Below are 57,671 nucleotides of genomic sequence, written 5' to 3' on the forward strand. Positions count from 1 at the left end.
GGGCTTGAGATAAGAAACATATGAGTGTTAGCTTTATTTTCTCATTCCCCTTTAGACTTCTATCTTTTGGATCCGCATTCATTTTATATACATCTACTTGTTCACCATTACTTAAAACAAGTGTTTTAAAAGGACCTTTTTCTAAATCAAGTTCCTGATTCGAAGTGTTTTCTAAAGTTGTTGTGAATTGTATTGCATTCATTTTCTCTGTACTTAACCCTCTCTCTTTTAAGTTATATATCCCAACTTCACTTACTTCTGTACTTTCAATAACCTTAATTCTTTCCACTTGAATACGAAGAGGCCCTGCTTCTATCATTGTATGAGGTTCACTTAATTGCTTTAAAATAACTGTTCCAAATGGATGTTTTGCTTCTTGTCCCACTTGTGTTAATGGTTCTGTATAAGGCTTAGGTATCGCATTAATTTCGGTTATAGGAGCTTTTTTATTATCAGATATCACCTCTTTTTCAGATTTCGTTTGATTAGAGCAAGCCGATATAACTATGCATAAGAATACAGCTGTTAGAAAGAAAGATATTTTTTTCATTTATGAACCCCTTTGCTAAAGAATTTAATTCAACATTTTTTACTGTTCTATCGTTCTAAAATCATTGTAAATTAGCAGATTTGTTTTTGGAATATTCAAACCCAAATTATGTGTGCCCTCATATTGAGAAAATTTAGTTCTGTTTCGAAATTTCCCTAGTTAAACTATACTTTAGAAAAAAGAATATAGGAGAATCAAAAGTTTGATATTTTAAAGGAAAAGAATTCAAGCAAGACATTATTTTGATAGCCGTTGGCTACTATTTTCGTTTTTCTTTAAGTTATCGAGATGTATCTGAAATTCTAAAAGAACGTGGTGTATCAATTCATCCAACAACGATCATGCGTTGGGTTCATAAATGTGAAATTCGCATCCAATTGAAAGGAGAATAGCGCTATCTGTATCGTTCAATTGATGGAGATGGTCATCTTTGGATATTCAACTTCGAAAAACACGCGATCATCAAGTAACTTACATGTTTATAGAAATATCAATTTAACCATTACAAATATTAGTATTTAATTTTATCAAATTATAATTAGAGGGAATTAAAAAAAGAACTTTTTTAAGAGCTACTTTAAAATCTTAAGTTGGGGGATGTGTGAACGTAACGCTACTAAAATTCTTGCTTTTAAATCATTATTACTGTATTATGTTTACGTAGCAATATAAGGATTATGATATATGAAAAGGAATCAAATCTATAAGTAAGATTTAAATCCTTTTCCAAGTCAAAAAGATTTTGCCAAAATCTAATATAATTTATGCTTGTCTTTTTAATATGTATCTAGTAAAAACATATTTTTTATCAATAGAATTCTGTTTTCAATGCTAGGAATTAGTGTTCTAAACAAGGAACCATACAAAGTGATCTGAAAAACCTGAGAGGTATTGTATGTAGTTTGCTTATCTCCAGGTACTATATACAATAAAAGAGCCTTACCTCTCTAGGCAAGACTCTACTAGTTTAGTTGTATAATATTTACATGATAACTACGAAACAGAAAACATATAACACCAAATAGCAGCACCCTATTATTCCTCCTACAGCTAATACCTGTTTAACCCAACTCTTAAATTTTTGATTACTGTAAATCGCTTGCACTCTTTCCATATTTCCTCCTATTAAGGAGAACCCTTATAGACTCTCACCTTGCTATGGTAACATTAAAAAATGGCTAATAGAGGCCTAATGTATAAATATGCAATATTGCATACATAAATATATTGTTATAATTGTAAGCGCTTACTATAATAAGGTTATAAAGATTCACCACATCTTAATAAGAAAAAAGAGGAGCGAATAATATGGAAATCGCAATGGCAGTTTTAAAATTTATAGGTGGAGCAATCCCAATAATTCAAGAACTTCTAAAAGCATTTATGTAAATTCACTATTTAGCAATTATTTATAAAAATTATCATACAAATGATCTGTATATCAAAAATGAATTGATTTACAGATCATTTGCGTGAGCAAGTTCCCTTTAACATGATTAAGGGACTTTTTTAATTTTTAAATACTTAAGGTTACACCACATTAACATCAAGTTAGCAAAACAAATCGAATAGCATATTTTTCATTTTTGGGGCCTTAAAAACTTTAACTTCATGGTGATTGGGTAACAATTCTGATTTAGAGATAAGATCAGTTTATACAAAGATTACCGACCGATAAGTGGAAGATGAAGAAGGAGCAGCTAAAGGCAGAGTACTCGATAAAAATGGAAATGTTGTTGCTATTTGGTATATCACGGCTTTTAAATAATGAAGGGTTAATTTTACAAGGTCGAAAAGAGCATCTTCAAGTTTATTATGGGAGTATTAAAATAATTTCAATAATTGTAATTACACTAAAATAAAAAAGCTTATCCTTTAACACGTAATGATAAGCTTTTTTATTATTCTTTTCATTTTTTGTTTTAGGAAGTATTTCTTTAAGTTGATAGCAATGTGGTGTTATCCCATCACTATAAAGCTAAAACTTTATAGTGCCCCCAAAACGGAAGCAACGGATTGCATTTATATAAATAGCTTTTGAAAAATTAATAATTTTGTTTAGGGATACTTTAAGTTTTTAGCTTGAATGACATATAGTGTTACCTCATACTGAGTGATTAGACTATTAAACTTAAAAGTGTTATTTTTAGCATTCTAAATAATCGGGTTCAATGTATTTTTCTGTTTCAGGAGAGCTTTTAATTTCTATTGGATATTTCTTAAAAGCTACAACAGTGATCCTATCTTCTTGAACTAAACTTCTGGATTCATTTATAGAAGAAAAACCTGTTCGCGTTAAAAAATTGTATAGAGAGGATTTTGTCATCCAAAAACTAGTAACGTTATCTAATGATGCCCATTTTGATTTTAAACGTTCTTCTATTGATGAGTTAGCAGAGTGTTCTAGCATTGTGTGTCCCTTATATTCATAATTTTTATAAAGTACTGATACATTAGGAGTACAAGTGATATGAGTATCAATTATTACAAACCTTTTGCATACTTCATACACTTTTTCTAAAAAGGGGAATACATCTGGGCAGTCTAAATGATATAAAATACCAGAGCATAAAACAATATCAAATTGACCATATTTTTCAGCACTTAAATTTCTTACATCATCTTGATAAAAGGTTAAGTTTTCCAACCTTAATAAATCTTTAGCGAATATAGCTTTTTGTATGTTTGATTCTCTTCCTTCTATCCCTACAACAGTTGCTCCTTGCATAGCAAACTCAATAGCGTAATGCCCCTCTAAACAAGCTAAATCTAAGATTCGAAGATTTTTAAAATCACATTGTGTGATATCTTGAATCATTGTCACAATTTTTTTTAATGCAGGATTTGGTTGTCGAATATCTCTTGTATATAGAGTATCCGTTAATTTAATATCATAAGCGGTCCATTCACCATATTTACGAATAATGTTTTCTTTTTCGAGAACAAAATCTTTCATGATACAATTCGCCACCTTTAACATAATATTATGTGTAATATATACCTTTATAAGATCAATATATGTGTGTATAACTTGTATTTAGACGAAGATAATAATGACCTTTGTATAGCAATGTATTTCGAACAATTAAGATGGCTCCTTGCCATCCCTTGTTCGAAGCCAATTCATCTCCCACCTACTCACTTCGCGTTCCTTGAGGAAGGAGTCTTCTTGGCTAAAATGATAAAAGTTGTTTTTTTATCTTATTTGATATGGTAGTTAACAAAATCACTACCATTAAGTGACTTAAGATAACACTTCCCGATAACCAGGAACATTTCATGTTTCCGTGTACTGCTAAATGTCACAAGGATATACTGATTTATTGCCACCATAACGTGGAATCCATACAAAATCACATTTTAAATTTACCATACCGAAAGGCACATACATATGATAGCCACCAACATATAAACCAACTTTCTTAGCACCTAATCGGTATAACTCATCGATAAAAATAAATAGAGACACTTGTCCCTCTCTCAATAAGTACTTTTATTTTAAACTTTTAAATCATCCCTTTTAATATTAAACCCAAAACCGACATAGTGATTGCGCTAATAATAATTCGTAAAATCCAAGTTGTATTCATGCTAATCTTTTCTAATTGCTTATTAATTGTAGCTATGTCTTTCTCATTAATTGTTGTACGAGTTTCTAAATTACGAATATCTCGCATAATTTCTTTTTGTTCTTCTTTTAAACTGTCAATTTTCACATAAACATCTTCCAATACCTTCACATCCTTTTATAATCTTAATAAGGCAATCTTTACATGATATGAGACAAGCTTATTCATGGTGAATTCATTGCAGGAAATTCCATACAAAATACGTATTTTCTTAAAAATAAATACTCATTACATGTCTTCTTGTTGCAAACTGTTGCTTTCTAATCGTCGCAACTATCACAATCTGACGGTTGATGTTCATGTTTATCCAACTCATATTCTTTTAGATGTTTCCACATGAGCTTATTGCAAATAATAGCACTTGCAGTGCGATGGAGTTTTCCTTCGTATATATCTGTAAATGCCTTTTTAAATTTAGCATCTACATCTACTGGTTTCAAGCATACATAAAGCAATCTAGCAACTTGACCACGTGTAATACTATCACCAAAACCATATGTGCCATTTCCATAACCAGCTACTATAATCTCCCCTTTTATATCTATATTTTCTTTATATAACCAAATGATCAATAAGAACATCTTTAAAAATAGTATCTGCCCGTAGATTTGTTAAAGTTGTTGCTGCAAGTACTGCACCTAAAAAAGTTGTTTCATTTTCACGCTATTTCCCCTTCTTATCCTAATTATTTTTGCGAATAAAAATATACTTTATTTCCCAACACGAATCACTTATATATAAAATTTATATACATTAATTCCTCCCAGAATGCTGTAGACTCACTAAAAAACTCTTCTTGCCTATAGAAGAGTTTTTACTACGACTTCACTGTTAAATAGCCTTTTCCTTTATTTTAAGTAAATGTCTGCTGTATTCTTTTTAAACTAGCCGAGATATTGTTTTAGTATTTCTAGCCCTATTTTCAACTCTTCTAATGAGTTTGTAGAGGATAGAGCAACTCGTAAATACTGATTAGGCATGGTTTGTGCGGTAATAAAACGCTCGGAATGAAAAATCCGAATGCCGTGCCTCTCCAAATCCGTTTCTAATTGAAATGCATCATAATGATTTTGAATAGGTAGCCAACGGTAAAAACTAAAAGGATGCCCTACAGGATTGTTGGAAGAAAAATATCCTGAATAAATTTCGTTTGCAGACTCCGCTAAAAATTTCTTCTGCTTAACAATTTCATGAGCTTTTCCTGATAACACTAGCTCTGTTATCACCTCTACGTCTAAAGAAGATGTTTTAACATTGACATTAAATATAGCCTTTAAAATATCCTTACGTAAGGCATCTCCGAATACCATATAAGCAACCCTTAATCCTGAACAAATGCACTTAGAAGTTCCACTAATATAAACACTTTGTTCTGGAAGTAAATTAAACATTGGTTGCTCATAATCAGAAATAACCCCTGCTGTCAAAAATGCATGAATATCATCCTCAATCAAAATTATTTGATGCTTTCGAATGATTGCTGCTAACTCTTTCTTTCGAAAATTTGCAATCATAATTGTAGTAGGATTAGAGCAAGAAGGCATTAAAAAAATACCATTAATATCTAATTGACTACATTGCTTATCGAGTTCACTTGGGAGCATTCCAAATTCATCCCCTTGAATGGGTACTAATTGAATATGTAGCATTTTTGCCAATTCGATAAAATTTGAATAGGTGTATACATCAGTTGCAATTCGGTTTCCAGGTTTAAACAACGCTGTCAATGTAATCGCTAAAGCATTTTGTGACCCCGAAACTATTGCTATATGGTCTTGATCCACATTAATGCCAAAAGACTTCATCCAATTGAGACCTGCCGTTTTTTGATGCGGAAGACCAGTTGGATCATTGTAATTTAATAGTTGCTCTAAATACTTTTTATCTACGACCTTTTGAATAGTCTCTGCGACAATACTATTAGTTTGCTCAAATGATGCTACTAATCCAAGATCAATGCAGTTTCTGATTTCCTCTGTAGAAATAGTAATGGAACGAGTTGCATTAGGAGCTACAAAAGTTCCACTCCCTGTGATTGCGTAAATTAGGCCTTTAACTTCACATAGTTTGTAAGCTCGGGTAATTGTTGTAAAGTTTAAATCTAAAAAATCCGCTAATTCTCGTTGTGGAGGCAATTTTGTTCCTGGAGCTAAAAAACCATTTACAATATCATGTTCAAGTAGTGCTGCAATAGAGGAATAAAACGGACGCTTTAATAGTTCCTTATTAGGTTTCCAAGACATAGAGTAATTTTCAAATGAATTTACTGGCATGCTTCACCTCTACGATTAAATTTTTATAGATAAACTCAGCATTATTTTAAAGTTAGAATAACACACTCCTCTAAAGAAAATTGTAATCCATACAATTTTCTTATTCATTGTATGGATTTTATGTGTTAAATTTGTATGCAATAAAGCTCTTGATTAAGGATGTGAATAATATGAAAAATAGAAATCAAATAAGAATCGCATTCCGTGCAGCTTTCCCTTATACAATACCTATTTTTGCTGGTTTTGTATTTTTAGGAATTGCTTATGGAATCTACATGAACTCTCTGGGTTTCAGTTCAATATATCCAATTCTAATGAGTTTAATCATATTCGCAGGATCAATGGAATTTATTGCAGCTAATTTATTACTGGTTGCTTTTAATCCAATTCATGCACTTTTTCTTACTTTAATGGTGAATGCACGGCATTTATTTTATGGTATTTCTATGCTAGATAAGTATAAAGGAACTGGAAAGAAAAAGTTTTATCTTATTTTTGGACTATGTGATGAATCTTTTTCTATTAATTCTACTGTTGATATTCCGAAAGGTGTTGATAAGGGTTGGTTTATGTTCTTCGTGACACTGCTTAATCATTTGTATTGGGGTATAGGAGCAGCAATTGGTGGTATTTTTGGTTCCCTTGTACACTTCAATACAAAAGGACTAGATTTTGTTATGACAGCACTTTTTGTTGTGATTTTTGTTGAACAGTGGATGAGGGAGAAAAAGCATTATAGCGCTCTTGTAGGACTGGGATTATCGATATTTAGCCTAATTATTTTTGGTGGAAACAATTTCATCATTCCTGCAATGATTATGATTTTATTAGTACTTACTATCCTAAAAAAACCAATAGAGAACGTAGAGGAGGTTTCCGTTTGACAATGAGTTTACTGCAACAAGTTATAACAGTTGGTATAGTGGTTTTAGGCACAATGATTACAAGGTTCCTTCCCTTCTTAGTGTTCCCATCAGATAAACCTACTCCGCAATATGTCCAGTATCTCGGTAGGGTACTACCTTCAGCTGTCATAAGTCTTTTAGTTATTTACTGTTTTAAGGATCTAAACTTATTATCCGGCAATCATGGTGCTCCAGAATTAATTTCAGTAGGAGTAGTAATAATGCTTCACATATGGAAGAGACAAATGCTTCTCTCCATAGCAGGTGGAACAATTATCTACATGCTGTTAGTACAATTTCTCTTTAATTAAATTCATAATAACAAGTAATTGTTCCTATAATCCTTCTATTTAAGAAATAGAAGGATTATAATTAAAAAACTAAAGGATATTTAATAAACTCATTCAAAAATTCTGTTCTCCTAACTGTAATATCTCCTTATTTACCGGACATTTTACTTTCACTTCCCAGTGTCCATGTACTGTAACTCTTACCTGAGGATTAAACATTTTGATTTCATCTACACTAAAGATAATGCTTTTCTCCTCAAAATTTTTTTCCTTAGTGTTTACTTTCCCTATGACTTCATTCTGCCAAAACACTTCTAATGAAGCCTCACTTTTAGGATCTCCCAAGTATTTATATACAACTTCAACTTCCCCTGTACGTTCAATTAGTTGAAAAAAACACTTTTTCATATCTATGGGACTATTAAGAACAATATTAGTCCCACAGGTATACGGCTTAAATATTGAGCCATCAAGTTCTGTAAGACAATTGACTTTATGATACCAATTTCCTATATAATCATTCTTAATGACTATTTTATTTGGGTTATACCTGGGATCATAATAAAATATTATATCATGTGGACTATTAAAAACTACTCCATGCACGCGTGTATGAGTTTGCCCTATTGGTGTAGTAAGATCGTTAATCCAAAACACTTTAAATACAGAATCTACCCGCCTGCTTTGGTAGGTATTGATAATGATATAACCTGATTTATTTAAAGGTAATTCATGATAAATTTCTGGAACCGACGTATATAATCTTTCACCACATCCATAGGGTTTTGCAACAGTTCCATCTCCGTCATCAATAATGAATATACCCCCTTCTACCTCTAAATCCATTAAATCTGTCTCCATTGCACAAAAAAATGTACCATCTTCAAAAAAGAACATTACATGATAGAGTTTTTCTACTTCATAATGCCCTGTAAATCCTTTTACAAACTCTCCATCATATTTCAATTCCTTAGTAGGTGGATATATTATACCTTTTAGACCTTTATATGCCCCTTCTTTAACCAGTGCTATTTTCCCAATATTAGGATCTCGGGGATCTAATTTTGGTCTAGGAGCATTAATAGTACTAATACTATTACGCGTATTTTCACTTATAACAAAATCAGACAATCTTTTATCCTCCCACAACATGTAGTTCTATTGATTCATCATTTAATACAGTGCGGTCCACAGCAATAACCATCCCCTCACCAACTTCAATCATAATGGATTTTTCAGTGATGTCTTTTAAACCACCAATATATGCATTTTCTTTACATGTAAGCATAATAGCTTTTCCAATTTGATCTCCTAATCCACAAATCGGATGAGATTTCCAATTACTCTTCATATCATCACCTCTAAACTATTCAAGTTGTAATACCCGCTTTATAATCGCTATTTATAATCAAACCCAAACTACGCAAGAATATAAACAATTAAAGCTTTCCATTATTAAAAAACTGCGTGTTTATTGGATTTTATTTAATAGTATTATAGGTAAATTGAATTATTTTTTATCTGAATGTAGAATTATTTTTTATTTCCTTAAAATTCCCCCTCAACTTTTTCAGCATATAAAACGATACTTATAATAGAAAGAGGTGTTTTAATTGTATAAAACGATGCCAAATTCAAAAGAAAGAGAATTTATATACAATAGCTCATACAACAAAGGGCATATAAGCATTCCTAGCATGGTAGCTCACTGTATTGGCCTAAGTACTCACGCAAAATTGGTGTATTCTAACATTTTGAATTACATTTATAAAAAAGGAGAATTTGCATTCCCAAGTATTTATAGATTGTCTATATCTTGCTCCTGCTCAATAAATACAATTATTCGTTATATTAATGAATTAGTTGAAAAAGGATTTATAAAAAAAGAGGTCCCAGGTCGTGGAAAAAGTAATCGATACTACATAATAAAATGTGATAAAATTCCACTCCTAAAAGTATCAGAAATGATATGGGAAGTAATAGATACACTTGCAAAAAAATATGGTTGGAAGGATATTTTGAAATGTAAGAATTCAATATTGTCTTTTCTTAATCAAAATAAATATTCATTACATCATATGGAGATTCAGCCAAATACAATAAATCACTTAAATGCTTTATTCCTTCATGTTTTAGAAAAAAAAGAATTAAATATTGAAGTATTGACTAGTAATTTTATATTTAAAAATCAATCTATTATATAACAGTTTTGAAATTACAAAATCATATAAATAATTTATAGGATAATAGGTGGTGTGAATATTGAATGAACCTTATGTTACTTGTACACAATGTGTTGTTAGAGATTGGTGCCAACGTAGAAATGGTACTACTCCCCTGCCACAGGATTATACAATAAATCCTGAGTGTGGCGGTTATATCTTACTTAATCAAGCTTTAAAGCTTTCTCAAATTCCTTTAGAATATCAAAATGCAAATAAAAGAAATTTCTTAATAGACACGGATAACAGAATGTACAAAGACTACATTATAGATACTTTTAATTCAATAGAGGAAATTGTTAAGAATGGAAATAATCTTGCTTTTATACATCCACAAAAAGGAACTGGTAAATCATATACTGCTATAGCCTTTGCAATGGAATATATATTTAAATCAGTAATGAATCCTTCTTTATTTAATTTTGAGTCTCCGCTTGTACTCTATATTAAGTATGGTTCATGGGCAAATGATCTACGGCAAATTTATCAATTAAATGATGAAGATTTCACACAAAAAGTTTTACAACAAGTAAAACTCATGAAGACGGTTCCCCTACTAATACTTGATGATATAGGAAATGGGAGATTTACAAATTATATTAAGGATTTTACTTATGATGTAATTGATTTTCGTAAAGAAAACAAAAAATCAACATTTTTCACTTCTAATCTTACACTCCAACAATTAGAACAAGAGAATTGTCTTGGGGATATTATTACATCTCGTATGTTATTTAATACTGTTGTATATCAATTAGGAGGTCGTGATAGAAGACAAGAAAAAAGTTATATTCTGAAGCCAATTATATAAAGATCTCGTCATGTAACGGGGTCTTTATAGAATCCATTTAACAATAATATGATAAATATGTAAAAATAGTATTACAATTAATATATTTCCATAGTATACTAATTTACATGATTAAATTTTCAGCTTATGAATTGAGTAGAAACGCATCAAATCCTTATATATAAATATCTGTAAAACAAAAGAAGTTAATCAGAACATAATAAAGCAGCAATATCTGTTTTGGATAGTAAGATGCTTTATTCCATTAGGGTTCTGGTTTAATCTTCTATTCTTTTACGCCTCAAAAACGAACATAAGTTCTTTTATTTTTCAGCAAAAATAGAACATACGTTTTATTTTAAATTACAAAAGAACATAAGTTCTAATTTTTCACCCTAAAAACGAACATAAGTTCCTCGTTTTGTTATTAAAAAAATCGCAACTATTTCCATTATCACATCGATTATTATGTCGAGATTAGATGAAAAGGAGTCTATATTATGCCATCCATTGAAGAATTACAACTATTAAACCATATATTAGAAAACAGAGATTGGTCTTCAATTGATAAAAATGGCCTTGATGAAGAACATTTTCCTATACATAAAGATATTTTTAATTACATTAAAAATTTTAAAAAATTACAAAAACAACTTCCAACAATAGAAACCGTAATGAATATATTTGAAGAATTTGAAATGGTCGAATTAGAAAAAACAGAATTTGTAGTAGATGCTCTTAAAGAAGATTGGTTACATAGAAAATTCAAGCCCTTTCTTCAAAAAGCAGCAAACCTTGTCGCTGAAAAGAAAACTGTAGAAGCTATTTTAGATATTAAATTAAATGCCACGAATATGTTAAAACTTGCGAATATTGACAACAAAGGATACTCATATACTGGAATGGCGGATACACGTAAGAGTAAATACTTATCAATTCATGGTAGAGATGAAAATGAAATTTTAGGAGCGACTACAGGCTTTAAAACATTAGATTTAGTGACTAATGGATTAGTAAGTGATGGGCAAGAAACTGATTATTTTCTTGTTTTCGCACCATCTAATATGGGCAAAACATTAATATCCTCATTTATGTTAATGTCCGCTTGGAATAGTAATATCGAGTGGGATTTCCCTGCCTACTTTGCTTTAGAACAACGTGCCGAAGAAATTGCCCGAAATTGGGATCATGTCCTGGCTGGTGTATCAAATCTAGGCATACAACGTGGTACTATGTCAGCTGAACAAAAAGACCGTTATATCTTCTTTTTAGATCAACTAAGGAAAAAACAAAAAGATATGGTCATCTATGATATTCAAAAAAATGGTGGTCGCCCCTATACAGTTACTGAAATACAACGCATCCTTGAGTCTGAAGGACATACTCGCTTTGTTTTAGATCAATTATCCAAAGTACGTTTAAATAGCTCCAATAATAATTTTGGGGATTTAAGACAAAGATTATTTGATATATCAGCAGCAGTACGTGAAATGATTTTAGGAACAGAAATTCCAGGTTATGTAGTAGCACAAGCTAACAGAGAGTCTGCTAAAAGAATAAAAAAAAGTCTAAATGATAGCACGATGACTGGTGAAGATATCGGGGAAACTTATGCAATTTTCCAAGATGCTAGCAAAGGTATATCTATTATCAAAATAAATGAAACTACCTTTAAAGTACAGGTTATAAAAAATCGTGGCAATGCTAGTGGCCAAAGTTTCATTGTGCGATATAACTTTGATACCGGACTGATTAGTACCATAAACAATCAGTATGAAAAACAGTTCTTCTAGTCTTAATAATGGAGATGAAAATACATGCAAAAAGCAAAAAATATAGAAATTCTCGAAAATACATCACTTGATATACCAAGTCTAATAGATGATTTGCGTTTTAAGTATCAGTATTCCCTTAGATATCAAAGTAACCATGCAGCATTTTCAAAGAAAAATGATAACGGCAATTATATAATGTGTTGCTGTCCGAATCATACAGAAACAAGACCATCATTTGGTATTTCTAAAACCCCTCCCTATCACACACACTGTTTCTGTTGTGGATACTTAGGAACCATAGATTGTGTAATTGAAACCGCTTTTGTTTTAGAACAAGGCAACGGATTAAAAGCCCTATTATCAAATTACTATTTTGAAGACAATCGTAAACCTTTAGACATTACAAAAATCTTAGCTACAAGAAAAAAATGTATAAAAGCAAATACGTTATCCGAAGAAACACTCAAAAAATTGGATGAGGAAAAATTTAAAAATCAAGAAATTTACAATGTAGCAATGTCCTATTTAATTAATCAGCGTGGAATAAACATGAAGACTTTAGATACTTACGAAATAAAAATAGATGTCAGAAATAAATGTATCGTATTTCCGCAACGTACTCGAAACGGGGATCTTCGCTTTTTACAAAAACGAAAAATTGGAAGCAATTATAACGGTTCAAAATTTATCAACGAAGGATTACCAAACAAAAAAGATATTTTATTTGGACTTCATTTAATTAATCAATTACGAACATCAGCCAATCGGATTAAAAGAGTTCGTATCGTAGAATCTCCTATAGATGCAATGAGTAACTATCAAGTAGGTATTCCTGCTGTTGCAATTAACGGAAAATTATTATTTAAAAACCAAATACGCGAATTACATCTAGCAGGTATAGAGATAGTTGATCTATTTTTTGACAATGACAAAGCTGGAAAAGATGCAACACAAAAAGCAACAAAACACTTATTACAGGAAGGATTCACGGTCAATCATACGCTTTATCCACCCCAATTCACTGAAGATTCAAAAATCGATTCCAATGACTTACTTAAGATGGGGTTACTAGATAAATTAAATACAAATTCAATTAGTTTACTAAGCAGTAAATTTTAATTCATTCAAATAAAGGGGATTTATATAATGAACACAGCAACTATAAACTTTCAAGATTTAATAATGGAAATACTAAACTCTGAATCTATAGCTAAAATTTTTAATTTTGAACTATTTAAGGTGAGAAATCAAGATAAAGAAGATGTGAAACAAGATTGTATCTTGCGTATAATGAAATCTCTTCAACAAACAACAGTTCCATCTGAAAAGCTACCTTCATTTTGTCAAACAATTATTAAAAGAACCGTGGTTGATTATTATCGTTATACAAATAGAATGGTAGAACAAAATTCGACTTCTGTATTTTATTGTGATGGATTTATTGAAGACGATTCTAGTGAAAATAATTGCCCTACATTTTGCCAAGAGTCTTACGAACAAGGATATGAATTCTCAATTGTTAAAGCAGATTTTGAAATACATAGAAATAAATTTACCCCGACTGAACAACATGTCATAGAATACATGCTATATGACGGCTTAGGAGTCTGTATGAATTTAGCCGAAATCGCAAACGAACTTAAAATTAATAAATCGCACTCAACAAGAGCATTAAAGAAATTGCGTAGCATTTATTGTTGTTAATATACATAGTTCCCTACTATTTCAAACAACAATCACCTAAAAATATTGTAAAACAATTAAGAACATTTTGTAAACAAAAGCAACTTTTATTTTTATTATAAATTCCGCAACTATTTAATTAGTTATTACGATAACTATTAATCAGTCTAGTATATACAACTAGTATACAACATCGACAATAATTTTCAAAGGCGTTTTTTATCTGTTTCTTATTAGATTTCAGCCCTCTTTTATATATATAACCATTCATTACATGAACTTTATTGGAAAATTATTAAGCTTAACTATTGATTTGTTACTATTAAATATTGACTAGATTCATAACTTACAGTCTGCATTTAAAAACTTAAGTTCTATTTATTTATATAAATAGAATAAACAAAGTTAATTTAAATAAACCTTTATATTGATATATAACAATTGAATGACGTTATATATCCTGTCAATTTAAGGAGGAAATAAAGTATGACGACAATAAAAGGATTAGATGCAATTTTAAAAGTGGGAAACACCTTTCTTACGTTTAAAGATAAAAAACCACTTACACTTTTATTTATCGATTGGTATGAAAATCTGGTTGGTATTCGCGAGCATTATGAACCTACCTTAAAACCCAAATATATACGTTGTCCAGGGACAGATGTGTGCCCCCTTTGTCACGTTAATCCTGGTAAATATCCGAATTTGAAGATTAAATTACGTGTATATGATCCATTAGATAATAAGATTAAGCTAGTCTCTTTAGCGAAAACTCACATTCAAAAATTACACACAGACTTTAATCTTTACATGATTGATCCTACAAAAGATTTTGTCACTATCTCTAGAAGTGGGACAGGTGCTAATGATACCACTTATTCAGCTAAACCATATCATTATACTTCAGTGGATGAAGAACCTATATTAAAGAAGCCAGACTTTAATGAAATTGAAATGCTTGATATATCAACATATATAACTTCTCATAGTCCTGATGAAATCCAAGAATTTATGAATGCAGCCTCAACAATATACAATTTACAGCAAGCACAGTTTCAATGTAGTTCCCCTACTCTTTCATTAACTACTGAAGGTTTTGATGAAAAGGAACAATTGAGAACTACTAATCATAAATTACCGTTTTAGAAAACCGTATGGAATTTTAATTTCTATTATTAAATATAGAAAGGGACGATTATTTCGTCCCTTTTTGAAGTAAGGAGTTGTAAATTTTGTTTTTTAAATCAAATGAATCCAATCAGGACATTTTTACACTATTAAATAAGCGCGAAGTAAAAGAAAGCACGCAAAAAACTCGTACAAAAAAAAATGAAAAAAAAAAGATTACGATAAAAAAAATTCAATATGTTCACGGAATTAATAATTCAGTAAAACTACCTTTAAATTACTACTTAATACATACCCCTGAACAATTTAAAGAATTCATTACCAAGTATAAGGTGTATAAAACCTTACATTCGCAAGCTTATACATTTATTGATACGAAATCCACTGGTTTGAATCCTTTTAAAGACTCAATCATCTCAATTACGATTGGATTTATGGATAACAGTTTTTTTTATATACCTATTAAGCCTTTTAAACATCGATTATCACAGAATATCTCTACATTAAGCCTAGAATACACGATGAAAAAACTCTCACCACTATTAGAGAAAGATACCTTATTAATACTTAGTAACAGTAAGCAACACATTCATGCTCTATATAATTGGTGTAATTTTGACATTACATATAATATCTTTTGGGATACTGAGATAGCTGCAAACCTATTAAATGAGAACCATCCAAAAGGTGTAAAAGAATGGTATAAAGAATATGTATTACCCCGTCTTATTTCAAAAGGAACCATTTTAAATACCATTGATAGAAAAAAATATATGTTTGAAAAGACACTCTATGATCAGCTACAACATCATGTAGCTACCTACTTCGCTTGCTATGATATTTTTATGCTAAAGTCTGTATTCGAGTATCAGAAAAGGATTTTTGAAAACCCTAAATTTAATCTTGTTCATATATATAAATTATTTAGAGAAATAGAGATGCCTTTAATAGCAGTACTTACTACTGCTGAAAGAAAAGGCATTAAAATTAATGAAGAATTTCTAAGCAATGATGTAAAACAAATACTCCAAGCGAAATTACAATCCGTAAAAAAAGAAATCTTGAATCACCTAGGTTCTACTATCACATTAAATAATTGTGTGCACCCACCTAAGCAACAAAATAAATATAATAGCGTAAATAAATTAACAAGCACTTTGTTTAATATAAATTCTCCAGCCCATTTGGCCCAAAAACTTTATATTGATAACGCTATTCTAAAACCTATCATGGAATATGACAAAGGTTGCAAAAGTGTGATTTCCAAGCTAAAAACAGATAGAAAAACGCTGATACGTAATCTATCAATGCATCCTGTAATTCCTCTAATTCTAGAATATCGTCGCTTAGTGAAATTAATAAGTTCTTTTTGCAACTCCCTACCCAAAGAACAACAAGGTACTATCGATAATAAAATTCATCCTATCTATAACTCTGTAGGAACTAAAACAGGCCGTATGAGTTGCTCGTCACCAAACCTAAAGTTGTGGGCTGCATAAAGGTAACTTTATGTGTAAGCAGATCGTTAATTCAGGGAAAGCTAAGGGTAATTACCTATGTCAATCCTGAGCCAAGTCTAATAGGGATATTAGAAAGGTGCAGAGACTACTTAAATTAACCTAGAACAGGTGAAATAAGCACGAAAGCGATCCACCCTTCTACAACAGGGTGATGATATAGTCCGATACTCTTTGAAAAAAGAGAGCAAGGATAAAGAGCCTTGCATTACTACAATGACAACAAGTACCAAGTAAAGCTGATTTTATACGTATGGCCTTTAGAGCAGAAAGAGGTAGATTATTCACCAGTATTGACTTCAGTTTACAAAACGTTGGCTGAAGTCGTTAATCTAAACCTACTCAAAACAGGGAACGCCCTCATGTAACGGTGGAGCCAATCCTGTGCTTCTAGTGACAAGAAGTGCAACGACTGCTTGTTAATTATCATCTTGATTCATAGTTAACAAAATAATGAGTCGTCTATCAACCAAAATTGATAAATCTATCGAACTCATTTATACGGTAGGCTATGGGCTTAGTGGTCACAAAATTTGCCCATTATTTGCAGGAATGCAACAGAAGGTATAGTCTAATCCGGCTCCTTTAAGGAGTGTTCAAATACCATGAAAATGGCGGTATACATACAACAAGAATTACGTTGGCTCGCAATAGTAACACAAGAACCAGTTCTAATTGAAGCCTTTAAGAAAGGTTTAGATGTACATAGTCAAATCACTTGCCAAATTAAGGGGTTTACTTATAACTTGTTTGAGGATATTCGAAATTATAAAAGAGAGACATTAAAAGAGACTCAGCATCATATACAACAGCTTATAAATAAATGGTCAGATACCCCAGAATGTCTATATATCTTGAAGATATATAATATGAAGGAACTAAATAGTACTACTATTCCTTCTCTGGCAAATGCTTTTGAATCGCTTAGAAAAGAAATGAAAAGCATTGTATTCGGTAAAGGGATTGCCGAATTAAAATCTCACTCAAAACAGGGAAACCTAAGTGTATAGGCATAAGGCAATCCTGTGCCAAAGCGTTCATTTGAATGGCAGGTGCAGAGACTTATAGCGTTCCGCGGTTAATAAACAACCAATCTAACGAGTTCGCTTAATGTGAGAAGCAGCTTAAAATAGTTGCTAAGGTATAGTCCACTCCCTTAGGAAACTAAGGGGTTTAAGTGACCTTATATGGTATAACAGAAATCGGTTTATCCGATCAATTAAATATTACAAAAGTAGCAGCGACCTCGTTAATTAATCAATTTAAAAAACAATTACCCAACTTTTTAAGATGGGAAGCTGAAACACATAGAGAAGTTTTAACCAATGGTTATGTAAAAGATTTTTTTGGTAGAAAAAGACGTTTTAAAGAAACAATATTAAAAGCTACCAATTCTTCCACCTTTAAGAACAAAAATTCAGATTGGAGATTAGAGAAAATAAAACGGCAAAGTTGTAACTTTAAAATACAAGGAACGTCTGCGACACAAGTTAAAAAAGCCATGGTAAATTTATTTTATCCCACCCGGCCAGATGGTACAAAATGCTTAGATAGAGATGAATGGCTACAGGAGAATTACAAATCTATACTTGAAGAGCATGATATACACATCGTATTACAGATACATGATGAATTAATCTTTGATGTACCACAAGATGTTTCCCAAGACGTTTTAAAAGAAATTTCAAACATCATGCTAAATGCCATTCCTTCTACCCATTTAGGAGTGACATTCCATTCGGATATTCATACCTCTCCATATTGGGGTGGCACATTTTCAATGGAAGAAATTAAAGAGTTTTCTAATAGCGATGTAGATCTGAACAGATTATTTCATCAACAATTTAAACAGAAAATAAACAACTTCCTTAATTCAACGTTTTAGGTGAATTTAATGAACACTCCCCCACTTAGCAAAGCTTGAAGTGGGAGTTTCTAACGTTTCGACCTAACGGACGATTAACGTCAGGGGAGTTAACACATTAGCGAGCTGTTTCACGCCTAACCCCTCTATCCCATTTGTCCATGCATTTGGGATTACTTTTCGTAAAATGTTAGCCGCAGCATTTACATCTGCATTAATTAAAGTTTTATTTGCTGAACGATATATGCCGCGCTTTATTCGTTTTCCTGAAAAAGTTGTATTTTGGTCATTTTCTCCATACGTTGGAATGAAGTCGTTATCCAGAAAACTTGCTTTCGATGTATATGATTCTTCAGTTACAACAACTTGAATGCCTACAGCATTTGCTTTGTATGTAATCATTTGAATCAGTAAATTATGTGGGATATGACTAAACGATTGGTTATTTCTTTTTCCCATATTCGTTTCTTGTTTCCAACTTTTGTTTTGACCAATAACGATTTTACAAACTTCTTCTTCTTGAGCTAGTTTTACGATATGGTGACTAACTTTATGGAAGACATCTTTTATTTTCAAGTAACGTTTTTGATGAAGTTTTTCTATCCTTTTAGAAGTAAAAGGTCCTTCATTAGTTTGTTTTCCATTTCTAAGAATGCTTGTAAAATGACTCTTCATTTTGTTGTAATATTGATTTATGCTTTTGACATGTTTGCCCTTAACAAGGACAGGTTTCATACCTGTGTTTGTTACGATGGTTGCAAGGTTATCAATCCCTAAATCAATACTCATATAACGAGCATTCTCTTCAATCATTTGTTGTTCAGAAGGAACATCAATTACCAATTCCACTACATATTCATTGTATTTCGGAATCACACGAACTTGTTTCAGTTTACCTTCAGTGAAACCTAGTTTCCCAATATTTAATTGCAATTTCGTCTTTGGAAACTTTAAAAATCTACCGTTTTTAATGATGCAATCTTGGTTTGTATACAGAATCTCTTTTTCAGAAGAACGAATATACTTTGGAATCCTAGGCATTCCATCATATTTGTTTGGATTCTTTTTATAGTCTTTTAAACTAGCAAAAAAAGATTTCCAATTTTGGAACAAACCTTTCATGATGGACTGGCTACATTGCGTAGGCAAAGCTCGATAATCATTTTGAATCATAGCCTTAAATAGTGCATCTAGAAAGTTGTAATCTACATAAGGTTTTTCAAAATTAGGTTCTGAAAACAAATTACATGTAATCTCTTTCTGTTCTTCTTTAGGCTTTAATTTCTCTTTTTCCAATTTCTTCTGATAGGCAAGAAGTTGTGTGTCATTCATCTTACCAATATTTTTATGAATATTATCCAGAACTTCTTTTTGCAAAGGCTGCAACTCTTTTTCTTGTGTTAATCCAGTGTACACCTGGCGTATATAAAAGTTTGTGGTGTTGTACATGTTCTTAGCGTTATGACAACATTCTTGAAAATAAGAATACATACGATGCCCTTTTTTAATCCAAATTTGAAGAGTTTTATAGTTTGATGGATTTTCCTTTGTCATTTTATTCACCTCCTTGTTAAGGATATTATAGCAAAAAAGAACATACGTTTCCGTTTTTTTCTCGAAAATAAAATATTTCTTTCGATTCACCTCACCACCTTCACTTACGTTTAGAGGTTGGAGTCCTCTCGAAAGGAATGATAGAAAATGACTTGAAAATTAAACATTATAATTGCCACTTTGATTAAATGAGATAATAATAAAAAAACGTACACTTCTGTACGTTTTTTTATCTTCTTTAGTTCCTAATTATCTATACAAAAAATTGAAATACCATTTCAACTTCTGCCTCATTTGTATATTCAACCCTAGGCATGGTGCTCGGATTACCATCAATAGCTAACGATAACGGTGCAATGCTAACCATTGGTGTAGGTGTTGTTAATAAAACCTTACATGCAGTTACCCATTCTACGCCATATTTCTGACGCGCCGAATCATTTAATTTCACATCAATTCTAGAAATATTTCCAAAGTTCGTTACTGACTCCCCTGTTTGCCTATTGAACCCTTTAACCGCAATACCATTACGTAACGAGTCATACGATACAATATACTTCTCTGATGCAATTGTAAGGATTTTATACGGCATTGCGCTCTTAACAAATTCAAATACATTTGGTCGTTTGTCGGGCTTTCTAGTACTCATCTCAAATACTTTAATTAACTCAATATCTTTAAGTGATAATTGTCTCTTTTTACCTCCGCAATTGCTTGCTGTATCATATGGTACAGGAGCTATATCATGAGATAATTCACCTGGAATATCAATACAATTAAAGCATCTTTCAATAGATTCTATAATTGTAACAAAGTTTAATAATTCAAAATCTATATTTGTACGTTCTAATTCATATAATTTTTGTTCAAGCATCTCTAATTCTATTTCCAAACGACATTTTGTAATAGAGGAACAATCTGAACTAGCTATATCATCTCTCATACGCTGCATAGCATCTTCAATAGCTAAGATTTCCTCATACAAATCTCCAAATCTAATTGTCATTATCACTTCCTCCTCACTTTTTTTTCGGAGCCTTAGTAGGATCTAATGTCCAAGTGATCCAATCGCTTACATCTTTTAAAGAGCTTACATGGAAGTACTCTCTACACTGTCTAAAGAAAGGAATGATAGGACTATTCCAATTCCCTGGCCCTATTTTCCCAGGTCCTTTTCTTCCTGGAAGAACTGTATATATAGTTTTCATAGGCACTAACGCATAACGATTAAATACTTTAAGGCTATTTAGCTTCCCGTCAACCTGATCGTATGTAACTTCTTTATACAGGCGATGTGAAGGTTCGCTACTGCCCTCTAACTTTTGTCTATCATCTGATACAAGAATAAGAGAATTCTCTACGGGTTTACCATTTATTACACTTTTATCTATCACTTGATCAATTGAATGATAAATTGCAGACATACCAGATTCAGGGAAATCCGATCCTCGATTAAATGTTAGCGTACTAATATCAGAAAATGCTTGTGCTAATCCTTGTACATCTACACTTTTATTCAGTAGAATTCTCCAAAAGTTCGGCCTATTCTTTCCTGCTCTGTCTGTAGGATCAGCATAGGCTACTAATGATACTTTACATGGGATTTTAGCAGCTTTAGCATAACGTTCGATTTCATTTGCTGTGGCAACTAATAAGTTTCTAACACGACCTCCAGGTTCAAGGCCCCCTCCTTCAAACATAGATTCAGAAATATCCACAACGAAAATAATATTAACCCCTGTGACTGTAACAGGCGGTACCCATGGATCCGGTTTTGGATAAGGTAAAACTTGTGGTTTTCGTGCATAAGAAGGTCTCACGCACTCCCTTATACATTCCCTAATTTTATACATTAATGTATCCAAGTTTTCACCAGATTCAAGTCCTGATTCCATGATTACTTCACGTATAGCTTCTAATTCATCTACATATTGCCGTAAAGCATCTACTGAGTATGGATGGCTATGTGCCATACCCTTACGCAAATCTTTAATCATTTTATCTATTTCTTTAACATATCTCATAATACTTTTGAGTTTAGGCATATCGATTGTAACCTCCTAACCAAATATAGTAAGCCCATTATAGGAAAAGGTGTGTCAAATGACACACCTTTGTGGTATTACCTTTTCAAATTTCTTCTCAATTTAAGGCATCTTTTTCTAATACTTCCTCTTCAGCCTCCATTTGGCTTGCTAATTTACTAGCCTCAATAAATTCCTGAATTTCTTGCTTAGGAGTAAATCCAACTTTCTTTTCAATATTTTTACCATCTTTCATAAACAGAAGCGTTGGAATCGTACTAACTTCACACAATTTAGTGATATCTAAAAATTGATCAGCGTTAACTTGAATAAATTTAATATCGTCAATTTCTTTTGACAATTCCTTAATATCCTGTGTAATCATTTTACAGGGGCCACACCAAGTAGTATAAAAATAAACTAAAACAAACCCTTCTACTATCTTTTCTTTAAATTCTTCAACTGTATTAATTTCAAACATTTTATTCCTACCTCCTGTAAAGTATTTATAAGGAAGAACGCTAACAAATCCTTTATACTGTATATTAATATAAAATAATTATATATTTGCATACATTTATGTCTACTTAATTTCCACCACAGCCGCATCCAACCTTACGAGCTACCGTATATGTATTACCGTCATTCCACTCTTGAGAAATATTTAATGCATTACGAGCAGAACTAGCCCAAACTTCTTTTTCTACATATTTTCCTTCTGCATCATGACCAGAAACCATATATTTTCGCTTGCCTAACAAATTAACCCTCTCCTTAATTACTTTTATAGAAATTACCTAAATGCTCAAAGCGAGGAACTTTTACTCCGCATACCTCAATATCCGCCATAAAAGTACTCTGAGGTTCAATCCAAGTATTTCCTTTAGCATCTTCATAAATTACCATTTCTTCATCAGTTCCTGTTTGTTTTCCCTTACCAGTAACGAGATAAATTCCACCCTTATAATATCTATAGATTTTAACTTTTTTATTATCCATATCTCCTCAACCTAAACATAATCCTCATATAAATTTATTTAATAATTTCCTTCATTTCTTTTAACCAATTTACTAAAACCATTTCTATTTCCTGCAAACGTCTTATAGAAGTACTTTCAGTCATTTTTTTAGATGCTTTATTGCAAATATAGAGACGTTCTTTTTCAATATCAAATACCAAAGAAAGATGGTAATCTTGTAAACCAAGTGAAGTGGAATCATATCTTACCATTCGTTTAATGGAATGCTCGATATGTATCTCCTTTAACTTACTAGCGAGGTTTTCTCTATGCTTTTTCCACTGATCCGTTGTAAATGTATTTAATAGCATATTAAATTATCACCAACCTTAAAATCATATCCTCTAAATCTCATTTATTAACTACACTAAAATTGCTGAATCATAGTCCCCTGATACAATATAATTAATCCCTGAATCATTATGAATTTTCATTATAATCACTTCGTTAATTTGATGATTTATAAACGATCCATAAGGTACCTCAATATCTTTCATTGCATCAATAACATTTTGAATCTCTTTATTCTTAACTTTCATTGCATTTTCTATTTTGCTGCTACTATTAGAAAAATGTAATGGATACTGTAAGTTTTGCTCCGTTACATTTTTTACATTTAGTTGTTTCACTAAATATTTCACATAATCTTCTGCTTTTTTAAGCCGATTCTCCATATTACGATAGTTCTTTTCCAGCTCAGCAATATAAAGATTTCTACTCATATCTACTTCATTATTAGAATTTGATTCAGAAGCATTCTTAGCCTTTTTATTCAATTGACTTTTTTCCTCATTGTTATCTCTTACTTGCAAATGTTGTACCTCAAGCAAATCTACATGTTTCAAAGCATTATTTTCACCTTGATCTAATTCTTTTTTTATTGTCTTTTGCAAGTAATTAAACCATTGGACTAACCATGTGTTATCAATGTCACCATGAATAATTTTGTTTTGTTCTTCCATAGAAAAATCCATGTCACAAATTCTAGCAAGTCCGGAATTAATGTCGATACTAATGGACAAATTTTCGCCACTTTGAATTAACTGTACTAATCGACTAATTTTCTTAGATAATTCCATATCGTTTACCTCTCCTATTTCGTACTGGTATTATAGTAGTCGATATATATATCAATTTAGTTGCGAGTTTTTTTATATCTAATTTAAATATTAAATTTGCTATAATACCTGTACTTCCTTATGAAAAATAATGTACTATGTTTTTACATTCACATTAAAAAATCTTAAGTAGTCGATAATTCATCTAATGGTTTATATTGAAATGCATTAGATTTTTCAGACTCTTTACCCTCTAAATTAATTGCCGTCATTTCAATTACAGATACTTTATCATTAAAAATGTTATGATCTAATTTAGCAGGTGAATGCTCAACACCTGTTAAAACTAATACATCATTTACAAAAATGTTATAACTCTCACTATCAGGTGACGTACTATAATCAAATCTAACTTCTACTCCGCTTTCCATATTATCCACAGAAGTAATAGCTGGTGGTTCAGGAGCTTCATTTCCTACGACTGTAATTGGTACAAATACTTCATGCACCCCATTTGTAATGACTATATCTGTTGTTCCTCCGCTAAGGCCTGTTACAATTCCTTCAGGGCTCACCTTTGCTATATATTTATCTTTGACAGAATAAGTAGTGCCTGTACTCGCCCAATATACATAAATTAACCAGTTATCACCAACTTCTTCTTTACCATCTGTTTGGAAAGTAATCCCTAAATAGTCACCTTTTAAATTTACAATTCGATATTCATTTCGTTTATTCGTTGCTATAACTTGTAACCCTTGTGTTTCTCTATCATCACCCACACCAAAACCATTGGTAGTCTTTACAATTTCAACTATTCGTTCTTCAAATTTATAATTACTAATGTCTACCGCTGTAATTAAACCTTTATTATTATATAAATTATCTATATCTTTAAATAACATAGCCGGACGAAGTTCAGCAGTAACATTCTTTGTAATCCCATCACTAGTTAATGCTTCTACATTCAACTGAACTTGATCACCAGTGTTGAGATTTAAATGCTTGTGGGAAACCATTAGAAAAGCTGTTGATGATAAAGGCTCGAATTCTGTATTAAGAAAAGCATCTACTTTCTTCTGGTACTTCTTTAGAGAGTCCTCTAAAACTAACTTTGCTTCTCTATAGGAAGTCTCAATTAATGCAGAACTTACCTCATCTCTCTTTTGCTCTAAAGTACCTAACTTCGTTAAAATTTCTTTTGCCCTCATATTTCATCCTCCCTCTTGTATCGCATTCATTATAAGGATTTACAAAATTTTTTATTTAATTTTTTGTAGAATAATTCTAGCCTTTTGTATAGTCATATTGTTTAACTTCCCAAAAGAAAAGTCCTTCATATTCAAATCTATAAAGTAAATTTTCAATGATGCTGCCTTGTTCATTATTATTTTTTAAATGCAGGATGTTCTTGAATACTTCTTGTTGCTTTAGATTCACCTTCATTCAACTCAGTTGTATCTAGAGAGTTATCTTTAGCTAAGCTAACTAACATGGTCATATATTCAACTTCTGCAAAGGATATGATAGAATTTTCACCTTTAGCATTTTTACGAATTATAGTAGTACCATTTTCTTGCCATTCCTTAAACTTACTTTGAAAAAAAACATCTGCTTCCTCTAAGCTAAGACCTTCAGTTAATTCTTGTGTCTCACTCTTTAATTTTTTTACTAATTTATCCTCCAACCAATCAACTTTCTTTGAATTTCCACTTTTAAAATAAAAGACTGCAGAAACGTTAAATTTATTTATTTTCATATTTAAATTCCTCCTAGATTATAATCTTTCATCTACACCTGATCTTACTCTAAAGCTTCAATAGGTTAATTAGTTTGATATGGAATTTATCCTTACAGCTATATATTTATAGTCGTTTTACTTAACTAGAATGTTGCGAACTTATTTCCTAATAATTAAGAACGAGCCAATATCATGAGAAGCATCTATAGGTATTGATATAGTTCCTTTAATATGAGAGTTACTTGATTTGCGAATTGAAATACTTCCCTCTAATCGCGATGCACTTGCTACATAAATAGAACTTTTTATCTCTTCAAACATACTCATTCTAATAATAGCTGTTCCACTAAGAGTATAGCTCGCATACTGTCTTGTTAAAATTGTAGACAGTATTTGTGACATATCAGGGTATACCACTAAAATATTGCTATGAATCTCCATAAATTTATAATAAGTACCATCTGCAAAGGGTTCCGTATTTAATACTTTTCCAATTAATAAATCGTATGCTGAGCCGCCAATCAAATTAATATCATGATGTTTCTTTGTATCCATGTGCTCAAATACTAATACAGTACGATTATTAGAAAAATCATATACCCCACCTAATTTACAAAACACAGGAATGTTATTATCTCGAAAGATAGTTGTAATCATTTCAGGAAGTTCACTTTCAAATTGCTCATGATAAGTTTTATATTCCCCTGTCTTTAATATGACATTGTATACTATTCCATCAATCTTAATTTCTAAGTTTTCATCTAAAATAGAAATAACATCCTCCAATTTTTTATCACAATATATTCTATAACCATGCGGAGTCAATGCCACTTTCTTCACCTCCTAAGAAAATCCAACTTTTAACAGCTTTATTACTCTTTAAAAAGTTTTCTTTGCTTTTAGTTTTGTTTAACTGAAATTTAGTTTGAATAAAACAGAATCATTACTCCTCCTTTTTCATAGTAGCTATCGAAATATCCCTAATAATAGTTGTTAGATTTTAAAAATCTAATATAAAATAGTTTTTTCTAACCTCTAATTCCATACTTACAAGTAATCTCCATCTGTTCACTTAATACATCTATATTTTCTTCCCGTTTTAGATCATTCTACTTTTTCCGTCGCAACCTATTAACTTCTCATAACGACAGTTAGTATGCAGATTCAACAAATAGGAGGATTTAAAAATGACAAAAAACAAGTTACTAAAGACATTATATTTCAATTCAAATACTTTAAATTGGGGCCTATACTTTGATTCATTACATCAACCTTATTTCTTAAAATTAACCAACAGTTTTTTCTTCTTTAATAGAGTTGGGGTGAATTAAAGTGCCTTCCCAAAGATATATTGACCTTAGAGAAGATAATTTACCTGACTTACATAACAATGTGTTATTGAAAGCTTGCCAAGAGGATCCTGATTTACTCTCTGAACTTTTATATGAAAATAAAGAATTTCTCTTCTCAATCATTGCTCACTACAAAGGAAGCATTGAATCCCTGAAAAACAAATTTAACGTGGATGAAGAAGAGTTACTTCAACACGCTTATATAGCTGTTATTACAGCAATTAGAGATTTTGATTTTAATAAAGGAATTAAATTTACTACTTATATTTATCGGCCAATTATATGGGAAGTTAACCAATTACTCTATAATGATTCTAGACTTGTACGCTTAAGTCGAAGTGCAGTAGATCTACTCAAACAAATGGAGAAAGTTGAAAATGAACTAGGTTATTTTCCAAAAGCTGAAGAATTAGCAAAATTACTTGATGTTACTGTAGAGCGCATTGAAAATGTTCTTCGATTCGCTTCAGAATTAACCTCTTTAAATTCACTTGAAAGCTTTGAACCCGAGGATTACTCAATAGGTTATGAAAGTAAAGTAATGGATAAAATCTATGTAGAAAATCTACTTAAAAACTCCGATTTATCCGAATTTGAAACTCAAGTGATCAATCTTATCATGGATGGTAACAATAACTCACAGATAGCAAAAAAATTAAATATCTATCCAATGACAGTTAATCGTGCTTTAAACCGTATAAAGAATAAATTAGATAACAACTTTGAGTCAAAACGATTGTCCAAATATGAAAGTGAAATTGGACTAATTGCAGAAGAAATGATCGAATTAAACTGTATAATGAATATAGAACAACTCAAAGATTTATTAGATGTATGTGGTTACAATATAAGCAAGTATAGCTCTCGAGTTTTATATTATATTCGTCAACAAGCTATAAGCCGCTTAGATCAAAACCTATCTGAATGCAATAATTGCTCGCAATAAAACTTAATTAAAAAAGTATATAACATTAAATGACAGAATATTCGAACTGTATAAATTCTCAAAAATCGTTTTAGTTATATATAAAAATAAGCAGATTCTTTAAATAAAGAATCTGCTTATTTATTAAATTTCTTGAATCCACATACCATAGTTAGGAAGAGCTAATTTTAATTTATTAAATGTTTCATCAACCCATGATTTAGTATTAAAATCTCCTACGATAATTCGATAATTATCATTCCCTAAATTTTCCTCCCACAAACCATAACCAGGTAGAATTTCTTTTACTCTATTCATTGTGGCATCCTTCCACTCAGACGTATTAAAGTCCCCAAGATAGATACGATAAAACGTATTGTTCTCCTCTTCTCCCAAGAACCATTTAAGAGATTTGTCACCATTCAAACGGTTAACATCACAATTCCCAATTCCAGAAACATACCCACCTGTTGTATTGTCTGCGTATTGCCATAAATCACAACTATATTTCGGCTTATTGCCATAGCGTGGAACCCATAAAAAATCAGCTTTTACATTACTTAGCCCATATTTTTCATACATATGGTGGCTTACATATAAACCAACTTTCCACCCTGCCGCTTTACATGTATCAATAAATGCTTGAGATGCTGCAGCTAATTTGCTTGGTCCACAACTTGCGAGTGTATCATCTTCTACATCTAACACTAAGAATCTAGCATTTGGACTAACTCGTGCCATAAAATCTTTTGCTTCCACAATTGCATCATTAACACTTACATAACACCCATATGCATATGCTGCATGCGGGACGCCATATGCTTCTAATTTTTGCACATGCTGATTATACAATTTATCACGTTTCAATGAACCATATTGAACACGACAAATAGCAAGATCTAGGTTTTTCGCCGCCACAGCCCAATTAATATTATCATTCCATTTTGAAATATCAACAATATATCCCATACTTTAACCCCATCCTTTTTTAACGTAAAATATCAAATTTTTTCAAAAATCCATTCGCATAATTCGCTCCTCTACTTGCCAATAATCCTGCAGATATAATGGATATATATTTTCCATATCCATTCAAGTCAAAGAAGTTTAAATTAAAAGCAAATGCTAAAGAAATACCTACAAAAATAGATAACAGATACGTGAAACGATCTTGAATAGTTCTATTAGGTATCATGTTTTTTAGAATCTCTGTAAGAGATTCTGTTAGAATTGCTAAAATCACTAACAATGCTCCATTCTCTAGCATTGACTGTAAAAGATCATTCATTTTCTATTCCTCCAATTTAAAATAGTGCATACCAAGTTTGCATACCAACTACACCATCAATAGATAAGAAACTAGAATTACGCTGATACTCTTTAACCTTTTCTTCTGTTTCCTTACCAAATACACCATCAACACTCAATTTTAATGTTCTTTGAATCGCCTCTATATTCCGTCCCCTATCGCCTCGTTTTATAGACTTTCCTGGATATGGTCGAACAGGAGGGCTCCTCATATACTCTTCTAGTTCTAAGTTGATGTAATTCTTGCCTAATTGAGGTGAACCTGGCTCGATTAAAATACTTTGTCCTTCATACAATGCATGGATGTCCAGTTCTGGATTTAGTTTTTTTAAACAATCTGCTTTTATACCAAATTGTGTGGTTAAAGACTGAAGTGTATCAGTTGCACGTATTGTATATAACTTTCCATTTTTGACCGATACCTGTTTAGCTATCATATTGGTTTCCTTTGTACAACTTTCAAACTCGTCTACTACATCCATAATGAATTGATTAAAGCTTTTACCTACAAATTCTAGTCCTTTAGCGGGATCACTTCTCAGCTTAGAATCTAGTACATCATGCCCTATAATATCTCGGCGAGGATTTAGTCCAAACTTATAACAAATATAAGCATGTAGCCAAACATAGCGCTTATACGAATCTACCTTATCAATTTTTTCACCGTAGCATAATTCTACTCCGATGGCAGAATTATTAGCACATGTATCATATAATGCATTACTAGTATTAACATCATAAATTACATGAAAGGCATATTCTGGTTCAAGTGTCACAGCAGGTATACACTCAATAATTTGTTTATCATCTACGAGAAAATGTACCGCAGTATTTGATTGATTCTGTGTACGTTGATAATAATCTACACTTTCTCTTGCTGTTAAGTTTGGATGCTCTATATCATGCGCAACAATAAATTGAACATAAATGCGATTACCAGGACGCTTGGTTGATCCTTCATCCAGATAATCCGTTTCAATTTCAAATTTTTTCTTAAATCCCACATCAAGACCTCCTCATGCCTGAATAAAATGAAGAACATCAATCTCGTATTGCAACACTTGATTTGCATTATTATAAGGAGAATATTTAATGGTTTAACATTTACTTAGAATAATAAATATATTTAATATAAAAACAGATAGAGGTAGTCCTTGCCTTTTAAATAACTAATTATTCTGAATGTATTTTCCAGGAGTCACCTTATTCCGCAATACTATTGCGTCTCCTTTGTACCTCTTCTTTTAATTCTCTATTCGCAGTGGTTAATTCATGCACTTGCGTTTCCAGACTCTCATTACGAGCCGTTAATTGTCTTACTTGTACTTCTAATTGAAGGTTCGCTTTTGTTAATCTAGCAACCTCAAGAGTTAGTTCTTTCACCTGATTTTGATATGTTAACATCATATCTTTGAGTTCAATTCGAAACTGTCTTTCGTCATCAGATAAAGAATGACGGTTAGTACTGGTATCGATACTGGTGTTAGAAGTTGGTTTATTCTTAGAAGTTAAGTAACCAAAACCTCCTGTAATAAACATGCCTAATACAGAAGCAATTGCAGAAATTAAACTATCTTTCATTAACCGTCACCTACTTTCATCAGCTTAAGATAGAGACCTGCGGCCATAAGTGCCCAAACAAAATAACTTGTACCTGTTGTAGCACTATCACTTAACCATAAGGAAACGGAAACAAATGTCCAAAATCCAATAGAAATTAACAATCCAATACTTCTAATAATCTTATTATCTGTAGCGACCCCATATAATAAGAAGAAAGATATAAATAAGCATTGCATGCCCCATAACTGTTCCGGCATAACTTGCTCCATAGTACTGTAAACAGAATTTTTAAATGTAGCAATGGGAGATAACAATAGAACTGCCCACCACAGTGCTATACTGATCAAACCAATTTCAACAAGATTGTATTTTCTCTGTTTAGGCATATATAATAGCCTCCTACTTTTAGAAATTCTCCCACCTTAGACATAACTTAATGTGAATTATTACAAGGTAAAGAGATGTTACACATGGAATACACTCAAAATTTTTATCTCCATATATTGTCAGAGATAAAACGTATTCCTATTTCATTTATCCTTATAACTTAAGGCAGTTATCACTTTCTATCATTGAGTCTTATCTAGCTTCTTACGTAGAATAGTTAAAACAATTTCATGTCACTATACATAAAACTAACTTTCTACATTGGAAATATTTACGCTATTAAATAATTTAAGTAAAAAATTTATATATTCCCTCTAACATTACTCAAAAATAAAAAGATAACACTTTTCTTAGAGAAACACTATCTACAACACAACACGTTAAGAAAAGTTACTTTAATTAAACCATTGAAAGTTCTTTAGAAAATGAAAATTGATTTTTACAGCAAAATCATAAGAATTTATAGGACTTATATATTTATAAATTTATTATCTTATTCAATAGAAATTATAAGAATTTAATCATAAAAAATAGCCTACCCAGTGAAATGGTAGACTACTTTTCTCTTTTACATTATATAAGCATAAGGATATGCTGTTACAACCTCAATACTACTCTCTAAATTGCTAACACGCTTAATTAAAGCTGTTACCGATATCTGTGATTCATCACTTTGTCTTACAAAGAAATTGTAAGCTTGTAAGTCACTTTTATCAGACTGTCTAACAGCTACTGTTCCAAGTTTATCATATACAGCTGATCGTCTTACTGCAATTGTACTGCTTAAATCTTCCTTATCACTCTGCCTTATAATAACCGTGGAATTTACACTGTAATGTTCAAATACTTCGACTAAACCAACAAGATTACTATTCGAAGACTGTCTTACGGTAATTTTACCATTAAGTAAACCACCATCTGTTTGAGAATCACCCCATACTCGTACAGTAGCGTTCCCGAACAAATTAAAATGATCATAGCAAGCTATTTCACAAGCTAAATCTGCTAAGGCAATTTGTCTTGCGGCAATCTTGGAAGGTAAATCACTAACTTGTTTAGCTTGAATAAATCCATTTAATCCGATTTCAGCACTTCGTCTAATACTAATACTTGATTCTTGATTCTGGTTATCCCATATTCGAATAGCTATTGTTCCATCTAGTTGTCCGCCATCAAGCCAAGAGTCACCCCATACCCTTACTACAATAGAGTTTTCTAGTATCACTGCACCAGTTTGTCTTATTCTAATAGAAGAGGCTAAATCTCTATACCGTGGCTTACTAGCAGTAATGCTAGAGAACAAGTTAACCCAAGGCCTTACATACCCCTTAATCGGAAGCCTATCTTCAGTATTTTGTTTAACTCTTACATAACCTCTAAAATCTATATGACCTATAGCTCTTACAATTAGTTCTGAATAGAAGTTACCTGAATTTATTTCAAATATACTGTCTAAATCTGAGCTTCTTCTTACTCGCGCATTTAACATGGAAACCAGATTTTTTTGCGCATTAATAGGAATCGTAATAAACGATTGTAAATTACCTGAGTTTACTGTTACAATACCTGGAACATCATACATCATGCGTAGATTAATCGAAGAAGGAATTTCCTCCCACCCACCTAGCGGAATATGAATAGTCGCAGGAAGATTGTTCTCAATATTTTGTCTTGCAATTACATGGCCATTTAATAAAGATTTCTCCCAAACATTAATGTACGTTTTTAAATTAGGATTTCCTATGTTACCATAACCTTCTAAATCCACTCTATACTTAACGTACATTTCAGAATGTTGATCCGTACATTCTTCAACCCTAATTCCAATTGTACTATCTAATTCAACTCGCTCTTTAACATCTAAACTACCAGGCAACTCAAAACTACGTGTGATTTCAAATTCCATGAGTAGATTATTTTGCAAGTCAGTATCATTAGACCATACTCTTATATCAAAATTAGAAATGAGATCATCCCTATAAAGAACATAAACACTAGAGACTTTATTATTTTCAGTAATACTCATAGTAGAGGCTATTTGCCCACCATTAACTATAGGGTTCCCCCATACACGAGCGGTAATATTAGTGTTCAAATCATTTCTATAAAGAACATAAATACTCGAACGTTTTTCTATTTCATTGGCACGAATATAACCATCAAGGTCAGATGCACCTATTGTTTTAATAGCTATTTTTGCAAGAATTTCACTAAAATCTTTTTGTCTAGATACAATACTACCTATAATTTGTGGATGGTTAATCCAAATTCGGGATTCTAACTCCCTAGGTTGATGAATATGTAAACTAGATGATAGATTACCAAATCCTTTATTATCTCTAACAAGAATGTTACCAATTAAATCTTTTACCTTATTCTGAATAATTGTGATTTCTGCTGAAATATACGCATGATCATCAGAATATATCTGCATGTCATAGTATGTAACTTCTAACTCTGGTCTTCGCTCGATTGCTTCTTTTGTATAAAATCCTCTAGATAAATTTTCGGACTCTTCTACTGCCCGCACTAAGAAACCAAGGTTAGGTTTTTCATATATATGCCACTGCTTAACTAACTGCGTAACATCAAACTCTACGTATCCAGCTGCTCCACCTATTACTCTAGTTACAGAAAATCCATCTATTGCAGCTTGAGGTTGGTTAGCCCACGTTACACCTGTTTCATTCCATTGACTATTACTTTCAATGACCTGGACAGACTGAGAACCTTGTCCTCTCCCATCATAATACAGTCGTAAAATAGCTTTACCTATTTCAGTATTTACTGTAGGTATTGTTGAAATATCAAATCCCACAAGGGAACGATATTTCTCAGGAAACGGTGATCCAGTCCTACCTATATACATCTGTGTTTCTGAACCATAGTTTAATTTCGGGAAAAATTCACGAATAAATGCATCCTTATTCGGATACAGTTTCATATTAAACTTTGGCCTTTCCATCATGCCATAACTAGCCCTTAATACGAATGGCTTAGAGACAAACAATTTACATTGTAAATTTTCAGTTACTCTAATCGATAACTTAGATGATAACCACTCAAAATAAATAGGCGCTATTTCATAGGTAACCATCATACTGTTTTTCAAATTAATGAACATGTCTCCATATAATTCATTCCACTCTTTAATCCCTAAATCCATAGGTAAATCTGCTATAAAGATTGGAGAAATTTCATAACTGGCAGACATTATTCCTTTTACAGCTACCGTTAAGGTACCATCGAGCTCTGAAAGACTAGTAATAGTAATTTTTGAAACCAAATCATCTATAATAATCCCAGACATACCATACTGTGCTCTCATGGATGAACGGGTCGTCACGTTAATGGTAGAGAGAAGTTCCTGTACAGCTCTTACAGTAAGATTTGCAGGGAAATCTCTAATGGTAATACCATCTATTCCATAGGTTGCTCTTAGATATGAATTAGTAGAAATGTGTATACTTGATTCCAAGTTATTCGTACCCATTACAAAAATCTCGGAATAAAGATCACTATAATACGAAGGCTCAGTAAAATATGTAGCCCTTACTAATCTATCTACATTTATATTAACTCCAATATTGGAAGGTAAATCTTTAAAATATGTTACAGAAATAGCACCTTTAAAATCATGATATGAACCTTTGTCTGTTTCATACTTAGCAGACAAATGAATTTCTTGCATATTCACTATAATGTTTGATTTTAAATGTGCAGGATACGTCAATACATTTACTTCAGAAAGTAAACTTGAAATATATTGCTCATCAATCTCATAATGACCTACTAATTTGGCATAAGGGTTAATAGATATATTGGAAAATAGATTGTTATGTGTACATACTCTAATTTCTGATTTAAAATCGCTAGATCTATAACCCTCCATATTATATTCAGAACGCATATAACTGATAGGATTGATATTCAATGTACATCTTAAATCTTTTTGGAAATGTGTGACGCTAATTGTAGCAACTAAATCTTCTTCTCCAAATTTATCAATCTCATATTTAGCGGCTATTCTAATACTTGGATTAATTATAATAGAACTTATCATATCTTCAGGTTTCATAATATCTATGAAGCCTTTTAAATTTTGACTATCTACTTTGGCTGTCTCATATTTCGCTGTTGCTCGAGACATTATGCTTACATTTAAGGTAGCTTCTATCTCATCATGCCATAATACTAATCCCTTAGAAGATAGTTCACTTTTATTGTCGATAATAAGAAAACCTGCATTGTAACTATTCGTTACCTCATCCCAACTAAGTGCCCTTTGATATATTCTAAAAGTTGCTATATTTCCTTCAAAATAACTATTATTTGCTGTTGATAATTTACCTAATACTAATGGGGCTGTTGTATTAATATATTCCCCCAATTCAGGTAAGCTAAAGCCCTGCGGAGCTGCATTGATCATACCCCATAAGCGTTCTCCATCATACAGTAAAGTTATGTGTTGCCAAGCCTTTACGTTAACTTCAGCAAAAACAAAAGACATTTTCTTGGTTTCTGTCGTTATTTGAACCCGAATTTCACGAGTATCTAAGTCAAAATAAAGTGAAAACCCTCGTTCACTCCCCGCACCATAAGATGCGATATAACCTGACTTAACTGGTTTGACCCAAGTTTCAAAAGTAAAACCTGAGTCTGTTGGCAGTAATTCCAAATGATTAGGGATTACCACATAATTGTTAAGGCCGTTAAAGTAAAGTGAATAAGGGTCCGTAGGTATATTCATACCTGTCCAAGTCTTATCTTGCGAGAAGTTAAAATTTATCAAACTTCCGTTATGCCCTTTTCTTGATAAATCAAACCAAGAATTAACAGGGATTGTATTTACACCCTGTGAGTAACCTTGGTTAGCTAACGCAGAGTGTAAATGTAAGGTCAGTCCCTTTAACGGATATGCCATTCTAATCACATCCAATCCCATTGTATTGAGATGAAAAGCTCATTAAGCAGGACTTGCTTTTGCCTTCATATCAAATGTACCACCCTCTGTAACTGTAACTTCGGACAAGAACCTAATATAAAACTGTCTAGCGTCTCCAATAGGTATAGTTCCAGGAAAAGGTATTTCATCTACAGGTACAAAAGGATTGTTTGATAAACTTAGTTGGACTGTAATACCTGGTTTTACTGTAGGTGGATCGACCCACACCTTCATATCTTTAACAGGAAAATCAGCATTATTCTGCACCCATACTGGATAAGCCTCAGAGGTACTACCCGCTACCAAAGTTCCATATTCTAAATATCGTAAAATATTACCTGCTTCATCAGTATAGTACAGGCCTATTTCATTTCTAAAACCTAAAATCGGAAGTTTTGGTGGGATATGTTTAATTAATACCGGATCTCCTTCTCGATTCTTTTCATCAAATGCCCAAATATTCACGAAGTCGTAGGCACCGTAAGTGGAAGAATGTCGAATTTCTGGTGTATATTTGGCTTCAAGTGTATTATAAGAGCCTGCACTAGTTTTATTTCTATCATAGAAACTATTATCAAGAATCCATTCACCGATGAAATATCCAGAAGATGGAGTTTCCCCATAGGTATGATCCCATGTCCAATACGATAAAGTTGACGCTCTAGCATAGCCTGTGATAATAACTCTAGAAATTGTTACTCCCCATACTCCCGATTGACCTGTTGTATTAGAATTATAATATTGCTCTTTTCTGCAATGAATTCCACCAATAATACCTGAACTGTTAGATGCATTCGCCATATTAGCGTGAACAACACAATCTTGTATCTTGATACTTTGACTTGATTTACTGTAATAGGGGATATAAGGAATATTACCTACAATTCCTCCCATATACCCGGAAACTTGATCAAAGATACCTGATACTGTACATTTTGAAATTAAAGCTGTCCTATTGGTAGTTCCAACAATTCCTCCAAAATATCCACTTTGTTGCTGCATAGGTGCATCGAAAAGACAGTTTTCAATAGTGGTACCATCATTCATAGTGCCCACCATTCCTCCTGACCCGTTTCCATTTCCTCCTTTAGCAAAGACTTTGTAATTAAATGCGTTAAACATCTTTACACTTACATTAAGTAATTTAGAATAACTGGACATTTTCCCTACTACAATTCCTGATTCATTTCCGACTTCCATGTCAACATCGATAATAATAAGATTTTTTATAATAGCATAACTAGATAATTCATAAAATAGCCCAACATTACTAGCTGAACGTCTATATATATAAAGGTTACCTATAGCCTTATTATTCCCATCAAAAGTACCTTCAAAAACATTAGCCCACCAGCCATTATTATAATTACTCATCCCCATTCCAATTGGCAGCCAACCAGAACCCGACTTGGGATAGTTCAATATAATATCATTTTCCATACGAAAATGTTTATCCGCGAAATGACGGACCTGTTCTAAATCAAATTGATTATAAATTAGGAAGGGATCATTTGAAGTACCTTTACCTTTTCTATACTTAATAAACTTCCTATTCTCAGGATATCCTTTATTAACTTTATAATCACCAATATACCAAAAATTCTGATAATCAAACGAGTATGAAGAAGCTTTTTTCATGTCTGCTTCATTAAGTGCATTGCCTCTACCTTTAGCTACTCCGCCTTGTTTCGTAAGATTGTAATAGCAAGTATATATGCTGCTTCCTGAACCTACAAATCCCCCATGACTTGAAGCATTTTTAGCAACTGTTAAATCAGTAACAGAACCTGTTGAGAAACATTGAGATACAGATCCACCATTAACAGTCCCTACAAAACCACCACAGTTATTACCTGAAGACATCACATCAGCATGACTGTAGCTTCTAAAGATACTCCCTGCATTTTGGTAGCCAACTAAACCTCCTGTATGACCAGCAGAGCTCCCCTCATTTTTAACTGTTCCCGAAATTACGGCACAATCTTCAACATCTCCATCAGACTTTCCTACTAAAGCACCAACCATTGATCCGTTGGCTACAATATTTACGTTAACTAATCGAACACGCTTAATAGTTCCCCCGGTTTGTTCACCAAACAAACCAACATTAGATTGGGAACGATTAATATATAAATCTTTAATATCATATCCCGCACCATCATAGTAACCTTTAAAGCTAGTAATTGGAGCAAAACCAGAACCAGTTTGATAACTAGTCATAATAATATCCTTTGTTTGCGTGTAGTAAGCACCTAAGTTACTCCGGACATTATTTAAATCCTTTTCATCCTCAACTATATAGGGACTAGACTGTGTTCCCCCTCCACCAGAAAAATGGTCAACATATATATATGTCTTACCTTTTTCTTTTACAAAGTATGGTCTTTCTTGATTCTTTTCTGTCTTTTGTTCAATAAAGACAATTAAAGGATTTCCATCTTCGTCCGGATCAGTAGCAATAAATACTTTGTCGTAGTCATCTTGTGGTAAAATAATAACGCCACTTGTTTCAGATGCCCCGTCTACCCAAGTAAATTCCCTCGGCAAAACAATACCTGCTTCAGAGATTAAATTAGATAAATCGCGAACTCGTTCACGACTTCGTACAGAAATACCTTTCGGATCATCTGTATCTAAAATAATTTCACTGTCCAGATGAACTTCTTGAAATGTTGAATATACTAGATTTAAATCTTCATCACTTACTACATTTTCAATATCACACCATTCATTTTCTACTAAGATTTGAACTGGTATATTAAATGTTTTTAAGTGAACTTTCTTATCTATAACTTCTATTGTGTAGTTTCGAATCGTTTCAGTATCTTTTACTACACTCCCATCCATGTTATAAGATGTACCATAAAGGGTATTTAGAAGTTGTTCTCTTGTTAACTTTATTGAATGATCCAATTCAATTCACCACCTATATTAGGTTCAAGAGGCGCTTTAGTTTCAAAAGCTACTCGTCCATTTTTTACTATAATCAATTTTCCATCTAATTTCTGATCAGCTACCATTCGTATATTAATCATGGCAGGTTGGTTAAGTGGAAGTTTTACAATGGGTTTAAAATGAAAGTTAATACCCTCTACATTAATATTCGTTTTATAACCCAAGCTGTAATGAGTGATGCGATTCGATAGCATTCCGTTTCCCTGATAACCAGCCACAAGTCCTGATGCTTCTGCATCTTTAAATGTGATAATATCGTTAATGTCATACTTAAAATCACCATTTAAAGGTATAGTTTTTCCATCAAACTCATAAAAGAACTGAATGCGATGACCTGCTATACTGAAAATACCATCACGTTCAAAATAAATTTTATTACCATGACCAATTAACCCGAATCGGAAAAGCTTATTTCTATCAATCTTATAAAAGCTATTCTCTTCTTTTGTATTAAAATCAAATTCTGGGAGATGAGTACCGTCAGGATACTCAGCCACCCAGATAAAATCCTGTGCCACAGGAGAATGTGTATATTTATCATTTTGTAAAATCAATTTGCTTCCCCCTACCTCATTGCATTGAAGTAACTATTTTTTATACGTACTGATATGCAACACGTGTTAAGAATGCTACGTTTCCTGCTGTCGCGTTACCTGGAACATTGGCACGAAGGATAACTTCTGCATAGTTACCTTTTGCACTAGTTTTATTACCATCATTTTTAACACCTAAAATTTCATTTGCATTTGGAGAAAACGTACCATCAGTATTCGTTGAATTTCCTCCTGCTTGGATTGGATGAGTAGAATTACCTCCAATAGGTGTACGACCAGTTTCAGCTGCCGATGCAACAGTCACCTCAACCCATTTATTTGTTACTAACTCACCCGTATTACCACCTGCACTATCTTTTGTCGTAATAGTACAGTTTGTCATAGTAGATAAATCTGTTGTTCCCGCAAAGTTATTCCAAATTAATACTCCAAAATCAGAGGAAGGTGTTCCTGCATCAATGGTCCCAATATTCCAAGACGGTACAGCTCCTGAGTTGTCTTGTTTTCTCCAATTCACTTGTGGTGCTGGCATATAAATGACCTCCTAATTTTTATTTACACTTTAATTATCGCTACATCTCTTTATAAAGTTGTGATGAATTATTTATTATTCTTCGAGAGCTAATTCAACTACCAACTCTACAGTAATATCCTTTACGCCCTTACCTACCTCTTTGATATTGATTCTAAAGTGATCATCACGATTAACAGCTAGTTGTGACGGTTTAAAAGAATATGGTGTAGAGGACGTACGATTAGATTTGCTCTTCCCATCAATAACAAGTTCATCAGCAAGAATGCTATGCCAAATAGGTGTTGTATCATATGAATTTTGACTGCATCTTTCAATGTCGATACACGTTTTTGATTCTCCCATTGTGCCGCACGTTACATACGCATCAATTAACTCTCCCTCATAAGGGAAACGTAATTCTGTACGAACAATACCTACTTGTACAATAGATGGCACAACAAATACCATCACTTTATCGTCAAGCTTCCGTATACGCCTGTTATTGAGATGTGCTCTATTGTAAGCAATAAAATCCATAAATTTATCCTCCTTATAAATCGAGGTATGCACTGTCATTATAAGAACTTTCCATTGGAAATTAACAAAGGGATAGACTTAGCTATCCCCTCGTACTGTTGTCTTTAATAGTCTTCTAGTTGCAGGATCATATGAAAATTCCCTTGTAACCTGTTGAGATAGACTTCCAAGACCATCTGTATAATATACAGTCTCTGTTTTCAATTCACCCTTGACCATAGGTGCCTCGTTCTCATAATACGTAAACTCTCGAATAATAGTATGATCTCCCGTGATAATTTCACGAATAATTTGACCTCTTTCATTATATTCATAGTCTATATCTACACTTGAATTTCCACCGTACACCAATTCTAACTGGCGTTGTATTTCATCTAAACGTGCATCTAACGAAATATGAGGTTTATCACTCTCTCTGAATTGCCGAGCATCATATATTTCCTTTTGTAAGTCATAAAATTGCGTTCCACTAATAGTAGCTTGCCCCCTACTACAATATTGGTTTTTATAGACTTCTATGTACACCTCATCACCAATTTGTAGCTGTATAGAACGCTCTTCATTTTTTGAACCTACACCTAAATGGATGTGATAATCATCCAGCTCAATATAATCAACTCCGCTTAGTAAACGCCGGCCATTATAATACACTTTTAATAGCCCTTTATTTGGTTCATAAGTATGACCAACTGGTAAAATAGGATTTGATGTACCATATGTTTTCACGAAATCCTGATCAACAACGTGTAATATTTCATCCCAATCTTTTGTGATAGGACTATATCTATGGAGCTTCATTCTTGTTCCCATTTAGCCACCCCTTATTCGTTTCTTATTTCCAAGAAGAAGTGTGAAGGTCTCATCTGTTGTTTTATTTTTTCAGGATCGGTTGTATCGACCCTAGCAATTCTCACCCAAAAATCCTTTGATTCTCCTTCATGTAACGTTCCGATACGTATTGTTGTATCTTCATATTGATTAGGAGTACCGTTGTTGTCTGTGGCAAGATCACACCATTCCCAGCCAAACTCTTTTTTATAAACAGCAATCTGAATTTCAATATTCTCTGCTACATTTCCCGAAGTATCGTTTAAGACAGTCAATTTTTGTTCAATTATGTCACTTTTCAGTGCACCTAAATGTGTAGCTTTTGTTTCACTTAACTCTTGGCCTTTCCATTTTACTTTTAAATTTGTACCTCTTAAAAACAGATCGCCGCCGTACATTTCAGCATATTCTTTTTGTTCATCTATTAAAACATACTCACCTGTCTCATTCTTATCGTAAACTCTAATTTTCCCCTTAAAAGGAATGGTAGGTAATTCGATGTCTATACCTGAATATCCATCTGGAACTATTTGAGTAGTTACAACATTTCTTTCATAATCAATTAACTCAACTTTATAAAAACTATTTAAATTACCAACACTAATATTTGTACCCTTACATAAGATAACCCTTTCTACAATAAGGGGTGTATACCCATCTCTTGGCGTCCCTTTTAATACAACTCCAGCCATAGCTGGATCGATACAAATTGTTGAGTCAAATAGCTCCCACGCATTTCCTCGCTCTGCAAAAAAGGTCCACAGATTTTGTTTTTTTACTGTTCTCCAAATATTATAGGTATTCTCATGAATGCTATCTTCACTTTCCAAAAACTCAACTTTCTCAAGAGCATTCTTCCAAATAACGAGACCACCTTCATCTCCCAAATATTTTGGTGTATAGTTCGAATGCACTTGTAGTAACAATTCATCTTCATTTTGAGGAAGAGAAAAAAGAGCATTTGTACTTCTATCAGTAGAGTTGTGTTTAAGTACTAATTGTTTATCAGAATCACTGTACGTATAAGAGTCAGTAGGGGATACGATCCAACGTGAATCAAGTGTTTCGAAATTATCGTCAAAAATAAGTCCAGTCTGAACCCTATGAATGCTCAATAGTAACTTCCTCCTATCGCGTCTTCTTAATATTCCAACCATTCCATGCAGGGAATGGTTTACCCATAATGAGCCATACTTTATCCTTTTCTTTTTCATCCCATGGCTTATCTGGTTCAAGTAAGCCTATACCTGTATCATCTTCATCAATTACATTCATTTCATGCTGTCTTTCAATATTTAAATCCACTTCATTTTCTATAGAAATTATATTTGAATTCGAATGCATTCCCTCATCAATTCCATCAATAAATCCATAATTCCCTTTATTAATATTTAACAATTCCTCATCTTCTATAGACATTGTATTTGATATTAATTTTTTCGTTGTAGTTTCACTATCTATTGTGATATTTGAAGCAGAATTAATGTTTATCTGTTCTTCTTCATCCAGTATCATTATAGTTTCATTACTTGAACTTCCCTTTTCTTCTTGGAAAATCCTTATTTTCTTCTTATTTACCTGTTCTGTTTGCATTTCATCTTCTATTGTCATTTTTCTATTTTTACGTAATATTGTTTTATCAAATTGTTCTTCGATAACATCTAAGAATACATTACATTCTGCTAAGGTACTTTCTTCTACCTCTGTATCTACATGAATTCCCGAAATTGCCATTTCATTATTGTTTATAATTGAATCTGTTTCTTGACTATTACTCGCAAAATCATAGTGATTTATAGTAGTTTCGAAATTACTTTCTGAACCTGCAAACTCTATTTCTTCTAATGTTGTTTCTCTATCATTACCACTATTTACGAATTCAATTGCTGCAATATCCACTTCATTTGATGCATGGTGATCTGCTAAATTCGCATCTATAACTACAGTGTCTATAGTTGCACCCATTTCACCTTTAATAGTAGGATCAATAATTGACTCATAAGTATCTCCCAAACTCATAAGAGCCCCATCAGTAACTACAACTCCAATTTCATTTGTTTGATTACCTGAAACTGTATCTTCAATGGTAGCATCCTTTTCTTTCCCTATATTGGTTAGTACTTGATTGTTCATTTCAATATCAAATATGTTAAACAGATGAGCTAAATGTTTTCTTTCTACTGCAACGTGGATTTCACTTCTACTTAATGCGCTTTCTACATCTTGTATCATTGTTTCATATTCTTTATGAATAATTAATGGTTCTACCTCTTCTATTAACGTTTCATAAGTCTCTCCTACTATACCTTCTGATACATAATCCAATAGAATACCATTGTCTTTTTCAGCCATATTTGACATTGTATTTTCCTTATAGACAACACTATCAATTATCCCATCAGATTTTGCTGTACTTAGATTAATGAGGTAATTTTCCTCTTCACGAAGATTTTGAAATGCTCTATCGTCACTTTGCATATACACTTCTAGCGTTTCTTCCAGATTCATATCTAGTAATTTATCGACGTGTAATTCTTCTTCGCGTTCAATTTGGTCTGCTATCTCACCATTTTGCACATACGTTTCTAGTGTTTTTTCAAGATTCATGCTTAGCGTTTTATCGACATGCAGTTCTTCTTCACGTTGTAATTGGTCTAATCTATCCATACTTTGCACATGCATTTCTAACGTTTCTTCCAGATTCATGCCTAACAATTTCTCTACTGTTGTTTCTTCTTCGCGTTCGATTTGTTCTGCTATCTCACCACTTTGCACATACGTTTCTAGTGTTTTCTCCAAATTCATACTTAGTGGTTTATCGACATGTAGTTCTTCTTCACATTGTAATTGATCCAATCTATCCATACTTTGCACATGCATTTCTAGCATTTCTTCCAGATTCATGCCTAACAGTTTTTCTACAGCTGTTTCTTCTTCGTATTCAATTTGTTCTGCTATCTCACCACTTTGCGCATACGTTTCTAACGTTTTTTCAAAATTAGTGCTTAGTAGCTTCTCGACATGTAGTTCTTCTTCGTTCATTCGTTTTGCTTTATTAATATTTTGTACATACGTCTCTAGCGTTTCTTTTCTAATTTCATTTTGTTCTGCCATATTACCGCTTTGCACATACGTTTCTAATATCTTTTCATGCTTCGAACTAACTAACTTCTCAATATATACCTGTTCTTTATGATCAGTTTGATTCGCTCTACTACTATCTAATAAATACAAGTCTCTTGTATTATCTAGAACAGCATCAATTAGATATATTTCATTGAGCTCTTCTTCTCGTTCTGCAAGCGCTGCTGAATCGTTATTTTGAATATAGGTTTCAACTATATTTTCTAATTCCAATCCAATTAGATTATCAACATGAGCTTTTTCTTCTTTCTGTATATCATCTGCTATCATGTTGGTTGATACATCAGTATTCAATACCTTTTCACTTTTAGCATCTAAAAAATTCACTAAATTTATTTCTTCTTCTTGTTTCAATTGATTTACTACATTACTATCTTGAATATAAGATTCAAATATCTTTTCAAGTTTTGAATTGATTAGTGTGTCTTGCTGAATTTCCATGTTCTTTTCGGGTTTATTTACTACACTTTGTTCTTCTACATAAAGTTCTAAATTCTTCTCTATCTCCCCAAAATCTCCATAGTCATTCGAAATATCAACTACGATTTCTCTTTGATTACTTAAGGTAGTTGTTGAAATAAATGTGTCAAATTCTTTATCTAGATGATACTTAATTTCATTTTCTATAGTTATCTCATAATCAGCTACACTATTTTTAACAGAAATATTTTGTTCAATTTTTGTTTCATTTGTTTTTTTCTTTTCACTCTTTTTTACTACATGTGTAACCACTACATCTTCACATTGTTCCAACACACTTGAAGAAAAACCATCTATTTTAGCGTCCTTTAATAAAGAGTGAGTTTGCATTGTATTTAACTCGTTAAGTTCAACATCTATCATATCCTCATTGCTAAAGGCCTGTTCTGTAGCTATTAATTCCCCTTTAAAAGCAAAACGATTAGCACCATTCTCTAAATTATTCAAATGGCCATTTTGAATCTGGAATGTTTCACCGGAATTTATAACAATCTTTTCACCAACTTGGTAATTTCTATCTCCACTAAGTAGATTTAACTTTTCTGCTTCACGAATAAATTCTGTGCTATCCAATAAAGTAGTAACATTCGCTTGATAATGACTACTAAAATTACTATTTAATACTGAATCTTCAAATCCATACTTAAATGATTTGCTTTGTGTTTTTTCCATATCCAGTGACTCAGAACCAGAATGGTAAACCTGACCTAATTCGAATCCTGATAAATTATTTTGAACATTTTTATACTTATCTGCAATGATAAATTTCTCACTATTCTTCGTATACTGATAAGATTTACTATCTTCCATTCTATGAATTAGCTGTTTTACAGACTTGAAAGAGGTACTACCAATGTACTGACTAAAATCATTCAAAGTATAATTCACATTTGCCCTTGGTACTGTCATTGAATCTACTCTTACGTCTGAAATATTCTTACCTGCACCTAAACCCTGAATAATTACATCATGTACGTTCCGTGTTTCATCTAATGAAGCTTTCTGATTCATTAATCTATAGACTTCACTCGCTTCACTTAATGCAGCTATATGAGACACACCCTCGTAAATTTTAGGTTCAATATACGCCTCATATACATCAAATGGGACTAATCCATATAAATGATAATTCCCCCTACTATCCTGAGAAACGTTTCCTTCTAATGCAATTAAAGATCCTGTTTCAGTATTTGCAACCTTACTTGATAACAGCTTATTTCCATTACTCATTTCATGCTTTTGTAGAAAACCTAAAATTCCTTTATAGGATTCACCTATATCTCCTAAATTCAGAACGCCTTGAATCGGTGTATCTTTTCCTTTTAATATTCCTTCATCAGGATAACTTGTAAAAATAACTTTAAAGTTCTCAATCTTATTGGGCTCTTTCCCAAATTCACTTAATTTGTTACCCTTATCCAATTGGCTATAGAGAGCATCCCAAACCACTTTTAAATAATTAGCTTTTGCTATTTCTACAACTTTCTCGCCATATTGTAAGGTTAGTAATCTTTCTCCCGTATTAATTTGCCCACTTTTAAATAATACATCTGCTAATTCTTTTACTTGATTATGACCAAAACTCGGTAATAACTCGAGTAGTTCTAAACTAATATTTTCTCCAATTAACTCTTTCAAAAATCCGAAATCATAAGAATTCCTTTCACTATAAACCCTCTTATTACTACTTTTATATTCAAATGGAGTTTCTGTATGAATCATCGACTTTTTACTAGATTTCAAGTCATATTTGTTTAGTTTCTTAACTAGATTTGTATTAATTTGACTAATAACTTCTCCAAAATAAGCGTAAAAATCCTTATTCTCTGTTATTTCTATTAAATCCCCTTGTCGTGCACTTTTATCCCCTCTAGTTAATGCTTCTCCTACCTCCGCTATATAAATAAGACTACCTTTTTCTAAATTTAAATTGGAGCCTTCAAATATAGTTTTGTAATCAGCTAATACAGAGTGCATCGCACCAGCCGCTCGTTTCACTTTTGTACCCATTTTCATATCATCTAAAGCTAACGCACTATACCTATTCCAAGGATCAAAAGCCAATGGGACAACATCTAGATTAGGTACATTTTGATGACGATTGAACCTGAATACATATCCCTTTTTATTATAAAAAAGGGTAGTGAAACTGAGTAAATAATGCTTACTGTTACTCATTTTCCACCACCCACCTTTCGACAAAGTAAGACTTGCACCGTAGTATTCGGTACAAGTCATGACTTAGTTGCGGTTATTATAAATTTTCTTTTAAGAAACCAAGTCCAATAGGAGCATATGGAGTCATGTTCGCTAAACGGAAAGGTGTTCTAGGTGTATCTGCTAAAGTGTAACGATATGTTTGGGCGTAATTATAAGAAACAATTACTTCTACCCTATCTTTTGGAGCATCACCCAAAATTAATCGTTTGGTAGAACCATCTACTGTAAATTTCCCAGCAGCTGGAGGTGTATCTGCTTTATATTCAACATAATTCGCTTTAGTTAACGTATTACATCCAGTTGAACTTACTAAGCGAACTTCAAATTCATCATCGATTGTAGGTCTATGGAATAAATGAAACTCTTTGATTGCTCCATCTCCTGTACCTACTTGCTCGTTTTCAGATCGTTCTTTTACTTCTAGTTCATCTAATTGTGAGATATTTTTTGGATGAATTGCATAAACTTCATCTAGTCTACCCACATAACCATCAGAAGGATGAACAATATACATTGGCGAAATGTGATATTTATTAGAATATACAGACGGATTAAAACGAGACTCATGGCTTGGATCTACGTCAGCATCATGAGTAATAAATGCTAAGTAATGTTTTTGATACATTGCCCCGCCAACAGTTCGCTGTACAAGTACAGAACTATTACCATTAGATGTATTTACACCATAGTCAACTACACTACGTCCTAATTTCATGCCCGCTTTATATTGAATCTCATCATCAGAACGAGCTCCACCAATAATTACATTATTCATTCGAGGAGTCTTACCAATTGTCGATAGACGTCCAATATATAATGGTGCAAAGAACGTACTTTCAGGATCCGGCGCAGGATCTAAACGGAAGTAAGAAACGATACGGTCCTTTGTAATATTTCCCCAATAATAAACTTGAGAATCTCGTCCCCATCCTAAACCGATATCATTTTGCGGAATAAACGATACGGCTGTTGGTAATGAAGGATAAACAAAGCGAACTGCATCATAAGCGGCCCCCATAAGTTCTGTTGGAACTTGCGGATTAAACTTATTTACTTCAATATCTCCATAACTACCGTTTGCATCTTTTACATATTCTAATTCATAGTCAGCGAATAATGCTAACGGCTCAGTTCCTCCCGAAAACGTTACTGTACCGGCCTCATGGTCCACAGTATAATCAGCGGAATCAAGGGGTACTGTTCCAGTTAATTTATCATAGAACTTATATGAATTCTCGCGGATACGTTGGTTCCCTTTCTTCATTTTAAAGCTAAATACTCCACCTTTTTTGTCTTCTAGCTCAGCCAAGTCAGGGCGTTCAGAACGTAAAATAAATCGAGTAGGGATAAATCCTTCAAACGTAAAGAACCATAAGCGTTTTACTAGATCTGGAGCATTATCTGTAAGCGAGTATGTAGAAAGAACCTTACCTACTTGACTATCATTGAATGTTACAGTCCCTTTCTCTCCATCTATTAAATACTTTGTTGTAGCTTGGTCAATCATTGAACCATCTTCACGATATAAAATTACACTAGAAGGAATAACTGGTTTAACCATAAATTCAAATACTGTCTTTGTTTTTTTGGCCCCACTAGGAGTTACATCCTTCATTTCACCTAAAAATGTATCTTTTGAAATTACAGGTTCCTCTCCAAGCTTTCTCACATTTCCACCATAACCTGTGGTGAATCCAAAGTAGCGATGTTGTTTATCGCTACCTTTCGATTCAAATAGAAAAGTTTCAGCAAAAGTTTTTCGGTATGGATCCTTCTTTCCATTTGCATCTGTTAAAGGCGATACCGCACGGTATTTCCCTAAAGTACTCCATCCTCCCGCATTAAACAACTTCTCTAAATCTAAAGGTAGAAGTTGCACGGACAAATCTACATCGAAAAATCCATCTGTATTAATTAATGACATATTGGTCACCCCTTCTATATTTATTAAGAAACCTCTATAGGTGTTGCAGTAATACCTACAGATTCGTTACCGGCTGAATCCACCGTAGTAATTTTGATCTCAGGTTTAAACCCTGTGTTTAATCCCATTAATCTGTAATAAGTTGTTCCAGTAATTCCAGTAGCATAGATCTTACCATCTAAGTAGATATTGACATGCTTTAAATCCTTATCTGTAGGAAGTTCAAATTCTACATCAATAGTCTGTGATATTGGACTTAATACTTTAGTAATCTTCACTTCTCCTGGAGGAGTTTTATCATTCTTAATGTCGTGAGGAACTTCATTTGGATTAAAGTCCTCAGAATAAATCCCCAAACCTACAGGACGGAAAGGTGTAACAGGTAGCTTCGTTAGAGGAGATACCGCACCTATACTATGTGGTTTATACATTTCATAAACTTTTTCCGGACAGTTTTGTTTTGCAACACGTAAGTTCGTTGCACTCATTCCTTGTGAGTTAAAACCAATTGCTTTATCTAAATACCCCCTCACACCCTCTTCAGGATGAACTACATAAATTCGAGAGGAGTGTACTTTATCTGAGTATCGGGAAGTATTAAATTGATATTTATAATTGTTAGTTTTTTCAACAGGATTATATGCTCTCGGATATTTCTTACCAATTTCATCTACTCTATTTGGTGGTAGCTGGTTCGGAGGTGCGTTCCATGAGAGATAGTGAGCCTGATAACGTGCACCAAATCTTGAACGGGAAACCATTACAGAATCTACACCATTTGAAGAATGATGTGGATACAATTTAAGTAAAGGATAAATTGTTTCGCCAACAGTTGCGCCAGGATCATCAAAATCAAATAAAGATACTACATCTTCATTCTTCACTCGTTTGCTAGCGTTGTTAGTCGATAGACGAGCAATTGTCGCACCAGTGTCCCAATAAGGTGCACGCATGAATGTTCCTAGTTGCGCACGTTCAACAGTTAAATAGTTACCTTTTTTCTCAATTAGTTTAACTACCTCTGTACCATTAATCGTTAACAACGCTGGTGCCTCAGGTAATTTCGTTGCATCATTGACATAAAGGATTGTATCTCCAGGCATAATTTTCCGCCAAGAAAATGTAGTTTCTTTTCTAGTTGAATCCACACGCTTTACAGGTGGAATAGTTCCTGAAAATAATGCATAGCCTTCATCTTTATCTCCATCTAGAGAATTTACTTTACCGAAATATAGCGGTATAGTCGGAACCAAATTCTTCTCCCAAACAGGGGCTGTATCAGCTTGAAGAACTAGGAAAAATGTTGTGCTATCAATATGACCTTTGACACGAACTTCTGAATCTGTCCACCAGTTCGTATGCCATAAAGGATCGTTTATATGCTCTAAAAATTCAGCGCGCAATGTAGTCTTAACAATTGGTGACTGCATTACACGAGGATCAGCTTTTTCAATTACCGCTTCTTGCATATCAGTATCCCAACGTGTTTCTAACACTTCAATATCTAGTGCTGAACGTATTACATGGAAAGGAGAAGCTGATAATAATTTTTCTTCATAAATTAAGTCTTCTGGATCGTAGTCTCTATCTTCTACATGGTAGTTTCCTTCAAAATACTCATACCACCACTTAGACCAGTCATCTCTATCCCTATCTCTGTCTTGCTCAAAGGATGTACCACCCATACCTGGCATAGTAACGATAGAAACAATACCATCTTCTTTAACAAGATTAGAGTTTGGTAACTTCTCTAACATATAGAAATACAAGTTTGTTCTTGTTGTATTATCTACATACTTTTGTTTAATCCATTCATCCCAAGTAGGCTTCATTTTAAAGTTAGGATCATTAGGATCGGTATCATCGTGAGGTCTACGAATAGGCTGTTTTTTTTCATACTTGTACTTAAGAGGGAATTGGCTAATTGTCGCAAAACCTAGCAATTTCCCATCTGCATTTCTAAAAATGGTATGTCTTGCAATTGCATAATTGACTTGATCCGTTCGGCGATTGTACGCCCTAGTATCTACCGCAGCTTTATAAAAGTTCCTCACTAACGTCCAACCGTTATCAATTAACATTTGTGCAAATACGTCCTGCAAGTTATCTTCTTCAAACTTAGAGGGATAATCCTGAGGAGTTGAATCAATATATGGCATCTCATCACCCACTTAATCATTTTATTTTAATAATAGGTTAATTAGTTTTATAAATAGCAATTCTTCTATGTCATGTATATTATAGGTAGGTACCTTTCTTTCATAACATGTAAGTTGCATTACTACATTACGTTCACAGATACTTCAATACCTGCAGATTCATTACCTTTCATGTCTACAGAAACTAGTTTAATTTTTACACCATTTCCTTTTGTCACATTTTTAATAGTATATGATTCTACTTCAGTGACACCTGTTGCATACTTCATACCATTTACGAAGATGTTAACCGTTGAGAGCTCCATATCATTCGGATTTGTCCAAGTAAGTAATACAGTTCCTTCTTGTGGATTTGTAGCTTTTAGGTTAGAAACATTAACTAGAGTCTTATTCGCTGCTGGTTTCTTAGAAGTATTTAGTGCTTCTTTGTACAACCCTAATCCCATTGGTCGAAATTGTGTGGATGGTCGCTTCGTTAGTGGTGAAATTGCACTAACTGGGACACACTGATATACATCAAAAACCTTTTCTGGACAACTCTCTTGACGAATTCTTAATTCACTAGATCCCATATTAATTGAATTAAATCCTACAGAGTTCTTTAAATATCCTCTTACTCCTTCTTCTGGATGAATCAGATAAATAAATGAAGTTTGTACTTTATCCGAATAACGTGAAGGATTGAATTGATAATTATTAATTCGTTCCCATGCTCGTGGGTATTGTTTATTACCTACTTCAGATACACGCTTAGGAGGCATATCTTGTGCAGGTGCATTCCAAGACAAGTAATAACTTTGATAACGAGAACCTAATTTAGTACGACTCACCATTACAGAGTCAACACCATTAGATGGATTAGAAGGATATTTTTTCAGGACAGGCATAATTTGACGCCCACCTTTAATCTTAATATCATCAAAGTTATAAGCAGCAACGCCATTTGTATCAGTACCTTTTGGAACAGTTCCTGCGAATAATGCGATAGCAGGATCACCTTCATCTATTGCTTCAATATCGCCAAAGTAAATCGGTACAATAGGTACGACATTATTTTCCCACATTGGTGTATTATCCGTTTGGATAATTAAGAAAAGACTATTACTGTCAATATGTCCTTTAATATTAATTTCCGAATCAACCCACCAATTTGTATGCATATAAGGGTAATCAATATTTTCAAGTAATGGTGAACGTAGAGATGACTCTACAATAGGCGACTGCATCACAACAGGATTCGCTTGTTTTACAAATTCTGAACCAGCACTTGTAGATTTAAAATCAATTTGTGTAACTTCAATATCTAAAGCCATTTGAAGTCGTTTTTCATCTGCACTAGATCCCGTTCCCCATGGGGTAAATAATTTATCTCCCTCTTTTACATCTGGTAATTTTTCCAACATATAAAAATAAAGAGATGTATTTACTTTTCTTTTTTCAAATTCTTTGGCCATATAGTTAATAAGGGCCTCTTTTTCAGTAGCTGTTGATTTAAAAGCATTGTAATATGGAATCCCTTTATCATGAGCAGTAAACTCCTTCCAATCTGCAACTACAGCAAAACCAAACAAATCACCTCGTGCATTACGTAGAATAATATGATTGGCAACTGTAAATTTTTCATCATGCCTTCCTTCTAAAGGATGATCTGTAACATAATAAGACCCTGTTACAGCTTTTTTAAACTCTACTACTTTGGTCCAGCCGTGTTTAATCAGTAAATCCATAAAACCGTGTTGTAAGTTACCTTCACGAACCTTATAAGGGGAAAGTGCAGGTGTGCTATCAATATACGGCATTTCTACACCTCTCTTTCTATTAATTAAGGACGAGATTTTACCCGCCCTTATTCTGCAACTTAGTTATCGTTATGAGTAGGTAATAAGTTGCAACTAATTACTTAAATTCATTATAAGTAGTCTTTTTATTCTGTTAACAACACTCATGTCTAATTAATAATTTCAGCTTTTAGTTTTACATCCGAAGGTACACTACTTCCACAATAAAGGGTATAACTCCACCTGCTTCCTTTATCTTGACCATCATTCATTACTACTCTTAATTCCCCATCATCAGGTTTATAATAAAAGCCAAACGGACTTCCTTCTTTTTCCATTTTACGTGAAGTATCATAAATTAATTCATTATTAACAAATACTCGCATCCTATCTGGTGCAGAGAAGAAATCATATTCCACATAGCAGATGCCCTCTTCACTTACAGCATGAATATATTCCCCATATCCCATGCCACCCTGTGCCGTTTGTCCGCATTTTAGTACATTTTTACCTGGTTTCTCACCTTCGCCTTCTGGCTTTCCACCTTCACCTTCTGGTTTTCCGCCTTCGCCTTCTGGTTTTCCACCTTCACCTTCTGGTTTTCCGCCTCCGCCTTCTGGCTTTCCACCTTCGCCTTCTGGTTTTCCGCCTTCGCCTTCTGGTTTTCCGCCTTCGCCTTCTGGTTTTCCGCCTTCGCCTTCTGGTTTTCCACCTCCGCCTTCTGGTTTTTCAGGGGGAATATTTTTTGAGATAAATTCAATATTCACTATTTTTTCGCAAACTCCAAAACCATAATCAACGATAAATTTAATTGAATATACTCCTGGTGAACTACTAGTAAAAGTGTAATTTCCTGTCTGCATGACTTTAGGAGGGGTTTGAACAAGTACACCTATATTAGAAGCTGAACTATTTTGTCCATGATCTAAATGAAGAACAATTGAATCTCCTACATGTGATTTTAAAGAAGGACCAGTAATGTTTAATTCACAAATAAATTCGCCAATAATAGTCCCCTCAGTTATACATTCTTGTCCATCGTTATACGTTACAATAAATGTAATTTTATATACGCCCTTATTAATAACTTTAAATGTTCCATTCCCAAGACTCTTTAAACCATTCTTATCATAGTTCGTATCAATGCGTAGAATACCAGATTTATTTGTGTGTACAAGCGAGAATGTAACAACCTCTCCTACTACCTTATTAAATCGTGATGTAATTAAATTTAAACCACAGCTACTAATTGGGATATCATTAATAATCTGTATTTTTGAAGGCCTTGAAATTGGTTCTAATACAGGAGTCTCTATTCTTTTAAAACAACCCGCATCTTTTAACATACCTATACCTGCCATTCTAAAATGGGTAGAAGGCCTTTTAGTAAAAGCTGAGTCCCCCTCTACAATCGTCACGTAATATTCATCATTATATTCTGATTTTTTGTTATCCTTGCCCGCATCATCAGAATCATGACCATCTTTTTCTGGAGGAACGCTAGGCACCAAGTTGTCCCATTGAAAAGGAACCCTTAAATGCATTTCTTTTCCTAACCCTGTAATTACTTTTATCCAGACTTCATAAATGCCTTCTTTAGACATATTCATAAAGTCGTACATAGGTGTACCATCACCTAGGTCTTTTTGCGTAAAAGCAATTCCTTTAACTCTCCTTAATTCATGGTTTACTTCATCATCCTCTAAAGCAATTACTGCCCCAGCTTCTCCAATTTTATAGGGTTCCTCTATTAAAAGCTGATCTTTTTCTCTTAAAAATCTGATATATGCTGTTACTTCAACGATATCAGTATCTTTTAGGAAATAAACATCAAGGTAAGATACACCATGCTTGTTAATATCTATGGTAAGTGGCCCATGAGAATGATATGTAATTACGTCATCTACGTCTTTAAAAATGTACCTCGATGGTAAATGCCTCCATCTAATTGAATGTATAATTGGTAGTGAATCAGTTCCTTTAAACCCTTTATTTTGCGGTACTGATAAATTAGGAACGGGAGTTAATGCCATATCAAAATCACCTCTACGCTTTTATAATTTCCACGGTAAAGCCTTGTAATTCTAAGTCTCTTTTAAAATATTCCATAAGATATAATTTATTAGATTTATTGATTGTTGGAGGATTTTTTCCACTCTTTGTAATTAATTTATGTGGAATCCCCTTAATTTCTCCTCTAAACCTTATTCCAGTTTGAACATTCAAAATATTATCCAAAGATTTTACAAGAGATTCATTATTACCGCTTACTCTGACTTGATGTTGAATTTCACCTTCATTATCAATAAAGGCAAAATCTTCTCCTCTTTTTATCTTAAGAATCATTATATTTTACCTCCTACAGTTTTGGATCAATACCCATTTCTTTTAATTTATTAACTATAAAATCGTGTTTATCTTTAAAATTTCTAGCTAAAAATTGTCTATTAATGATATACATCATAAAGGCCTCAGCAAAATCTTCGGCCGGGCTAAAACATCCATAATCTGATACCGGAGCAAGTTTTCCATTATCTAACGCTGTACCCGGCGAGCTTTTCGTTAGTTCATTAAATGAACCATCAATATTCTCGATCCACCCACTAATATTTAACCATTCTTGCATTTCATGTAGTTTTTCACCTAATATGTCATATCCATAATTAGATAATGCATGACCCATCTCATGTACAGCTACTTCTGCGGCAACATAAGGTATATAATTATCATCAGTCATATCCTGTAAATAATATGCTTTATATTCTCCATCAACAACATGACTGCCAAAACCTATGTTAGGTTTTATATAGTCATATGGGCGATGTGCCTTGGCAGCTGAAATATTATAAAGCAGCACCTGAGGTTCAAAGTTAACTAGAGAACGAAAAGAAGATAAAATATTTTCCTTTTTCCCATTACTATGCATGGCTGTAGCAAAACTATCCATTACCCAAGCTCCAACAAGACCTGTATCATCTTCGTTTTCAATAAATACATTATTAAAGTCAATCCAATCATATATAACACTTGGTACTTTCTTAATTAAAGGAAGCATTTTATCTAAAATATCGCCCTTTAAAAACCCCTCTGAACCTGGGAAAAATAAGACAGGTTTATTGAGTTTAGCCGACATAAATACTGAGGCTTTTTGCAATTCATTTAAACAAGGTAAATTTGCCTTTCCCCACTCGTTAAAATCTAGCCATTTATCTTGTAAACTATAACCTTCATCTTTAATATCTTTTAAAGTTTTCCATAAAAATTTATGGAAATCTTCAATTTTTATTTTAGAGTTATCCAAATGATACTGACTTTGAGGCTCCTGTAAATAATCTAACCAATCATTTCGCCCCTCCCAGAACGATTTGCTTAATTCCTTTCCAATACCATCTGTGCTGTTAGCCAAATAATCTTGCGTAATAACAGAGGGATTCCAATAAGTATCATCTACTGCTTGTGCCTTTACTGACCCATCGCAATAATAAGAAAATTTATTACCTTTATCAGAATTGGAATTATTGGTTGAATCTCCTAAATTCACATGAAGATTATTCAGCTTGCTTGTACTCTTAGCAATTCCCCACTCTACTTTAGTAGATTCTTTAGGTACCTCAGGTTGATATTGAGATTCATTACATTCTTCACACCAATAAGGGAACACTAATTTCTCACCTTCAGAAACATTAATAACAGGTAGAAGTACGATATTAGGAATATACCCTAATACACCATCTTCAGGATGCATGACTGTTGCGCGAGATGTATGAATCTTATTACTATACCTAGATGCATGAAAATCGTATTGATAGTAACCATATCTTAAATAATTCCATGCCCTTGGGTACTTACGAGCATATTCTTCCTCTTTCTCGGTTCCTTGTGCATTTTTGACAAGTCTTAATTCTTCACGAGTAGGTGGCATTAGATTAGGTGGTACGTTCCAACGTAAAAAATGTTCTTGATAACGTGCTCCATATTTTGTTTTTTTGATCATAACGGAATCTACTCCGTTTGACGGATGGTTTACATAATTTCTTGTGATAGGTTGTAAAATTTCAGTTTTAGTCTCTATACTA

49 protein-coding genes and 3 pseudogenes (2 of these 52 running past the window's edge) are annotated in these 57,671 nt (G+C 32.9%); 14 read left to right on the forward strand and 38 right to left on the reverse strand.

The window, feature by feature from the left end; translation table 11 throughout:
• Positions 1-550, reverse strand: the 5' portion of a protein-coding gene (locus ACZDYH_RS18110; RefSeq protein WP_102956627.1) for a hypothetical protein. The gene continues 101 nt to the left of window position 1, outside the view; the window shows 550 of its 651 coding nt (coding positions 1-550); the start codon lies at positions 548-550; its stop codon lies beyond the left edge, outside the window.
• Between the two features lie 236 nt (positions 551-786).
• Here ACZDYH_RS18110 and ACZDYH_RS18115 point away from each other — a divergent pair.
• Positions 787-1,037: pseudogene (locus tag ACZDYH_RS18115) on the forward strand (DDE-type integrase/transposase/recombinase); the annotation flags it as partial.
• 715 nt (positions 1,038-1,752) lie between these two features.
• A pseudogene (locus tag ACZDYH_RS18120) lies at positions 1,753-1,939 on the forward strand (hypothetical protein).
• Positions 1,940-2,696: 757 nt separating this feature from the next.
• Here the strand turns inward: ACZDYH_RS18120 and ACZDYH_RS18125 are convergent.
• The 5 genes and pseudogenes from ACZDYH_RS18125 to ACZDYH_RS18145 all read right to left on the reverse strand — a co-directional run bounded on the left by ACZDYH_RS18125 (position 2,697) and on the right by ACZDYH_RS18145 (position 6,452).
• Positions 2,697-3,506 carry a class I SAM-dependent methyltransferase gene (locus ACZDYH_RS18125; protein WP_016090507.1) on the reverse strand — a complete coding sequence of 270 codons (810 nt, stop codon included), beginning with the start codon at positions 3,504-3,506 and terminating at the stop codon, positions 2,697-2,699.
• Between the two features lie 324 nt (positions 3,507-3,830).
• Positions 3,831-4,004: pseudogene (locus ACZDYH_RS18130) on the reverse strand (N-acetylmuramoyl-L-alanine amidase); the annotation flags it as partial.
• A gap of 52 nt (positions 4,005-4,056) precedes the next feature.
• On the reverse strand, positions 4,057-4,281 hold the full coding sequence (locus ACZDYH_RS18135) for a hemolysin XhlA family protein (RefSeq protein ID WP_000390486.1): 225 nt from the start codon (positions 4,279-4,281) through the stop codon (positions 4,057-4,059).
• 158 nt (positions 4,282-4,439) lie between these two features.
• Positions 4,440-4,760 (reverse strand): S-layer homology domain-containing protein, encoded by a 321-nt coding sequence (locus tag ACZDYH_RS18140; RefSeq protein WP_102956629.1) that lies wholly within the window; start codon positions 4,758-4,760, stop codon positions 4,440-4,442.
• 303 nt (positions 4,761-5,063) lie between these two features.
• Positions 5,064-6,452 (reverse strand): aminotransferase-like domain-containing protein, encoded by a 1,389-nt coding sequence (locus ACZDYH_RS18145; protein ID WP_474886853.1) that lies wholly within the window; start codon positions 6,450-6,452, stop codon positions 5,064-5,066.
• Between the two features lie 170 nt (positions 6,453-6,622).
• On the opposite strand from ACZDYH_RS18145, the gene azlC reads away from it, so the two are divergent.
• The gene (gene azlC, locus ACZDYH_RS18150) at positions 6,623-7,336 is read left to right on the forward strand and encodes an azaleucine resistance protein AzlC (RefSeq protein WP_102956630.1); all 714 of its coding nucleotides are present in this window, start codon (positions 6,623-6,625) and stop codon (positions 7,334-7,336) included.
• The gene (locus tag ACZDYH_RS18155) at positions 7,333-7,668 is read left to right on the forward strand and encodes a branched-chain amino acid transporter permease (protein ID WP_102956631.1); all 336 of its coding nucleotides are present in this window, start codon (positions 7,333-7,335) and stop codon (positions 7,666-7,668) included. Before azlC ends, ACZDYH_RS18155 begins: the two co-directional genes overlap by 4 nt.
• Before the next feature lie 93 nt (positions 7,669-7,761).
• Here ACZDYH_RS18155 and ACZDYH_RS18160 read toward each other — a convergent pair whose 3' ends face one another.
• Both ACZDYH_RS18160 and ACZDYH_RS18165 read right to left on the reverse strand, forming a co-directional pair.
• Positions 7,762-8,778, reverse strand: a complete 1,017-nt coding sequence (locus ACZDYH_RS18160; RefSeq protein WP_001279432.1) for a hypothetical protein — start codon at positions 8,776-8,778, stop codon at positions 7,762-7,764.
• A gap of 4 nt (positions 8,779-8,782) precedes the next feature.
• The gene (locus tag ACZDYH_RS18165) at positions 8,783-8,998 is read right to left on the reverse strand and encodes a hypothetical protein (RefSeq protein ID WP_000841663.1); all 216 of its coding nucleotides are present in this window, start codon (positions 8,996-8,998) and stop codon (positions 8,783-8,785) included.
• A 262-nt stretch (positions 8,999-9,260) separates the two neighbouring features.
• On the opposite strand from ACZDYH_RS18165, the gene ACZDYH_RS18170 reads away from it, so the two are divergent.
• From ACZDYH_RS18170 to ACZDYH_RS18210, 9 genes are all read left to right on the forward strand, one after another.
• A complete protein-coding gene (locus ACZDYH_RS18170) occupies positions 9,261-9,851 on the forward strand; it encodes a helix-turn-helix domain-containing protein (protein ID WP_102956632.1) in 591 nt (196 codons plus the stop codon).
• 58 nt (positions 9,852-9,909) lie between these two features.
• Complete coding sequence (locus ACZDYH_RS18175) at positions 9,910-10,680, forward strand: ATP-binding protein (protein WP_006915014.1); 771 nt, start codon at positions 9,910-9,912, stop codon at positions 10,678-10,680.
• Between the two features lie 479 nt (positions 10,681-11,159).
• Positions 11,160-12,452: a DnaB-like helicase C-terminal domain-containing protein gene (locus ACZDYH_RS18180; protein ID WP_102956633.1), complete on the forward strand. Its 1,293-nt coding sequence runs from the start codon at positions 11,160-11,162 to the stop codon at positions 12,450-12,452.
• Between the two features lie 24 nt (positions 12,453-12,476).
• Positions 12,477-13,553: a toprim domain-containing protein gene (locus ACZDYH_RS18185; RefSeq protein WP_102956634.1), complete on the forward strand. Its 1,077-nt coding sequence runs from the start codon at positions 12,477-12,479 to the stop codon at positions 13,551-13,553.
• 27 nt (positions 13,554-13,580) lie between these two features.
• On the forward strand, positions 13,581-14,138 hold the full coding sequence (locus tag ACZDYH_RS18190; RefSeq protein ID WP_001090550.1) for a sigma-70 family RNA polymerase sigma factor: 558 nt from the start codon (positions 13,581-13,583) through the stop codon (positions 14,136-14,138).
• A 465-nt stretch (positions 14,139-14,603) separates the two neighbouring features.
• Positions 14,604-15,263, forward strand: a complete 660-nt coding sequence (locus ACZDYH_RS18195; RefSeq protein WP_102956635.1) for a hypothetical protein — start codon at positions 14,604-14,606, stop codon at positions 15,261-15,263.
• An 86-nt stretch (positions 15,264-15,349) separates the two neighbouring features.
• On the forward strand, positions 15,350-16,744 hold the full coding sequence (locus ACZDYH_RS18200) for a DNA polymerase (protein WP_474886858.1): 1,395 nt from the start codon (positions 15,350-15,352) through the stop codon (positions 16,742-16,744).
• Between the two features lie 623 nt (positions 16,745-17,367).
• Positions 17,368-17,772 (forward strand): hypothetical protein, encoded by a 405-nt coding sequence (locus tag ACZDYH_RS18205; protein ID WP_000781409.1) that lies wholly within the window; start codon positions 17,368-17,370, stop codon positions 17,770-17,772.
• Between the two features lie 167 nt (positions 17,773-17,939).
• Positions 17,940-18,647, forward strand: coding sequence for a DNA polymerase (locus ACZDYH_RS18210; protein WP_102956637.1), 708 nt, complete (start codon positions 17,940-17,942; stop codon positions 18,645-18,647).
• 63 nt (positions 18,648-18,710) lie between these two features.
• On the opposite strand, the gene ACZDYH_RS18215 is transcribed toward ACZDYH_RS18210, so the two are convergent.
• The 11 genes from ACZDYH_RS18215 to ACZDYH_RS18265 form a co-directional block, all read right to left on the reverse strand.
• A complete protein-coding gene (locus tag ACZDYH_RS18215; protein WP_102956638.1) occupies positions 18,711-20,180 on the reverse strand; it encodes an RNA-guided endonuclease InsQ/TnpB family protein in 1,470 nt (489 codons plus the stop codon).
• A 253-nt stretch (positions 20,181-20,433) separates the two neighbouring features.
• Positions 20,434-21,186, reverse strand: coding sequence for a hypothetical protein (locus tag ACZDYH_RS18220; RefSeq protein ID WP_098382362.1), 753 nt, complete (start codon positions 21,184-21,186; stop codon positions 20,434-20,436).
• A 13-nt stretch (positions 21,187-21,199) separates the two neighbouring features.
• Positions 21,200-22,225 (reverse strand): vWA domain-containing protein, encoded by a 1,026-nt coding sequence (locus tag ACZDYH_RS18225; protein WP_001125259.1) that lies wholly within the window; start codon positions 22,223-22,225, stop codon positions 21,200-21,202.
• 97 nt (positions 22,226-22,322) lie between these two features.
• Positions 22,323-22,685 carry a thioredoxin family protein gene (locus tag ACZDYH_RS18230; RefSeq protein WP_000461692.1) on the reverse strand — a complete coding sequence of 121 codons (363 nt, stop codon included), beginning with the start codon at positions 22,683-22,685 and terminating at the stop codon, positions 22,323-22,325.
• Between the two features lie 106 nt (positions 22,686-22,791).
• Positions 22,792-22,965 carry a hypothetical protein gene (locus tag ACZDYH_RS18235; protein WP_000900867.1) on the reverse strand — a complete coding sequence of 58 codons (174 nt, stop codon included), beginning with the start codon at positions 22,963-22,965 and terminating at the stop codon, positions 22,792-22,794.
• Positions 22,966-22,978: 13 nt separating this feature from the next.
• Positions 22,979-23,203 (reverse strand): DUF1653 domain-containing protein, encoded by a 225-nt coding sequence (locus ACZDYH_RS18240; protein ID WP_000369000.1) that lies wholly within the window; start codon positions 23,201-23,203, stop codon positions 22,979-22,981.
• Between the two features lie 34 nt (positions 23,204-23,237).
• Positions 23,238-23,534: a hypothetical protein gene (locus ACZDYH_RS18245; RefSeq protein WP_000926108.1), complete on the reverse strand. Its 297-nt coding sequence runs from the start codon at positions 23,532-23,534 to the stop codon at positions 23,238-23,240.
• Positions 23,535-23,585: 51 nt separating this feature from the next.
• Entirely contained in the window at positions 23,586-24,302 is a 717-nt protein-coding gene (locus tag ACZDYH_RS18250; protein ID WP_474886862.1) for a hypothetical protein, read from the reverse strand.
• A gap of 164 nt (positions 24,303-24,466) precedes the next feature.
• Entirely contained in the window at positions 24,467-25,492 is a 1,026-nt protein-coding gene (locus ACZDYH_RS18255; RefSeq protein ID WP_001201725.1) for a hypothetical protein, read from the reverse strand.
• Positions 25,493-25,668: 176 nt separating this feature from the next.
• The gene (locus ACZDYH_RS18260; protein ID WP_474886864.1) at positions 25,669-26,040 is read right to left on the reverse strand and encodes a hypothetical protein; all 372 of its coding nucleotides are present in this window, start codon (positions 26,038-26,040) and stop codon (positions 25,669-25,671) included.
• 141 nt (positions 26,041-26,181) lie between these two features.
• Positions 26,182-26,853 carry a hypothetical protein gene (locus ACZDYH_RS18265; protein WP_001229379.1) on the reverse strand — a complete coding sequence of 224 codons (672 nt, stop codon included), beginning with the start codon at positions 26,851-26,853 and terminating at the stop codon, positions 26,182-26,184.
• A gap of 501 nt (positions 26,854-27,354) precedes the next feature.
• Between ACZDYH_RS18265 and ACZDYH_RS18270 the strand changes: the two genes are divergently transcribed.
• Positions 27,355-28,320, forward strand: coding sequence for a sigma-70 family RNA polymerase sigma factor (locus ACZDYH_RS18270; protein WP_434714655.1), 966 nt, complete (start codon positions 27,355-27,357; stop codon positions 28,318-28,320).
• A gap of 123 nt (positions 28,321-28,443) precedes the next feature.
• Here the strand turns inward: ACZDYH_RS18270 and ACZDYH_RS18275 are convergent, their stop codons facing one another.
• From ACZDYH_RS18275 to ACZDYH_RS18365, 19 genes are all read right to left on the reverse strand, one after another.
• Positions 28,444-29,268, reverse strand: a complete 825-nt coding sequence (locus ACZDYH_RS18275; protein WP_000540599.1) for a GH25 family lysozyme — start codon at positions 29,266-29,268, stop codon at positions 28,444-28,446.
• 19 nt (positions 29,269-29,287) lie between these two features.
• Complete coding sequence (locus ACZDYH_RS18280) at positions 29,288-29,587, reverse strand: hypothetical protein (protein ID WP_000998963.1); 300 nt, start codon at positions 29,585-29,587, stop codon at positions 29,288-29,290.
• Positions 29,588-29,603: 16 nt separating this feature from the next.
• Positions 29,604-30,611 carry an N-acetylmuramoyl-L-alanine amidase gene (locus ACZDYH_RS18285; protein ID WP_434714657.1) on the reverse strand — a complete coding sequence of 336 codons (1,008 nt, stop codon included), beginning with the start codon at positions 30,609-30,611 and terminating at the stop codon, positions 29,604-29,606.
• 199 nt (positions 30,612-30,810) lie between these two features.
• Positions 30,811-31,188, reverse strand: a complete 378-nt coding sequence (locus tag ACZDYH_RS18290; RefSeq protein WP_000655295.1) for a hypothetical protein — start codon at positions 31,186-31,188, stop codon at positions 30,811-30,813.
• Positions 31,188-31,556: a hypothetical protein gene (locus ACZDYH_RS18295; protein WP_046392586.1), complete on the reverse strand. Its 369-nt coding sequence runs from the start codon at positions 31,554-31,556 to the stop codon at positions 31,188-31,190. Before ACZDYH_RS18295 ends, ACZDYH_RS18290 begins: the two co-directional genes overlap by 1 nt.
• A gap of 569 nt (positions 31,557-32,125) precedes the next feature.
• Positions 32,126-36,481 (reverse strand): DNRLRE domain-containing protein, encoded by a 4,356-nt coding sequence (locus tag ACZDYH_RS18300; protein ID WP_434714660.1) that lies wholly within the window; start codon positions 36,479-36,481, stop codon positions 32,126-32,128.
• Positions 36,482-36,523: 42 nt separating this feature from the next.
• The gene (locus tag ACZDYH_RS18305) at positions 36,524-39,415 is read right to left on the reverse strand and encodes a halomucin (protein WP_474886869.1); all 2,892 of its coding nucleotides are present in this window, start codon (positions 39,413-39,415) and stop codon (positions 36,524-36,526) included.
• Positions 39,400-40,011 (reverse strand): hypothetical protein, encoded by a 612-nt coding sequence (locus ACZDYH_RS18310; protein ID WP_434714663.1) that lies wholly within the window; start codon positions 40,009-40,011, stop codon positions 39,400-39,402. The genes ACZDYH_RS18305 and ACZDYH_RS18310 overlap by 16 nt, the downstream gene beginning before the upstream one ends.
• Positions 40,012-40,051: 40 nt before the next feature.
• Positions 40,052-40,543, reverse strand: coding sequence for a hypothetical protein (locus tag ACZDYH_RS18315; protein WP_001111327.1), 492 nt, complete (start codon positions 40,541-40,543; stop codon positions 40,052-40,054).
• Positions 40,544-40,618: 75 nt separating this feature from the next.
• Positions 40,619-41,062, reverse strand: coding sequence for a hypothetical protein (locus ACZDYH_RS18320; RefSeq protein ID WP_434714665.1), 444 nt, complete (start codon positions 41,060-41,062; stop codon positions 40,619-40,621).
• Positions 41,063-41,140: 78 nt separating this feature from the next.
• Positions 41,141-41,872, reverse strand: coding sequence for a hypothetical protein (locus ACZDYH_RS18325; RefSeq protein ID WP_006916873.1), 732 nt, complete (start codon positions 41,870-41,872; stop codon positions 41,141-41,143).
• Between the two features lie 11 nt (positions 41,873-41,883).
• Positions 41,884-43,005, reverse strand: a complete 1,122-nt coding sequence (locus tag ACZDYH_RS18330) for a hypothetical protein (protein WP_098392534.1) — start codon at positions 43,003-43,005, stop codon at positions 41,884-41,886.
• Between the two features lie 13 nt (positions 43,006-43,018).
• On the reverse strand, positions 43,019-47,692 hold the full coding sequence (locus tag ACZDYH_RS18335) for a hypothetical protein (protein WP_474886872.1): 4,674 nt from the start codon (positions 47,690-47,692) through the stop codon (positions 43,019-43,021).
• A 76-nt stretch (positions 47,693-47,768) separates the two neighbouring features.
• Positions 47,769-49,658, reverse strand: coding sequence for a hypothetical protein (locus ACZDYH_RS18340; protein WP_087948146.1), 1,890 nt, complete (start codon positions 49,656-49,658; stop codon positions 47,769-47,771).
• 23 nt (positions 49,659-49,681) lie between these two features.
• On the reverse strand, positions 49,682-51,817 hold the full coding sequence (locus ACZDYH_RS18345; protein WP_474886873.1) for a hypothetical protein: 2,136 nt from the start codon (positions 51,815-51,817) through the stop codon (positions 49,682-49,684).
• A gap of 122 nt (positions 51,818-51,939) precedes the next feature.
• Positions 51,940-53,616 (reverse strand): hypothetical protein, encoded by a 1,677-nt coding sequence (locus ACZDYH_RS18350; RefSeq protein WP_001146340.1) that lies wholly within the window; start codon positions 53,614-53,616, stop codon positions 51,940-51,942.
• A gap of 149 nt (positions 53,617-53,765) precedes the next feature.
• Positions 53,766-55,628, reverse strand: coding sequence for a hypothetical protein (locus ACZDYH_RS18355; protein WP_474886875.1), 1,863 nt, complete (start codon positions 55,626-55,628; stop codon positions 53,766-53,768).
• Positions 55,629-55,641: 13 nt separating this feature from the next.
• Complete coding sequence (locus ACZDYH_RS18360) at positions 55,642-55,941, reverse strand: hypothetical protein (protein ID WP_474886877.1); 300 nt, start codon at positions 55,939-55,941, stop codon at positions 55,642-55,644.
• A 13-nt stretch (positions 55,942-55,954) separates the two neighbouring features.
• On the reverse strand, positions 55,955-57,671 hold the 3' portion of the coding sequence (locus tag ACZDYH_RS18365; RefSeq protein ID WP_474886879.1) for a hypothetical protein. It continues 863 nt past the right edge of the window; the window shows 1,717 of its 2,580 coding nt (coding positions 864-2,580); its start codon lies off the right edge, out of view — the gene reads right to left on this strand; it ends in the stop codon at positions 55,955-55,957.

Source organism: Bacillus sp. EB V-12, from assembly GCF_056158125.1.

Coding starts and splice junctions, on each gene's coding strand:
- ACZDYH_RS18125 (WP_016090507.1), bottom strand. CDS start 3,506: ATGAAAGATTTTGTTCTCGAAAAAGAAAACATTATTCGTAAATATGGT.
- ACZDYH_RS18140 (WP_102956629.1), bottom strand. CDS start 4,760: ATGTTCTTATTGATCATTTGGTTATATAAAGAAAATATAGATATAAAA.
- ACZDYH_RS18145 (WP_474886853.1), bottom strand. CDS start 6,452: ATGCCAGTAAATTCATTTGAAAATTACTCTATGTCTTGGAAACCTAAT.
- azlC (WP_102956630.1), top strand. CDS start 6,623: ATGAAAAATAGAAATCAAATAAGAATCGCATTCCGTGCAGCTTTCCCT.
- ACZDYH_RS18165 (WP_000841663.1), bottom strand. CDS start 8,998: ATGAAGAGTAATTGGAAATCTCATCCGATTTGTGGATTAGGAGATCAA.
- ACZDYH_RS18180 (WP_102956633.1), top strand. CDS start 11,160: ATGCCATCCATTGAAGAATTACAACTATTAAACCATATATTAGAAAAC.
- ACZDYH_RS18185 (WP_102956634.1), top strand. CDS start 12,477: ATGCAAAAAGCAAAAAATATAGAAATTCTCGAAAATACATCACTTGAT.
- ACZDYH_RS18190 (WP_001090550.1), top strand. CDS start 13,581: ATGAACACAGCAACTATAAACTTTCAAGATTTAATAATGGAAATACTA.
- ACZDYH_RS18195 (WP_102956635.1), top strand. CDS start 14,604: ATGACGACAATAAAAGGATTAGATGCAATTTTAAAAGTGGGAAACACC.
- ACZDYH_RS18205 (WP_000781409.1), top strand. CDS start 17,368: ATGAAAATGGCGGTATACATACAACAAGAATTACGTTGGCTCGCAATA.
- ACZDYH_RS18215 (WP_102956638.1), bottom strand. CDS start 20,180: ATGACAAAGGAAAATCCATCAAACTATAAAACTCTTCAAATTTGGATT.
- ACZDYH_RS18220 (WP_098382362.1), bottom strand. CDS start 21,186: ATGACAATTAGATTTGGAGATTTGTATGAGGAAATCTTAGCTATTGAA.
- ACZDYH_RS18225 (WP_001125259.1), bottom strand. CDS start 22,225: ATGCCTAAACTCAAAAGTATTATGAGATATGTTAAAGAAATAGATAAA.
- ACZDYH_RS18230 (WP_000461692.1), bottom strand. CDS start 22,685: ATGTTTGAAATTAATACAGTTGAAGAATTTAAAGAAAAGATAGTAGAA.
- ACZDYH_RS18240 (WP_000369000.1), bottom strand. CDS start 23,203: ATGGATAATAAAAAAGTTAAAATCTATAGATATTATAAGGGTGGAATT.
- ACZDYH_RS18245 (WP_000926108.1), bottom strand. CDS start 23,534: ATGCTATTAAATACATTTACAACGGATCAGTGGAAAAAGCATAGAGAA.
- ACZDYH_RS18250 (WP_474886862.1), bottom strand. CDS start 24,302: ATGGAATTATCTAAGAAAATTAGTCGATTAGTACAGTTAATTCAAAGT.
- ACZDYH_RS18255 (WP_001201725.1), bottom strand. CDS start 25,492: ATGAGGGCAAAAGAAATTTTAACGAAGTTAGGTACTTTAGAGCAAAAG.
- ACZDYH_RS18260 (WP_474886864.1), bottom strand. CDS start 26,040: ATGAAAATAAATAAATTTAACGTTTCTGCAGTCTTTTATTTTAAAAGT.
- ACZDYH_RS18275 (WP_000540599.1), bottom strand. CDS start 29,268: ATGGGATATATTGTTGATATTTCAAAATGGAATGATAATATTAATTGG.
- ACZDYH_RS18280 (WP_000998963.1), bottom strand. CDS start 29,587: ATGAATGATCTTTTACAGTCAATGCTAGAGAATGGAGCATTGTTAGTG.
- ACZDYH_RS18290 (WP_000655295.1), bottom strand. CDS start 31,188: ATGAAAGATAGTTTAATTTCTGCAATTGCTTCTGTATTAGGCATGTTT.
- ACZDYH_RS18295 (WP_046392586.1), bottom strand. CDS start 31,556: ATGCCTAAACAGAGAAAATACAATCTTGTTGAAATTGGTTTGATCAGT.
- ACZDYH_RS18300 (WP_434714660.1), bottom strand. CDS start 36,481: ATGGCATATCCGTTAAAGGGACTGACCTTACATTTACACTCTGCGTTA.
- ACZDYH_RS18315 (WP_001111327.1), bottom strand. CDS start 40,543: ATGCCAGCACCACAAGTGAATTGGAGAAAACAAGACAACTCAGGAGCT.
- ACZDYH_RS18320 (WP_434714665.1), bottom strand. CDS start 41,062: ATGGATTTTATTGCTTACAATAGAGCACATCTCAATAACAGGCGTATA.
- ACZDYH_RS18325 (WP_006916873.1), bottom strand. CDS start 41,872: ATGGGAACAAGAATGAAGCTCCATAGATATAGTCCTATCACAAAAGAT.
- ACZDYH_RS18335 (WP_474886872.1), bottom strand. CDS start 47,692: ATGAGTAACAGTAAGCATTATTTACTCAGTTTCACTACCCTTTTTTAT.
- ACZDYH_RS18340 (WP_087948146.1), bottom strand. CDS start 49,658: ATGTCATTAATTAATACAGATGGATTTTTCGATGTAGATTTGTCCGTG.
- ACZDYH_RS18345 (WP_474886873.1), bottom strand. CDS start 51,817: ATGCCATATATTGATTCAACTCCTCAGGATTATCCCTCTAAGTTTGAA.
- ACZDYH_RS18350 (WP_001146340.1), bottom strand. CDS start 53,616: ATGCCGTATATTGATAGCACACCTGCACTTTCCCCTTATAAGGTTCGT.
- ACZDYH_RS18355 (WP_474886875.1), bottom strand. CDS start 55,628: ATGGCATTAACTCCCGTTCCTAATTTATCAGTACCGCAAAATAAAGGG.
- ACZDYH_RS18360 (WP_474886877.1), bottom strand. CDS start 55,941: ATGATTCTTAAGATAAAAAGAGGAGAAGATTTTGCCTTTATTGATAAT.